Below are 45,775 nucleotides of genomic sequence, written 5' to 3'. Positions count from 1 at the left end.
TCCTGAGCCAGGATCAAACTCTCATTAAAAGTTTGAGTTCTCACTCATTTCTGTCACTGACAGATTTATTGTTTTTTCATTGTTCAGTACTACAACCTTAGTTGTAGTGCCCTGCACATTGGTTCGTCTTGTTCAGTTTTCAAAGGTCTTTGTCACTCACTTCTCTCAAGTGACAACTATATTAGTATATCACAGTCGCTTTCGCTTGTCAACACTTTTTTGAAACTTTTTTAAACTTTTTTCATCAAGTGTTACTACCGCAACATACCATAGTCCGTACGGGATTCGAACCCGTGTTACCGCCGTGAAAAGGCGGTGTCTTAACCCCTTGACCAACGGACCAGAGTTGTTATTTTCAACTCTTACTATTATACCGACTTTTCAAACTTTGTCAACACCTTTTTTAAACTTTTTTTACTTTTTTGCATGAATTCCTAATGTGTACGGATATCAAACTCTTTAAACACAATGCGTAAGTCCCTTAGAACTCTTTGACGACCTCGAAAGCGTTCATGTCTTAAAACGCGTTCTAACTCTTCTTGTTTCTCTTTACTTTGTTTGATTCTATAATCTCTTAGTGTCTCATGAAAGAGATAATAATCATCTAGCCAGAGTCCTCCCTCACTTATACGATGACTAATCTCACCCACTTCTTCATAAAGCTCTTTATCATATCTCCGTTTTTGACTTTCTTGTTTACGGAGATAATCTAGAATTCGATTCCGGAATTTTGTTTTGAAATATTTCCTTAAACGAGGAATATCTTCTACTATCCCTTCTTCTCTACTGATTAATTCATGTAAGCAAATCATTCCCTCTTGATCCCAGTCCGATAACTCCCACAAATGAAGGTAATATTCATTTCTACACTTGTATACAATTCCCTGGACTTCTTTATACAATTCTTTAAGCATAATCTTCCCCTTTCTGTGTACAGTCTAACAGATTCAGAAACACTTTTGGCACATTTCATCCATTCTGCACCCTTTAGCTCCTCAACTGCACAAAAAAGAGAGGACAAGCCTCTCTTTGGGTTATTTTTCATCATTCATTTTTGACTTTACTTCATCATAAGATAATGCATGTGATTCTTCTTCTACTGTTTCAGGCATCTTTCCTGTTTCGTAAAGAGATTTAATTTGTGTACTATCCAATGTTTCGTATTTCAATAATGCTTCTGCAATCAACTTGTGAGTTTCACGATTTGACTGAATAATTTCAGCAGCTTTATTTCGTGCTTCATTTAATAATGAACGAACTTCTTCGTCAATTTCATAAGCTGTTTGTTCTGAAATTGATTTTTGAGGGCTTTGTACACCAAACATGGCATGATTACCCTCATATTGTACCGGACCAAGTTTTTCACTCATACCGTACTCTGTAACCATTGCACGAGCCATCTGTGTCGCTTGTTCAAAGTCATTTGAAGCTCCTGTCGTTTGGACATTAAAGATAATTTCTTCAGCTACACGTCCACCCATTAAGCCAGCCAATTGCTCTTTCATATCTTCTTTAGATAGAAGCATTTGATCCTCTTTAGGAAGTGCAATCATATAACCACCTGCACGACCACGTGGTACAATTGTAACCTTATGGACAACTCGGGCATTCGATAAGACTAAACCAACAATGGTATGTCCTGCCTCATGATAGGCAACCAATTCACGTTCTTTTTGTGAAACTGTCTTATCTTTCTTAGAAGGACCAGCAATCACTCTATCTTCTGCTTCATCAATATCTGAAGCATCAATTATCGATTTATTGCGACGAGCAGCGACTAAAGCAGCTTCATTCAATACATTCTCTAAATCAGCACCAACAAAACCTGGAGTTTGTTGAGCAACTAATTTCAAATCTACATCTTCTGCTAAAGGCTTGTTCTTAGCGTGAACTTTCAAGATTGCTTCACGACCTTTAACATCAGGACGGCCAACCAATACTTTTCTATCAAAACGTCCTGGACGCAGAAGGGCAGGGTCAAGTACATCTGAACGGTTTGTCGCAGCGATGACAATAATCCCTTCATTTCCCTCAAAACCATCCATCTCAATCAAAAGTTGGTTCAAGGTTTGTTCACGTTCGTCATTACCTCCGCCAAGACCGACTCCACGTTGACGTCCAACAGCATCAATTTCATCGATAAAGATAATAGCTGGTGCTGCTTTTTTGGCATCTTCAAAAAGAGAACGAACACGACTAGCTCCAACTCCGACAAACATTTCTACAAAGTCAGAACCTGAAATACTAAAGAATGGAACACCTGCTTCTCCGGCGACTGCCTTAGCAAGCAAAGTTTTACCTGTTCCCGGAGGTCCCTCCAAAAGAACACCTGCTGGAATACGAGCTCCAAGTTTTGTAAATCGTTTTGGATCTTTTAAGAATTCAACAACTTCAACTAGTTCTTGTTTTTCTTCTTCAGCTCCAGCAACATCTGAAAATCTTACTTTTATATCTTCTTTATTTGCAGCTTTAGCCTTACTACGTCCAAAACTCATTGGGTTACGGCTATTATTTCCTCCCATATTTCCCATCATAGAGAATAGGAAGAAGAAAAGAATACCGAATGGCACAATGGATACAAGAATATTAATCCACATACCACTTGAACTTTCATGCTTAACAGTTACTTCCGCTTTATGGTCAGAAGCAAGCTTTTGCAATTCAGATACTGTCGTATCTGAAGGAAGAATGATGCTTGAAAATTTCTCTACTGTTGTAGCAGAAGGAGAAAAGAACTGAATTCCTGTTTCTTCTTTACTTGTTTTAGGATTTTTATAAACACCTGAAACTTCGATAACACTGCCATTTGGTTGGTAAGTCAATTCTTTTACATTGTCATCGGTAATTTCTTTTACCAATTCTGTATAATTAATTTGCTCACTTTTCCCTGCAACACTACCTGTACTAAAATACTGGTAGGCTGTAACTAGGAAAAAAATAAGTAATAACCATAGAAAAGGATTTTTAATTAAACCATTATTTTGTTTTTTCATTAAAAATTGTTCTTTCTAATTTGAATACACTTCTTCTTTCAATACTCCAACATAAGGAAGGTTACGATAGTTTTCTTTGTAGTCTAAGCCATAACCTACTACAAACTCATTTGGAATAGTAAAGCAGGTATAGTCTGCCTCAATTTCTACAACACGTCCTTCTGGTTTGTCCAACAAGGTTGCAATGTTAACAGAAGCTGCTTCTCTTGCAATAAACATATCTCGCAAATTCTTCAAAGTTTGACCTGTATCGATGATATCTTCTACAAATAGAACATGTCTTCCTTTGATATCTTGAGTCACATCTTGTTTAATATTGATAACACCACTACTTGCTGTTCCACCATGGTAGCTAGAAACCATCATGAAGTCCATTTCAATATGTGTGTCGATATGTTTGACCAATTCAGCCATAAAAGGAATAGATCCTTTTAAAATCCCAACTAAAATTGGATTTTTTCCTGCATAGTCTTTGGTTAATTGAGCACCTAATTTTTTAGCAGCTTCTGTAATTTCATCGTGTGAAACGAGGATTTTTTTAATATCGTTTTCTAACATTTTTTTACCTATCTATTTTTTCTATATAAAGTACAGTGTTCATTATATCATTTTTCGTGTTTTTACTCAAATTACTGGTCGCAATTCCCAAAATTGAGACAATTTCACCAAATTGCTCAATAATCAGAGCAGATTTTCGCTTTTCCATAGGGATTTTCAAATCAATAAATAGACGTCTAAGTTTTTTTCTATGCCCATTTTGAATCAAAAAATCTCCTGTTTTTCGATGACGAATGTGTATGGATGTTTCCCGTGAAACAGGTACCTGCTGAATTAATTCACCTTCTAAAGGAAGTCCAAAGGAAAATAAATAACCTTGGTAAGATACCTGATTTTGATAGTGTAACACAAGTTCATCTTCCTTTTCATCAGACTGAGGACTGATTTTACAAATCTTAAACCATTGGTACTCTTTTATCAATTCATAGCCATTTTTAAGTAAATGACGATACTGGCTTTTAGATTTTAAAATTTGCCGAACTTCAGCAAACTGCGCTTTTGTAAGATTCAAATCTGGAAAACGATTCAGATAAGTTTGAAGTAAAACTCTTTGTGTCGACTCAGAGTAAGACAATAGCTGATCTAAATTTTCTACATCAATATTCTTTGATAATTCAGCTATTGCCAAATCATAATCTAAAATTTCATTGCCGATGCTTAAGATCGCATCTCTAAATCTAGGATTTTCTTTTTCTAATTCTGGTAAGTATGAGTTTCGAATACGATTGCGAAAATAATGATTTTTCTTATTTGATGTATCTTCAAAGTGAAAAATTGGTGGAAAGTCTTTTTTCTGAAAATGCAAGAAGGGGCGAATGATTTCTATCTCTCCGACTACTTGCTTCTCCTTAATTCCTGATAGATAGCGCAAGCGAGTCCCTCGAATCAAACGCATCAAAATCGTTTCCACCTGATCATCCGCATGGTGGGCAGTAACTAAAGCTGTCGCACCTGTCTTTTTCATGACCTCTTGAAAAAAATCATAACGAAAATGTCGAGCACGAGCTTCTGAAAATTCACCTAAAAAATTGCTGATATAAATAGGAAGCTCTGCTTCAGCAGCCAACTTCCTTAATTCCTTTTCTTCCCAATCTGATTCTACTCTCTGCTTATGATTCACATGGGCTAGAATCAATTCAATTTCTAACTCTTTTTGATAAGTAGATAATACCTTAAATAGAAACATAGAATCTAACCCACCAGAAAGAGCTAGCACCACCTTAGTATGCTTTTTGAAATATCCCTTCTTGAGAAAATGATTTAAAAAATCTTGTTCCCTCATTTTAGAACCTCATAAACATCCTTGGATATCTGAGAAATTGTATCATAATCAGAATTCCTAGTGAAAATAGAAAGAATAAATGGAGAATCTGCGTAGACAACACCCGTATCATGCTTAAATTCGTCCGCATCCCCAATTTTATGAGCTACCTTCACAGAAACACCTTTGGCAATTCGCTGATTATCAAAATCTGTTTTAGTCAAAGACTCTAGCACAAATCCATTTTGATTATAAATAGCTTCCATGACCTTCCCGGCCATCTTGGAAGAAATCAATTTTTCTTTTGGATCCCAATCATCTCCCATAATAGCAGACATCTTAGACTTAAATGTGGCATCAGATTGGTTTGAAATGTAATAACCCAATATATTATGAGCTACATTATCAGATTCTTTAGATACTTTTGTGATTAAGTCCTTGAGAGAATACTCTTTATTATCCTCTTTTTTAGGGAGGCTACCACTTCCCTCTGGTTTATAAGAACCTGGAAAATCATTGACTGCAGATACGTATTTTACAGTCGTATCTAACTGATAAAGACCCTCATTTATTTTTTCTTGCGCATAGTAGAGATAAGGGAGTTTCAAAACGCTAGCTGCATACATCTTTTCATCTTGATTGATACCAGCTTCTTTTCCAGTAGTCAGTTGCTTAACATAAATAGAGAATGAATCCTTCTGATATTTTTCCGATAACATTTCTTGGACCTTACTCATCCGATTATCTTCTTCAGAAGTTGATTCTTTAGCTACCCATCCAACCTGATCAATATGTAGAAATTCTCTTCCTTCTACAAACATGGTCTTGTCAATCGATACTTGCGAATAAGCTGATAAGGATGATTTCACTTCTTTTAAGTCATAAGGACTATTGTACAGTTTAAAATCAGATTCTAACCATACTTTTTTTATTGTTGGAGTTACCTCTGATTGATCATATAAAGATCGTTTGTCCGCAGCTATAAATTGATGATTTGATAGCTTAAATACCGGAATCCCTTGTTTATTTAAGCGCCACTCGGTTATTTGAAAACTTGTTTGGGGAGTCAATTTTCCAGATTCCACTACTAAATCTTCATTCGCATAAACTGGAACCTCTCCATAAACCATGGGAGAACTTAATTTTTCTCTAAAATAAATACCAAAGTCAGATTGTGAAAGGTAATAAATTTCTTTCGAAGTATAGACGACTTCTTTTTCTGTGCTAACGACTTTTGAAATGGTCAAAAAACTTGGTAGCAACAAAATAATTAAGAATTTACGCATTCTTCCTTTCCTTTTCTTCTTGTAAACGCAATAATTGATTTTTATCAGCCAACTCTTCCAGCTTTTCATCTGATAAACTCAAAAATTTCTCAATTACGTCTAGTAAATTTTCCATTTTATCACCTTTGAAGCAAGTCAGGAATCGTATAAACTATTTCCCTCGACTTAGAATAATAGTACTTCGCTCGTGTATATTTGGCAGCATAATCCTCATCTTTCAACTTGGTAGCAAATGCTGTCTCCTTATCCTTTTCATCACTCAAAGTTTGATACTGAGTTTGCAAGTCTGATAATTGCTGACGTCTTTGGAGTAATTGCTGATAACTCTGCGCTAAATTAAAAGTTGGCAAGATAAATAATAGCATAATCAAAATCAATACCCAACCCATGAAACGATTCCGTTTTTGTCGCTCTTTCATCAGGTAGCGCCGACGTTGGTATTCATTTTGAATAAAAGAATTATTCAATTGTACAATATTCTTAGACATTTTCTTCTACCCGTGTTTCACTGATAATTTCATACATGCCTGCTGCATCTTCTTTTTTTGTACTATCTTTCATCTCTAGTACTTTGACAAGTAGCAACTTATTTCCAAAACGAACTTCAACTTGGTCATTAACTTTCAAATCCGTTGAACTTTTGGCCAAGATTCCATTCACCTTGATTCTGCCTTTATCTGCTACTTCTTTTGCGACTGTACGACGCTTGATAATTCGCGATACTTTTAAATATTTGTCTAATCTCATCCTTATTACCTCAACTTATTATTGTACCATTTTTATCTATTTTATAGGAAAAAAATATCAAATGGAATTTTCTTCCTTCGACTCTTTTATCTCTAATAAACTTTCTCCAAAAATCAGCAGATCTTCTAAAATTTCATAATCTTTCTTATTTTGGACATCAAATACAAGCTCCATTAATCCCTTATTCTCAGTGATACCTGCTTTTAAGTTCGTTGCGGATAAAGCTTTAAAATAATCTTGAGCTAAAAACAGTCGTTGAGTGACTTTTTCAAATTGAACTGTAATTTTATTATCTTTTCTTTCCACACGTTGAACAAAGACCTTGTCCAAATATGATTTGACTAAACCAATCTCTAAAAGATAAGCAACCACATCTGGGTATTCTCCAAAACGGTCCATCAGCTCTTCTTGTAACTCCTCATAATTGACACGGTTGTCAATTTGACGAATTTTTTTATAAATTTCAATCTTATGTCGTTGGTCTGAAATATAAGTATCAGGAAGATAGGCATCAATTTGCAAAATCAACTCAGCATTCCCTTTGGTTCTTGTGTTAGCGTTACCGTTTCGTTTAGCAATAGCTTCCTCTAATAACTGCGAATACAATTCAAAACCAACAGAATCAATGAAACCAGACTGGGATTTTCCTAGGAGATTCCCTGCTCCACGAATCGAAAGATCTCGCATAGCAATCTTAAATCCGGATCCCAATTCTGTAAATCCTTTGATGGCTTCTAATCTCTTCTCAGAGACTTCACTGATTGATTTTTCTGGACGATACATGAGATAGGCATAAGCAATACGATTACTACGACCTACTCTTCCTCTTAACTGATACAAGGTTGACAAGCCCATATGGTCCGCATTTTCAATAAATAAAGTATTGGCATTTGGAATGTCCACCCCTGTCTCAATAATAGTAGTCGTCACCAAGATATCGTATTGTCCCTCAATAAAGTCTAATAGAGTATTTTCCAACTGGATTTCACTCATGCGACCATGAACATAACCAATCGAAGCCTCTGGAATCAACTCCTGTAATTCTGAAACCTTCTGGTCAATCGTGTCAACTTTGTTGTAAAGGTAGTAAACTTGACCTCCACGCTCCATTTCACGCAAAACAGCATCACGAATGACACTCTCATTCTTTTCTAAGACATAGGTTTGCACTGGATAACGATTAGTCGGCGGAGTTTCAATAACAGACAAATCTCTGATTCCCAGCATAGACATGTGAAGGGTACGAGGAATTGGCGTTGCTGTCAAGGTCAGGACATCCACTTGTTTTTTTAACTCTTTCAAAGTTTCCTTATGCTTGACACCAAATCGTTGTTCTTCATCAATAATCATCAATCCCAAATCAGCAAACACAACATCTTTTGACAGAACACGATGTGTTCCAATTAAAATATCAACTTGACCGTTTTTCAATTTTTCAAGTGTTTCAGTCTGCTCTTTTTTACTTCTAAAGCGACTCAACACATCAATATTAACTGCAAAATTTTGAAATCGTTCCTTAAAATTCGTATAGTGCTGTTGAGCTAAAACCGTCGTCGGAACTAGGACGACCACCTGTTTGTTATCATTGACTGCCTTAAAAGCTGCACGCATTGCAACTTCAGTCTTCCCAAAACCAACATCTCCAACTAAAAGTCGATCCATTGGTTGAGAAGCCTGCATATCTCTCTTGATTTCCTCAACACTACGAAGTTGATCATCCGTTTCAACATAAGGGAAGGCATCATCAAAAGCATGTTGATCCTCATCATCAGCTGAGAAAGCAAAACCCTTCAACCGGCTGCGTTCAGAATAAAGTTTAATTAAATCGTCAGCTATATCCTCTACCTGGTTCTTAACTTTTTGCTTTGCTTTTTTGAAATGACCATCATTTAATTTATTGAGTTTAGGTGCTTTACCGTCACTTGAAACGTATTTGGAAAGTAGATGAATCTGTTCCACTGGGATAGAGATTTGGTCCCCATTTTGATACTGGACACTAACATAATCACGGTGAATCCCTTTGATTTCAATTGTCTCAATCCCTAGATATTGACCAATTCCATGGATATGGTGAACAACGTAGTCCCCTTTTTCAAGTTCATTGTAATCTTTTAATCTCTCTGCATTCGAAACATGTTGTCTTCGAAAACGACGTTTCAATTTCTTTTGAAAAATCTCATGTTCAGTTATCAATAAAACCTTTTCATCTACAAAATGAAAACCATGTCTGAGATTGCCCTCGATTAAGTTTACAGATTCTTGACAGATTCTTGACTTATCTCTAGAATCTAATTTAATCTGATATTCCTCTAACACATCCTCCAATGTTTTACTTCCCATTGAATTGCTAGACTGCAGGATAATAGTATAATCCATTTTTTTATATCGTTCAATTTCTTCTTTTAAAAAAGAAAATTGATTGAAAAACTCCTGCATGGGATATTGATTAAATTGATAAATGTGATCAAACTTGAGATTTCCTAACCCCTTTTGCAGATTAGAAAAAAAGGTCACTGGACTTTGTTTTTTATAGATTTGCTCAGTATCAGCAAAATACTGCATCTCAGAAAATGCTTTACTATTCTGTAACTCTTCTGTAAAGTATTGCGCTAATTCTCTTTCAAAGACTTCATACTGATTCATCAATTTCTGATAATCATCAAAGAATATTGGAGTATCTTTTTCAATATAATCAAATACAGTCCATGTCTTGTCATAGCATAAAGATAAAAACTTCCGAGAATCTAAATGCACTTGTTTTTGGTGAAAACTTGAAAAAATTTCTTCTAAGTATGATTTTAAAATAGGTGATAAGGTCTTTGAAATTTGTTTTTCTAAGGCTGACCGACCTCGTTGATAATCCTTTTCTCTCAAAATTATGTCGCTAGCTGGAAAGATGGTGAGTTCTGTCTGATTTTCTTTCGATAATTGTGTTTCGACTTCAAATGACCTGATACCATCTATTTCATCACCAAAAAACTCAATTCGGCAAGGTTCTAACTGGGATATTTCAAAAATATCTAAAATATCTCCTCGCAAACTAAATTCGCCCTGAGTTTGTACTTGAGTGACTTTTCGATAGCCATTTTCCTTTAACTGATGGATAAACGCATGTTGGTCATATTCTTCACCAACTGAGATTTTTACAATACTATCTTTGAATACATTTGGAGACGATAAAATCAATCGACTTGCTGCGATATTACAAACTAAAATCCCTCTCTTAGATGAATCAGTCAAAAAACGCAAGGCTTCAACCCGTGAAATGATTTTTTCTTGTGAAGACATCAAAAACTCGACCATAGGGGAGTCATCTACCAAAAATGGATAGACCAGTTCCTCACCCAAGATAGAGATAAGATCACTAACCAGTCCTTCTGCTTCTCCATAAGTTGACGTCAATAACACAATCTTATCTTCCTGTCTCAAACTACTAGCAATTGCTAAAGCTTTTGTAGAAGTTGACAAGCCTAACATTAATTGTCTTTTCTTATCTGTCAGATTTCGATGCCATTTTTTTATCTGATCATTTTCTGAGAATAAATCTAATAAGGTCACCATTTATCCGTTATACCTCTGCATCGTTTTTTCAAAGTTTTTCTCTTGTAAATAGTAGTTTACAGAATCGTCAACTTTGTCAATAGACTGTAAAATACCAATATAATCATCCTTGTCAAAGGTACTCAAAACATGGTTAACAACTGACATTCCATTCTTAGGTCTTCCGATTCCAATCTTAACACGATTAAAGGTTTGGGTTCCAATATGTTGAATAATAGACTTGATACCATTATGACCACCTGCTGAACCTTTTGCTCTTAAACGAATTTTCCCAACTTCCATGTCAAGGTCATCGTAAATGATGAGTAAATCTTTAATATCCAAACCATAATAAGTCAATAAAGCATGAACCGCTTTTCCACTTTCATTCATAAATGTCGTTGGTTTGACCAGATAAATTTTTTCTCTATTTAGGAAAAAGGATGCTAGGTCAGCTTGAAATATCTTATCGTGTGTAAAAGTGACATTCTGTTTCTTCGCTAGTTGGTCAATCAACATAAAACCAACATTGTGTTTTGTTTCAAAATATTTATCTCCTGGATTTCCCAAGCCTACAAGTAATTTGGTCATTTATATTCCTTTCAAAAGCCAAAAGGGTTGGAATTTTTTTCCAACCTAGTTGACACTATTCATTAAATTTTTAGACATTAAAGCGGAATTCCATAATATCGCCATCTTGAACGATATATTCTTTTCCTTCTTCACGCAAACGTCCAGCTTCTTTTACGGCCTTTTCAGATCCGTATTTTACGAGATCCTCATATGACATGGTTACTGCACGAATAAAGCCTTTTTCAAAATCTGAGTGGATAATACCAGCTGCTTGAGGAGCCTTCATACCACGTTTGAAGGTCCAAGCGCGAACTTCTTTTTCACCAGCTGTAAAATAAGTTCCCAGTCCAAGCAAGTGGTAAGCTGCACGAGTTAACTTGTCAACGCCTGATTCTGTCAATCCAAGTGCTTCAAGAAATTCTTTCTTGTCTTCATCGTCTAACTCAGAAATTTCTTCCTCAGCACGCGCAGAAATAACGACTACTTCAGCATTTTCTGTCTCTGCAAATTCACGAATTTGTTTAACATAGTCGATAGAGTCAGGTTCTGAAACCACATCCTCATCCACATTAGCAACATAGAGAACTGGTTTAGTCGTCAAAAGGAAGAGACCTTTGACAACTTTTTGTTCTTCATCTGTAAATTCGATGGTGCGAGCTGATTTTCCATCTTCAAGGACTGGTTTAATCTTTTGAAGAACATTGAATTCTGCTACTGATTCTTTATCTTTTTGCGTACGTGCCATCTTTTCTACACGCGCATATCGTTTGTTCACTGATTCTAAGTCAGCAAGAATCAATTCCAGATTAATTGTATCAATATCTGCAAGTGGATCCACAAAGGCATCTTCACGTCCTTGCTCACGCATAACATTTTCATCATCAAAAGCACGAACTACATGAACAATCGCGTCTACTTCACGGATATTAGCCAAGAATTTATTCCCTAGCCCTTCTCCTTTTGAAGCTCCTTTTACAATCCCTGCAATATCTGTAAATTCAAATGTTGTTGGAACTGTCTTTTTAGGAGTGATCATTTCAGTCAATTTTTGTAGGCGTTCATCTGGAACCTCAACCATTCCAACGTTTGGATCAATCGTCGCAAATGGATAGTTTGCAGCCTCTGCTCCTGCTTTTGTAATTGCATTAAATAGTGTTGATTTACCAACGTTTGGCAAACCAACGATACCTGCTGTTAAAGCCATATTTTCTCATTCTCCGTTTTCATTTCAATCCCTAATATTATAACACAAAAAGGGAAAACTTGCTAACCCTCTGACTAAGGGTTTTCAGTCAATAATTTTATTCATTTTTCGATCAAAATCATAGCGTCCCATCATGACAACATGGTCACAATTACTGCATTTGATTTTGATATCTGCCCCTACACGTGTAATTTCCCAACGATTTGCTTTTTTACCAGTTGACTTGATAGTACAAGCATGTGGTTTTTTCATCTCAACAAAATTTCCAACTTGATACATACTACTCTCCTTTTCTTTTTCGATTATATCATAAAAGAGGCGAGCTAGGCTCAACCTCTTTAACTTAATTTGTACGAACTGGGGTGATAAGTTGCATGAAGTCCTCTTCAGTATCTGCTGGCACAAGAGTGAATGGACGGACAGCTGAGATAAAGCTAATAGTTACCTTTTCGCTATTTAAAGCTTTAAGGGAATCAATCAAATAAGTTGGATTGAAACTAATGGTCAAATCTTCACCAGTAACCTGATCAGTATCGATTTCTTCGTTTACTTTACCAACTTCTGGAGAGTGAACATGGGCGCTAACAATTCCATCTTTAATTTCAAGTTTCACAGTACCATTTTGAGTCGCACTTGATAAAAGACGAGCACGTTCCATTGACTGGCGTAAGTTTACCACATCAAAAGTAATAGTAGTATTAAAGTCTGTTGGAATCAAACGATCTGTATCAGGGTAGTTTCCTTCTAGAAGACGAGTATAGAAACTAATATTTTCGCTTCTAAAGAGAATTTGGTTATTGGCAAAGAAAATCTCTACAGTTTCGATATCATCTGTAAATACCGCTGAAAATTCGCGTAGAGAACGGCTCGGAATTACGACATCAAAATCATCACTATTTTTTTCAAGAGTCAATTTTTTCTGGCTTAGACGATGAGAGTCTGTTGCAACTGTTTTTAACTCTTTGTGTTGACTCAATACAAAATGAACACCTGTCAAAATTGGACGACTTTCTTGTGTACTTGCAGCAAATGCTGTTTCATTGATAATTTTCTTGAGTAATTTTGTTTCAAGAACTAAAGGAGTACTTGTTGAAATTTCTTGGATTCGTGGATACTGTTCGCTATCTTTTCCTTTTAAGGTAATTTCTGATTTGCCGCTGGTTAAAACAATTTGATTTTGTTCAATTTCTTTAAAATCAAGAGTCACATCAGGTAGGCTAGATACCACATTGATAAAGAAAGAAGCTTCAAGAAGGATCGAACCTAAAGAAGTAATTAATAGACCAGCATCTTCATTTTTTTGAGAAATAAAATTTTCAATTGAAATTTGACCATTTGAACCAATTAAAGTAACACCTTCATTGGTCACGTCAATTTTGACAGTTGATAAAATAGGAATGGCATTTTTAGAACTAATAGCTCTCTTAGTAATATTTAATGCTTGTAGAAATAAATTTTTATTAATTGAAAAATGAATCATGGATTCTCCTTTATTTATTTTTAGTATTAGAAGGATAATAGTAATAATAGAGTCTGTGAAATCTGTGGAAAACAGACTTTAAACAAGTCATATCAAGTTTTTTGGCTTGTTTAAAAAATGTGGATAAAAAAGATAATAAAGTAAAAGTTATCCACAAGTTATTTAATTTTCTTTTTGATGGATTCAATTTCTAAACGTAAATTATCGTCTTCATCAATCAAAGATTTAATTTTTGCATGGGCATGAATGACTGTTGTATGATCTTTTCCACCAAATTCCTTCCCAATTTTTGGAAGACTATTATCTGTTAGTTCTCTAGATAAATACATGGCTACTTGACGGGCTAACACAATATTTTGAAGGCGTCTGCTTCCCTTCATTTCTTTGACGCTGACACCATAAAAGTTACCAACTTCATTTTGGATTTTATCAATTGGGATGACGAGCATTTGGCTAACATCTTGTTTGCGAGCTCTAATGGCTTCTGCAGCAATATCAATAGTGATATCCTTGATTTTTTTTACTCGGGCAATTAAAGTGATGTCGTTGATGGCTCCCTCAAGATCTCGAACATTTGAATCAAATTGCCCAGCTAGGTATTCTAGAGTATCACTTTGGAAATTGTAGCCTAAATGTTCCGTTTTACTTTGCAAAATGGCAATACGTGTTTCAAAGTCAGGGGGTGTGATAGTTTGTGTCAATCCCCAACTAAAGCGCGTGACAAGCCTCTCCTCGAGCCCTTCTAGATGTTTTGGACTACGATCACTGGTTAGGACAATCTGTTTTTGCTTGTCATGAAGGGCGTTAAAGGTATTGAAAAATTCTTCCTGAGTTGCAACTTTTTTTCCGCTGAGTGACTGGATATCATCGATTAACAAAAGATCAAGACTACGATAGGTTTTTTTAAATTTTTCCATTTCCCCAAGTCTTAGGTGATCAAGAAAGTCATTAATAAAGCTTTCAGCAGGGATATATTTAACACGCGCATCAGGAATGTTTTTTAGAATTTCATTTCCAATAGCGTTTAATAAGTGAGTCTTGCCAAGCCCAGGTCCTCCATAGATAAAAAGAGGATTATAGGTCAGAGCCAAATCTTCAGAGACAGCTAAAGCGGCTGATACTGCCCAAACATTTCCATCCCCTTGAATAAAATTATCAAAGGTATACTTTTCTTTTAACCCAGTATCCGAATAAGGAATAGATGCTAACTTTGGACTATAGTCATAAAGAGTTGAATTTGTAGCTTCTTCAACTTGTGAGATAGTCGTATCTTGAGGTTTGGTGAAAATATAGTGGGGAGTAATCTCAGCATCATAAATTTCAAATCCAGCAACGACAATAATATCTTTTAGTTGTTTTTCCCAGACCATTTCCATTTCAGATCGTGGTAAAAATATAGTGGCAACATTTTCCTCTACCTTAATGAGTTCAGCTTGAATAGCATAGAAATCATACATGGATCGAGTCAGTCTTTCTTGAGCAAATTCTAAGATACGATTCCAAAATTGTTTTTCTTTCAATCCTTTCTCCTCCTTTACTATTTAAAAGTTTAATACTAGACCTATTTTACCATAGAGAACAAGAATTTTCCACAAGCTGTGAAAAATAATCCACAATGTTACCAAGTTTTATCCACAGGTTGGGGATAAAAGCAGAAACTATTGATTTATTAAGCTTTTTATTGAAAAAAATAGTGGATAACCTTGTGAGATAAAAAAATAAAAGAACAGCCTTATTTCAGGCTGTTGATAATTCTACTGTATTCTTCTTGATTTGAAAAAGAAATAATGATTTTTCCACTATCTTTTTTAGACAGTTTAATCTCTACATCTAATCCGAGTAGTTTTTTTAACTGTTCTTCTTCATTTTGTATGAAATGATCATTTTTTTGAAGTTTCTTTTGTTTTTTCTCTGTCAGAAGAGCTTCTAACTTCCTTACAGAAATGTCTTCTTCTATAATTCGTTGAAAGAAATAGTCTTGTTGTTCCTTATTCAACCCAACTAGAGAACGCGCATGAGCTTGTGATAGTTTGCCATTTTCTACTTCTGAGAGGATCTGTTCTGGCAAGGAAAGCAAGCGAATAGAGTTGCTGATATAAGGACGAGACTTGCCCATTTTATCTGCAATTTCAGCATGGGTGAATCCTTTCTCTACGAGAGATTCATAGGCGCGTGCTTCTTCTATAGGATTTAAATTTTCTCTCTGCAAATTTTCAATAATGGACTGGACCATCATCTCTTGGTCTGAAAGCTGTTTAACAACAGCTGGGATAGACCTTAGACCAGCTAAAAGTGAAGCCCGATAGCGTCTCTCTCCTGCAAGGATTTCATAACCAATAACAGGAGATTGACGAACAATAATCGGTTGAATGACCCCATTTTCTTTGATAGACTGTGCTAGTTCATGTAGTTTTTCTCCATCAAATTCTTTTCGAGGTTGATAGGGATTTTTTTGTATATCCGTGATAGAAATCATTTCAAATTTTTCCATGATTCTACACTAACACATCTTTTCTCTTATGTAAAGCTTTCTTTACATAGATGTCAATTAAGATTCTAAATCGCCTGAACTCTTGTCAAGTTTAATAGATGTAGTTTCTTCTTTACCATTACGATAGTAAGTTATCTTAATGGTGTCTCCGATAGAATGATTGTAAAGAGCACTTTGTAAGTCTGTTGATGAAGCAATGTCTTTGTCATCTACTTTTGTAATAACATCGTATTTTTCAAGGTGACCATTTGCAGGCATATTACTTTGCACAGAACGAACAACTACACCAGATGTTACATTGCTTGGAATATTCAGTCTTCTAATATCACTTGTATTAATATTTGAGAGATTGACCATTTGGATGCCCAAAGCTGGACGCGTCACTTTTCCGTTCTTTTCCAACTGTTCAATAATATTGATAGCATCATTTGCAGGGATTGCAAAACCAAGGCCTTCTACAGATGTACCTCCATTTGTGGCAATTTTACTTGAGGTAATTCCAATAACCTGCCCTTGAATATTGATCAGTGGGCCACCAGAGTTACCTGGGTTAATAGCAGTATCAGTTTGGATGGCTTTTGTAGAAATGGCTTGTCCATCTTCAGATTTTAAGGATACATTTCGATTGAGACTAGATACGATACCTTGAGTGACAGTATTAGCATATTCAGAACCTAACGGGCTACCGATGGCAATAGCAGTTTCTCCTACGGTTAACTTGCTAGAATCACCAAACTCAGCTACTGTTGTCACTTTTTCTGAAGAGATTTTGACGACAGCAATATCAGAGAAAGTATCTGCTCCGACGATTTCTCCAGGTACTTTAGTTCCATCTGATAAACGAATATCTACTTTACTAGCACCGTTTATAACGTGATTGTTGGTAACAATGTAAGCTTCTTTGTCATTCTTTTTATAAATAACCCCAGATCCTTCACTAGAGATTTGTTGAGAATCTGTGTCAGTATCATCATTGCCAAATACGCTATTTTGTCTGTTGGCCGAATAAGTAATAACAGAAACAACAGCATCTTTTACTTTATTAACAGCCTGAGTGGTTGAATTTTCGTTTTTATAGGCAGTCTGTGTGATAGTGCTATTGTTGTTAGAGCTACTTACACTACTTTTTTGAGTTAGTTGAGTTATTGAAAAACTACCCAAGGCTCCACTAAAAAAGCTAATGACGATAACGACTAATAATTGAAACCATTTTTTGTAAAATGTTTTTAAATGTTTCATATTTGCCTCCATATGTTTGAAATTACTGAAAGTATAAACTGACTAGCTTAATTATAACTTAAAAACAAAAGTTTTTCACAGATTGTGGATAACTTTCAAAAATCTGTGGTTTTCTCGGCTAAAATTAACCTTTTGTTTTGTGAATAAGATGTGAAAAAATAGAGAATATGTTAGAATAGATTCATGAAAATTAAAGTTGTAACAGTTGGGAAACTGAAAGAAAAGTATTTAAAAGATGGTATTGCAGAGTATTCAAAACGAATTTCTCGATTTGCTAAGCTTGAAATGATTGAGCTAGCAGATGAAAAAACACCAGATAAGGCCAGTGAGTCAGAAAATCAAAAGATTTTAGAAATAGAAGGGCAGAGAATTTTATCAAAAGTTGGTGACCGTGATTTCGTTATTGTGTTGGCTATCGAAGGGAAAACTTTCTCATCAGAAGAATTTAGTAAACAATTAGAAGAAGCTTCTATAAAAGGATTTTCTACTCTTACATTTATTATTGGAGGGAGTCTGGGGTTAGCACAGGATGTAAAAAAGAGAGCTAATCTTTCTGTTAGTTTTGGCCGTTTAACCTTGCCCCATCAGTTAATGAGACTAGTTCTTGTTGAACAAATCTATCGCGCTTTTACGATTCAGCAGGGTTCGCCCTATCATAAATAGAAAATTGACTTTTAATTGAATTTTTGGTAGAATAATGGTGTTAGGTCTCATAGCTCAGCTGGATAGAGCATTCGCCTTCTAAGCGAACGGTCGCAGGTTCGAATCCTGCTGGGATCAATATAGTAGCAAAGCTGGGAATTTTCCCGGCTTTTTTCTTAAAAAAGTACACTTGGGGAGAAAAAAATGACAGTTGAGAGAATTTTATCTAAAATGAAATTCCATTTTGTATAATGGTTTTTGTAAGTTAGCTTACAAGAAAAAAACATTTTAGGAGATTTTATTATGAAAAACACAGTTAAATTGGAACAGTTTGTAGCCTTGAAGGAAAAAGACTTGCAGGAGATTCAAGGTGGGGAAAGTAGAGTTTCAGACCTCATCCTTGATTTTCTTTTCCAACGAAAAAAGTAATGAAATAAGGAGAAAGAGTAATGAATTTACTTGGATTTGGGACAGTTATTGGTCATTTTTTAATTATTAGTTACAGTTACCATTTAATTTGTAAAGGTCAAATAAATAGAAAAGAGCTATACGTTTTTGGTGCTTATACATTACTAGTAGAAGTAGTACTTGAACTTTCCTTTTATCTTCTAAATTTGGATGGGTTAGGGACTGCAACATTTTTACTTCCTTTGGGCTTATATTCCTATTTTCGATGGATTAAACAGTATGAGAGGGATAGAGGACTATTTCTAAGTTTACTACTATCTCTTTTATATGAGAGCACTCATAACTTTCTGTCCGTAACTTTCTCCTCTATAACAGGGGACAATTTTGTTTTACAACATTATTACCCATTCTTTTTCGTTGTAACGGTGTTAACCTATTTTGTTGTCTTAAAAATCATTCATTATTTCCATTTGGAACTAATCTATTTTGACAAGGACTACCTTTATCCTTTCTTGAAAAAAGTATTTTTTGCTTTACTATTGCTACATATTGTATCTTTCGTTTCTGATATGGTAAGTACGATTAAACATTTGAATAGTTTTGGAAGTATTTTGTCATCTATTGTCTTTATTTCTCTCCTTTTGACCTTCTTTGCAATGAATTCTCATAAAGAACAAATGGAGAAAGAGATTGCGTTGAAGCAGAAGAAATTTGAACAGAAACATTTACAGAATTATACAGATGAAATTGTCGGTCTGTATAATGAAATTCGTGGTTTTCGACATGACTATGCTGGTATGCTTGTCAGCATGCAGATGGCAATTGACAGTGGTGATTTACAGGAAATTGACAGAATTTACAATGAAGTTTTGGTCAAAGCCAATCATAAACTGCGTTCAGATAAGTATACTTACTTTGATTTGAACAACATAGAAGACTCAGCTTTACGAAGTTTGGTTGCTCAGTCCATTGTCTATGCTCGAAATAACGGTGTGGAGTTTACACTGGAAGTAAAAGATACGATTACCAGGCTCCCAATTGAACTATTGGATTTGGTTCGTATCATGAGCGTTTTATTGAACAATGCTGTCGAAGGATCGGCTGATAGTTATAAAAAGCAGATGGAAGTAGCAGTTATTAAGATGGAAACTGAAACAGTTATTGTGATTCAGAATTCATGTAAAATGACGATGACTCCTTCAGGAGATCTATTTGCCTTAGGATTCTCCACTAAGGGAAGAAATCGCGGGGTAGGATTAAATAATGTGAAAGAACTACTAGATAAGTATAACAACATCATTTTAGAAACAGAGATGGAAGGCAGTACATTTAGACAAATTATTAGATTTAAGAGGGAATTTGAATGAAAGTTTTAATTTTAGAGGATGTTATTGAACATCAAGTGAGACTAGAAAGAATATTGGATGAAATTTCGAAAGAATCGAATATTCCAATATCATACAAGACAACGGGAAAAGTCCGTGAATTTGAAGAATACATTGAAAATGATGAAGTAAATCAGCTTTATTTCCTAGATATCGATATTCATGGGATTGAGAAAAAGGGATTTGAAGTGGCTCAGCTCATTCGTCATTACAATCCTTACGCTATTATCGTCTTTATTACCAGTCGATCAGAGTTTGCGACTCTAACCTATAAATACCAGGTATCAGCCCTAGATTTTGTTGATAAGGATATCAATGATGAGATGTTCAAGAAGAGAATTGAGCAAAATATTTTCTACACGAAGAGTATGTTACTTGAAAATGAAGATGTTGTAGATTATTTTGATTACAATTACAAGGGAAATGATTTAAAAATTCCTTACCATGATATTTTGTATATTGAAACGACAGGTGTCTCTCATAAATTACGCATTATTGGTAAGAATTTTGCCAAAGAGTTTTACGGTACCATGACAGATATTCAGGAAAAGGACAAACATACTCAGCGATTTTATTCTCCTCATAAGTCATTTTTGGTAAATATAGGCAATATCAGAGAAATTGACCGAAAGAATCTAGAAGTTGTTTTCTATGAAGACCATCGCTGTCCTATTTCAAGGTTAAAAATTAGAAAGTTAAAAGATATTTTAGAGAAAAAATCTCAAAAATGATTGACAATTAGTAAGAAATTGATATAATGGTTATATCTGCTACAGATAGAAGGTCCGTTGGTCAAGGGGTTAAGACACCGCCTTTTCACGGCGGTAACACGGGTTCGAATCCCGTACGGACTATTTTATCCGCCATAGCTCAGTTGGTAGTAGCGCATGACTGTTAATCATGATGTCGTAGGTTCGAGTCCTACTGGCGGAGTATAGATAAAAGGGAACACAACTGTGTTCCTCTTTTTGTATCAATTTGTATCACCAAGCATCTTCATAAGAAAATCTGTTATTTCTTGAGGACTTTCTTTTTTTCCATGTGCAATCCAAGTTTGACAGACACCAAAAAGTGCATGAGTTAGATAGATGCTACTATATTCTAATTCAGTGGTATTGAGATTTAGTTGCATAAATCGCTTTTGTAAATCTGTGCTGAGCATGATATGAAGTTTATTTCTTAAGAAATTTTGGATTTCTTTAGTCCCATTTTCAGAAAGCAGAGCAGCCAGAAGTGGTTCTGACTCTAGATATTCAAATACTTCTAAAATAGCGTCTCTTTTGTGATGAGCATGTTTTTGAAAAATATATTCAAATGTATGGAATAGCTTGCTTTGATAGTGCTCGATCATATCATACTTATCTTTATAGTGAGTATAGAAGCTGGAACGACTAATTCCGGCTTTTTCTGCTAACTTGACAGTAGAAATTTGATCAAATGGTTGTTCCATCAGTAGTTGTACCATAGCATTTTCAATAGTTCGCTTTGTTTTTAAGCGTTTGTTACTTTCTTGCATACTTCCTCCTTGTAAACAAATTAGACTATATGTCTAAAAATGGATTTTTTATCTTGTAATTTAGATTTTTTAATGTATAATCTATTATATCAAAATTTTAGACAATATGTTTAAAAAAGGAGAAACTATGTTTAAAGAATGGAAAGCAATTTTTAAAAAACCAACCTTTATTATTGTCATGATAGGGATTTCTCTTATTCCCGCTCTGTACAATATCATATTTTTGTCATCAATGTGGGATCCATATGGGCAATTGTATGACTTACCTGTGGCAGTTGTCAATAATGATAAAGAAGCTTCATATAACGGTAATAGCATGGAAATAGGAAAAGATATGGTGTCCAATTTAAAAGAAAATAAAACCTTGGATTTTCATTTTGTAGATGAAGAGGAAGGAAATAAGGGATTGGAAGATGGCGATTACTATATGGTAGTAACTTTACCAAGTGATTTATCTGAAAAAGCATCTTCTATTTTAACGGATCATCCAGAGCAAATGCAAATCGATTATCAGACTTCAAGTGGTCATAGCTTTATTGCCAGCAAGATGAGCGATTCTGCTATGACACAATTAAAGCAGAATGTTTCTACCAATGTAACCGAGACCTATACCAAAGCTTTATTTAACAAAATGATTGATTTAAAGGATGGTATGAGTCAAGCAGCTTCAGGTAGTGAAAAATTAACTGATGGAGCGAATCAGTTAGTGGCAGGAAGTCAAACATTAACTACTAATCTACACTCTTTAGCAGCTTCAAGTTTAACATTTTCAAATGGAACGGAGCAGTTTACTAAAAGATTATCTGCTTATGTTTCTGGTGTTGAACAACTTCATCTTGGCTTAGGGAATTTTAATAGTGGTTTAGTTACATATACTGGTGCAGTGAGTCAATTAGATAGCGGATTAGGTCAATTATCTTCTAAAAGTCCTGAATTAGTAAGGGGAATCAATCAGTTATATACTGGTGTAGAGTCCTATACTGGCGGTGTTTCTAAGCTTAATGCTGGTCTTAATCAATTTTCATCTGGTGTTAGTGCCTACACCAATGAAGTGGTAAGTCTTGCAACAGGTGCTAATCAGTTATCTAATCAATCAGCTACACTTCGAATGGGGGTGGAGCAATTAAGTGAAGGGATTCAACAACTTTCTAGCAAGTTAGATGCTTCGTCTGGGAAAAAAGATCAAATTAATCAATTATCTTCTGGTCTAAATCGGTTAAATCAAGCTATTCAAAATATTGATGTTGGAGATACAAAACAATTATATTCTGTTTTATCAAGTATAGCATCTCTTTCTAATCAAATGTTAGCAAGTGCTCAGTCTGAAAAAGCAACTACATTAGCAAATATTCAATCGACAGCAGCTTATCAATCTTTGACAAGTGAGCAACAAGCTGAAATAAGTGCTTCTGTATCTCAAAATTCGACTGATAGTATTAAATCGGCTCAGTCAATTGTAGCTTTAGTACAAGGTTTACAGGGAAGTTTAGAAAACTTACAAAATCAATCTTCTAATCTTTCGACTTTAAAAAATCAAGCTAATCAAGTATTACCGCTTGCTTCTACTTCTTTGACAGGATTGTCAAGTGGATTAACAGAGATACAAGGAGCTGTTACTAGCAAATTAGTTCCTGATAGTCAGTCGATTGCATCAGGTGTAAAGGCATATACTGCAGGTGTTGATAAAGTTTCTCAGGGCGCAAGTCAACTAAGTGAAAAGAATTCCACCTTGACAGGTGGTTTGGACCAACTAGTTTCAGGCTCAACTACCTTGACACAAAAATCTTCTAACTTGACAGCAGGAGTTGGTCAATTAGTTGAAAAAACTCCAGAATTAGTGTCTGGTATTGAAAAATTATCAACTGGCTCTAACCAATTGAATCAAAAGAGTCAAGAATTGATAGCAGGAGTTGATAAATTGCAGTCAGGCTCTAGCCAACTAGCTGACAAATCCAGTCAGTTAATTTCAGGTGCTTCTCAATTAGAAAGTGGAGTTAATAAATTGGCAGATGGAGCTGGGAAACTAGCAGAAGGTGGAACAAAGTTAACTTCTGGATTGGAAGGTTTACAGACAGGAGTTGCTTCTTTGGGACAAGGACTAAGTAATGCTAGTGATCAACTCAAATCAGCATCTACGGAATCTCAAAATGCAGAGATTTTGTCAAATCCACTCAATCTTTCAAAAACAGACAATGATCAAGTTCCTGTAAATGGAATTGCAATGGCTCCTTATATGATATCAGTTGCTCTCTTTGTTGCAGCAATATCAACGAATATGATCTTTGCGAAGTTGCCTTCAGGACGTCATCCGGAGAGCCGTTGGGCTTGGTTGAAATCTCGAGCTGAAATAAATGGTATTATAGCTGTTTTAGCAGGAATTTTGGTATATGGAGGAGTTCATCTTATTGGTTTAACTGCAAATCATGAGATGAGAACATTTATTCTCATTATCCTAACAAGTTTAGTATTCATGTCCATGGTGACCGCTTTAACAACATGGAATAGCCGTATAGGAGCTTTCTTCTCTCTTATCTTGCTTTTATTACAGTTAGCATCAAGTGCAGGTACTTATCCACTTGCTTTGACAAATGATTTCTTTAGAGCCATTAGTCCTTGGTTACCAATGAGTTATTCAGTTTCTGGATTACGACAAACAATCTCTATGACAGGAAATATTCATCATCAAGTCATTTTCCTTGCCGTTATATTAGTACTATTTATTTGTTTAGGTATGCTAGCCTATCAACCTAAGAAAATGGAAGAAGATTAAAAAAATCGACCGATTAACTGGTCGATTTTTTATGTCTTAGATGACTTTCGTCTGTGATTATAGGTTCCAAATAGTAAGAGAGAAGTAAAGGAACAAATTGCTCCAGTAATAAAACCATTGGGAATAAAGGAAAGTGTAATAGTTCCTTTCCCTTTAGGAATATCAACTTTCATAAAACCAGTTTGAGCTTGTTTAATTTCTATTTTCTTACCATCTTGGTAGGCAGACCAACCTTTGTCATAAGGAATGGTGAAGAAAATAGATGTATCTTGTTGGACATCATATCTAGCAAAGACCTTGTTTTTAGAAGTTGATACTGTGACAGGTTGTTCTTTGATTTTTTGAATTGCCTCAGTTAAAGTTTGGGTATCTAAACGGTAGAAGGTAGGAGATTCAAATGATACTTGTGAATTTCCAGGGAAACTAACATGAATATTGAAAGTTTTTTTCTCTTTAGTATATCCTAGATTAAAGAAGGAGAAGACATTATCAGTTGTAAAAGTCTTTTTTTCACCATTTACAAGGATGTCAACCTTCTTTTGTTTGTCATTAGAAAAGTGAAGATTTGTGAAAGAAAGATAAACTTGGCTGTTTTCTGGTACTTCAATTTGATACTGGATTGCTGCATCCTCATTTGAAGAACTTGTAACACTAATCAAATCATCAGTATTTTCTGTTTTGTCATAAGGGATCGGAGAAAAATAATCAAAATTAACGTTAGCAAGTTGATTTAAAAACGAGGCCTGATTATCTAGAGTGTGTTCAGTGAACTTGACATCATTGTAAACAGATTGACTAGCAAAGGCAATCGGAAGAGAGAATTGATTTTCATATAGGATAAGATTATCTTTTTGATATACATCTTGGAAACCATACTTATCAATAGGACTATCTGATATATTGTACTGGATACCAAATAAACTATCAGACAAAATACTATTATTTGCATAGCGGAGATTGAGATTAGTCCCGGAGGATTTAAAACCAAGTTTATCTAAAGTAGAGCTTGCTGAGCGATTTCGAACAGATGAAAACTGAGAGATTCCATTGTAGTTGAATTTCATACTGTCATTTCCTGTCTGAGTTTGTAGTTTTTCAGTACGAGTAAATTTATTTCCAATATATGTTGAGAAAGATTCCATAGCTGGGATATCTCTACTATATGCACTTCGAGAAGCAAATCCCCATTCCTTAGCAATTCCGTCTATTTGAGCTGAAGTATTTAAACTTATTTCAACTATTATAAATAAAGAGATTAGAATGGTAAACAGATTCACAGAGATAAACTTTTTGATAACTGCAAGGAGTAAAAGATAATAGACAACTAAAAATTCAAGAGTAAGCAGAATATTCAAATCTGTTAAAAAAGAATAATGGGATTTTAGATAGATGGTAGCTAAAAATCCTGTTACTAGGAGAAAAAGCGAAACTAAAAAATTCCAGACTTTAAGTTCTTTCAGACGCTTTAAGACTTCTGCTGCTGTGTAAATTAACAAGGTAGAGAAAATCCAAGCATAGCGATGTAAAAACATGTTTGGAGTATGCATGCCTTGCCAAAATAAATCAAGAGCTTCTATATAAAAGCTAGCAATTAGAAATGCAAAGAAGATTGCATAGATAAGTTTCACGTGAAACTTAATAGATTTCAGCGTAAAAAATAAAATTGTCAAAATAAAGGGAAGTAGTCCAACAAAAATCATTGGGATGGCCCCATACTTTGTTGTGTCAAAGGAACCAATGAATTGTTTAGCAAAGAGATCAAGATACCAGCTACTTTCAGTTTGAAACTTTGTAACTTCAGTCAATTTTTCCCCATGTGTCTGTAAATCAAATAGAGTAGGAAGAGTCAGAATCAAACTAGCCATACAAGCTAAAAAGGAGGTAACAACAAAATCAAAAACAGATGATTTTCGTGTTTTAAAATCCCAAGAAATTTGGCAGAGATACCAGAAAATAAGAAACAATGTTGTCATATAGCCAAAATAATAATTTTGAATAAACAAAATTGACAGACTTGTAAAGTACAATAGGAATTTCTTTTCAGTTATCAGTAGATGTAAACCAGTGATAATTAAAGGAATCAAGATAAAAACATCTAGCCAGGTTTTTATCTCTAATTGACTGACAGTGAAACTCATCAGAGCATAGGAAGTAGATAAAGCTAGTTTTAAAGGCTTAGGAATCGATTGAAATAATTTATTTAAACTAAAGTAAGTTGACAAACCAATCAATCCAAATTTTAAGAGAGTTGTCAGATAGACAGCATCTGGCATATTCGACAGATTAAAAAAGTAAACTAGAGGTGAAAGGGAACTTCCCAAGTAATAACTAGATAGAGCATAGAAATTTAATCCGAGGCCACTTGTAAAGGTGTAAAACAGACTACCATTTTCATGTAGGATATTTCTTAGAGCTATATCAAAAATAACGTATTGATGAAAGCCATCTCCTAATAGTGGAGATGTATCGCTGTTCCAGTAGATACCTTGAGATAGATATACTCCTGTCATAATGATTACGGGAATGATGAAAGAAACAAAATAGGTCCAATATGTTTTAAAAAATAATTTCATGTTACCTCATAAAATGTTAGAAAACTCAGCTGGTTAACCCAACTGAGTTTTGAAAATTTTAGTCTTTCCAAAGTTCTTTAACTTTTGCTTGTACTTCTGCATTTTCTAGGAATTCATCATAGGTTTCATCGATACGGTCAATGACGCCATTTTTAGACAAGACAATGATATGGTTAGCTAGAGTTTGAATAAACTCGTGGTCATGGCTGGCAAAGATGATTGATTCTTTAAAGTTTTTCAATCCATCATTCAAGCTTGAGATAGATTCCAAGTCCAAGTGATTGGTTGGATCATCAAGTACAAGGACATTTGATTTCAAGAGCATGAGTTTTGAAAGCATGACACGCACTTTTTCTCCCCCTGATAAGACGTTTACAGATTTGTTAACTTCATCTCCAGAGAAGAGCATACGGCCGAGGAAGCCACGTAGGAAAGTATTGTCATCTTCTTCTTTACTTGCGAATTGACGCAACCAGTCAAGGATTGACTCTCCTCCTGCAAAATCTGCCGAGTTATCTTTTGGCAAGTAAGAACGGCTAGTAGTTACTCCCCACTTGACAGTTCCTTCATAGTCAATGTCCCCCATGATTGCACGAATTAATGCAGTCGTTTGGATGTCATTCTGTCCAATAAGCGCTGTCTTATCACCTGGACGTAAGATGAAACTAATATTATCCAAGATAGTTTCACCATCAATCTTTACAGTTAGATTTTTTACTGTCAAGAGATCATTACCAATCTCACGTTCCGCTTTAAAGTTGATAAATGGATATTTACGACTAGATGGCACAATTTCTTCAAGTTCAATTTTATCAAGCATTTTCTTACGTGATGTTGCTTGTCTTGATTTAGAAGCATTGGCAGAGAAACGAGCAACGAATTCTTGCAATTGTTTAATTTTTTCTTCTGCTTTGGCATTACGGTCTGCTAGCAATTTAGCAGCGAGTTCAGAAGATTCCTTCCAGAAGTCATAGTTTCCGACATAGAGTTTGATTTTTCCAAAGTCAAGGTCGGCCATGTGAGTACATACTTTGTTCAAGAAGTGACGGTCGTGGGATACTACGATAACTGTGTTATCAAAATCAATCAAGAAGTCTTCTAACCAAGTAATCGATTGGATGTCCAAACCGTTGGTAGGCTCGTCCAAAAGAAGAACATCTGGTTTACCAAAAAGTGCTTTGGCGAGGAGAACCTTTACTTTCTCACCGTTGGCCAATTCGCTCATATTTTGATAGTGCAATTCTTCTGAAATGTTTAGGTTTTGAAGTAGTTGAGAGGCTTCACTTTCTGCTTCCCAACCTCCAAGCTCGGCAAACTCTCCTTCGAGTTCGGCAGCACGCACTCCATCCTCATCTGAGAAATCTTCTTTCATGTAGATAGCATCTTTCTCCTTCATGATGCTATAAAGTTTTTCATTTCCCATGATAACGACATCAATGGCACGTTCGTCTTCATAGTCAAAGTGATTTTGACGAAGAACAGAGAGACGTTCATCTGGACCAAGAGAGATGTGACCAGTAGTAGGTTCAATATCTCCAGCTAAAATTTTTAAAAAGGTTGATTTTCCGGCACCATTAGCACCGATTAATCCGTAAGTATTTCCTTCTGTAAATTTGATATTGACATCATCAAAAAGTTTGCGATCACTAAAACGTAGTGAAACATCAGATACTGTAAGCAATGTTTTTCTCCTATATGTGTAATATATTTATTCTACTAGAAAATACGGAAATATTCAAATTTTTATCTGTCAATTTTGTGTAAATTACATTTACAGCACACTTTACACGAATCCGTAAATAGCAAGGCTGATTTATTTTGATAAATTACGGTTATTTCATTAAAAAAATGCTATAATTGAAGGGACCATATCGAAGGAGAACAAAATGACTAAACCCATTATTTTAACAGGAGACCGTCCAACAGGAAAATTGCATATTGGACATTATGTTGGAAGTCTCAAAAATCGAGTATTATTACAGGAAGAGGATAAGTATGATATGTTTGTGTTCTTGGCTGACCAACAAGCCTTGACAGATCATGCCAAAGATCCTCAAACCATTGTAGAGTCTATCGGAAATGTGGCTTTGGATTACCTTGCAGTTGGATTGGATCCAAGTAAGTCAACTATTTTTATTCAAAGTCAGATTCCAGAGTTGGCTGAGTTGTCTATGTATTATATGAATCTAGTGTCATTAGCACGTTTGGAGCGTAATCCAACTGTCAAGACAGAAATTGCTCAGAAAGGATTTGGAGAAAGCATTCCGACAGGATTCTTGGTCTATCCAATAGCTCAAGCAGCTGACATCACAGCTTTCAAGGCTAACTATGTTCCTGTTGGGACAGACCAAAAACCAATGATTGAGCAAACTCGTGAAATTGTTCGTTCTTTTAACAATGCATATAACTGTGATGTCTTGGTAGAGCCGGAAGGTATTTATCCAGAAAATGAGAGAGCAGGGCGTTTGCCTGGTTTAGATGGAAATGCTAAAATGTCTAAATCCCTTAATAACGGTATTTATTTAGCTGATGATGCGGATACTTTGCGTAAAAAAGTAATGAGTATGTATACAGATCCAGATCATATTCGAGTGGAAGATCCAGGTAAAATTGAAGGCAATATGGTTTTCCATTATCTAGATGTTTTTGGTCGTCCAGAAGATGCTCAAGAAATTGCTGATATGAAAGAACATTATCAACGAGGTGGTCTTGGTGATGTGAAGACCAAGCGTTATCTACTTGAAATATTAGAACGTGAACTTGGTCCTATTCGTGAGCGCCGTATCGAATTTGCTAAGGATATGGGAGAAGTTTATAGTATGCTTCAAAAAGGTAGTGAAAGAGCACGTGAAGTTGCGGGTCAAACCCTATCTGATGTTAAAGGGGCCATGGGACTTCATTACTTTAACTAAGTTTATTTTACAAGAAACTATCATTTCTATCTCAAAGAAAAGATAGTTTTTTATTTACCCCTGTAACATTTGACAAATTTTTATAGAATGGTATGATAGATACAATATAAAAAGAGTCAAGCTCAAAAAGAAAGAAAAGAGGAAACTTCGAATGTCTAATTGGGACACTAAATTTTTGAAAAAAGGCTTTACCTTCGATGATGTATTGCTTATTCCAGCTGAAAGTCATGTATTGCCTAATGATGCAGATTTAACAACTAAATTGGCAGATAATTTGACTTTAAATATCCCAATTATTACTGCTGCCATGGACACAGTGACAGAGAGTCAAATGGCTATTGCCATTGCTCGTGCAGGTGGTCTCGGAGTTATCCACAAAAACATGTCAATTGCTCAACAAGCAGATGAAGTTCGCAAGGTAAAACGTTCTGAAAATGGAGTTATTATTGATCCGTTCTTCTTGACGCCTGAACATACAATTGCTGAAGCTGATGAGCTTATGGGACGTTACCGCATCAGTGGTGTTCCAGTTGTTGAAACACTTGAAAATCGTAAATTGGTTGGTATTTTGACAAACCGAGATCTTCGTTTTATTTCAGACTATAACCAACCAATCTCAAACCATATGACTAGTGAAAATCTTGTTACTGCTCCTGTGGGTACAGATCTTGCAACAGCTGAGAGTATTCTTCAAGAACACCGTATTGAAAAGCTTCCTTTGGTAGATGAAGAAGGTCGTCTTTCTGGTTTGATTACTATCAAAGATATTGAAAAAGTTATTGAGTTTCCAAATGCTGCTAAAGATGAGTTTGGTCGTCTTCTAGTTGCCGGTGCAGTAGGTGTTACTTCAGATACATTTGAACGTGCAGAGGCTCTTTTTGAGGCAGGAGCGGATGCGATTGTTATTGATACTGCACATGGTCATTCTGCAGGTGTCTTGCGTAAAATTGCTGAGATTCGTGCTCATTTCCCAGATCGTACTTTGATTGCTGGAAATATTGCTACTGCTGAAGGTGCACGTGCCCTTTATGAAGCAGGTGTAGACGTTGTCAAGGTTGGTATTGGCCCAGGTTCTATCTGTACTACTCGTGTGATTGCTGGTGTTGGTGTTCCGCAAGTAACAGCTATCTACGATGCTGCAGCTGTTGCGCGTGAATATGGAAAAACGATTATTGCTGACGGTGGAATCAAGTATTCTGGAGATATTGTAAAAGCCCTTGCTGCAGGTGGAAATGCTGTTATGCTTGGATCAATGTTTGCTGGAACTGATGAAGCTCCAGGTGAAACTGAAATCTTCCAAGGACGTAAGTTCAAGACTTACCGTGGTATGGGATCAATTGCTGCTATGAAGAAAGGTTCAAGCGATCGTTACTTCCAAGGTTCTGTCAATGAAGCAAACAAACTTGTTCCAGAAGGAATTGAAGGTCGTGTTGCTTATAAAGGTGCGGCAGCTGATATTGTCTTCCAAATGATTGGAGGTATTCGCTCTGGTATGGGTTACTGTGGTGCAGCTAACCTTAAAGAACTACACGATAATGCTCAATTTATTGAAATGTCTGGTGCTGGTTTGAAGGAGAGCCATCCTCATGATGTACAAATTACGAATGAGGCACCAAATTATTCTATGTAAAAAAACAATGAAAAGAACTCCAGTAAAAACAGGAGTTCTTTTACAATGTTGTCAATTTCTATTTACAGCAACTTTACCATCCTGAATAGTGAAGATACTTAGATTTTCTGGCAGATTTTGAAGATGATCTAAGCTTGTTGTTGTAATAAAGGTTTGGATTGAATGTGAAATCGTTTCTAATAGTTTTAGTTGTCTAGTGTTGTCAAGTTCGCTCATGACATCGTCAAGCAGTAATATTGGAGATTCTGTAGTAATACTTTCCATTAATTCGATTTCTGCTAATTTTATCGATAGGACGAGACTACGATGTTGACCTTGACTTCCAAAACTAGCATCCATCCCATTTATATAAAAAGAAATATCATCTCGATGAGGACCAACACCAGTATTCTTTTTGAATAAATCTCTGGACCTACTTTTTTCTAAAGCAATTTTGAAAGATTCTGATAAGTCTTCTTTGTCAGTTGGCTTGACAGAAGATTGATAGGATATTGACAACTCTTCAATCTGATTAGAAAGTTCAAAATGTTTCTTACGCCCAAAATGCTCTAGTTTTTTAATAAAATCTAAGCGGTGATTCATCACACGACATCCATAATCAATTAGCTGATCATCTAGTACTGAAAGGAAGGTTTCATCTATTGTTTGAGCTGATTTTAAATAGGTATTTCTTTGCTTAAGGATATGGTTATAATTGGTTAAATCTGATAAATAGATTGGCTTAATTTGCCCAAGCTCCATATCAATGAATTTTCGTCGAACCGAAGGTGCTCCTTTAATTAGTTGTAAATCTTCAGGAGCAAATAAGACAACATTCATGTGTCCGACATAATCTGAAAGTCGTGCCTGTTTTAAATGATTAACTTTTGTTACACGGCCTTTTTGTGTTAGTTCGATTTCTAGGGGAATGGATCCAGTTTTTTTCTGAACGAGACCTGAAAGATGAAGTTGTTCCTCATCAAAATGAATGAGATTTTTATCTGTTCTAGTTCGATGACTACGTGTCAAGGCTAAAAAATAGATAGCCTCTAACATATTTGTTTTACCTTGTGCATTGCGTCCTAAAAAGACATTTAATTTAGGATTAAAGTCTATTTTCGTCTCTTTGTAGTTACGAAAAGTTTTGAGAGATAGGTGTTGTAGCCACATGATTATCTACCAGGGAATCGTGGAGCTTGTTTGCTTTTGGGTGAAGAAGTAGGTTTTGATTTATCTTTTTTTACTCCCTTATTCATCTCCTTAACAATTTTAGCGATTCGTTCTTTTTCAACTTTATCAGCCTGGTATTCATTCTGTTCTTCAGAAGTAGGTTGTGTCAACAAGATGTCAATATTCATGTCAGGGATGTCAATTTTATCGCCAATACGAAGTTTTTTACCGCGACGACTCTCTAATTCCCCATTAAAGTAAACAGAATGTTCAGAGAGAAATGATTTGATAGCTCCTCCGCTATGTGTAATTCCAAGTTCTTTGAGTAGTGCTTGGAGGGTAATAAATTCTTCAAATAATTTGTATTCCATAATTCACCTCAATCTTTGGTATTATACCATATTTTCTTAAAAATAGTGAGAGAAACAGGGAGAAATGTAAGCGATTTTTATTTCAAAACTGTTACAGAGAACAAGAAAATTTCAGGTTTTCGTGATATAATAGAAGTCTGTATATAAGGAGGTAAATCATGGAGTTAGTGCATGGAATTTCAACACATTTTATCCAATCAAAAAAGTTTAAAACGAACAAAATCGCCGTGCGTTTTACCGCTCCATTATCCCTCGATACGATTGCAGGTCGCATGTTGAGTGCGAGTATGCTAGAGACTGCTAATCAGATGTACCCTACTTCTCAAGATTTGAGAAGACATTTGGCCAGTCTATACGGTACAGATATGTCAACCAATTGTTTCAGAAGAGGGCAAAGTCACATTGTAGAATTGACATTTACCTATGTTCGTGATGAATTTTTAAGTAGGAAAAATATGCTAACTTCTCAGGTTTTGGAACTAGTAAAAGAGACTCTTTTCTCACCCGTGGTAGTTGATAATGGATTTGATCCAGCCTTATTTGAAATTGAGAAAAAGCAATTGCTAGCAAGTTTAGCAGCTGATATGGATGATTCGTTTTATTTTGCACATAAAGAATTAGATAAATTATTTTTTCATGACGAACGTCTTCAATTGGAATACAGTGATTTACGAAATCGTATTTTAGATGAAACTCCACAAAGTTCTTATTCTTGTTTCCAAGAATTTTTGGCCAATGATCGAATAGATTTCTTTTTCCTAGGTGATTTTAATGAGGTTGAAATTCAAAATGTATTAGAATCGTTTGGCTTTAAAGGTCGAGAAGGAGATGTGAAGGTTCAGTATTGTCAACCTTATTCTAATATCCTGCAAGAAGGTATGGTTCGGAAAAATGTGGGACAATCCATTTTGGAATTGGGTTATCACTGCCCTTCTGAATATGGTGATGAGCAACATTTACCCATGATTGTAATGAATGGTTTACTGGGCGGATTTGCTCATTCTAAGCTCTTTACAAACGTCCGTGAAAATGCTGGATTAGCTTATACTATTTCAAGTCAGCTCGATTTGTTTAGTGGATTTTTGAGGATGTATGCTGGTATCAATCGAGAAAATCGGAACCAGGCTCGAAAAATGATGAATAATCAACTGCTTGATTTAAAAAAAGGATATTTTACAGAGCTTGAGCTAGAGCAGACCAAGGAAATGATTCGTCGGTCTTTGTTGCTTTCTCAAGATAATCAAGGTTCATTGATTGAACGTGCTTATCAGAATGCCTTACTTGGGAAATCTTCAGCAGACTTTAAAGGTTGGATTGCAAAACTCGAGCAAGTTGACAAAGAGGCTATTTGTAGAGCAGCTAATAATGTGAAACTACAAGCGATTTACTTTATGGAAGGAATAGAATGACAAAGGTTGTTTTTGAAGAAAAATACTATCCAGCTGTAAAAGAAATGGTTTATCGAACTCGTTTGTCAAATGGATTGACAGTTGCTCTTTTGCCTAAAAAGGAATTTAAAGAGGTTTACGGGAGTGTAACTGTACAGTTTGGTTCGGTAGATACGCTTGTCACAGAAGTTGACGGAGATGTAAAAAAATATCCTGCAGGAATTGCTCATTTTCTTGAACATAAATTATTTGAGAGAGAAGATTCTAGTGATTTGATGTCTGCTTTTACGAGTCTAGGTGCAGATAGTAATGCCTTTACAAGCTTTACAAAAACAAGTTATCTTTTTTCAACAACGGATCATTTTTTAGAAAATTTAGAGTTACTTGATGAATTGGTAACATCAGCACATTTTACTGAAGATTCCATTTTAAGAGAGCAGGATATTATTCAGCAAGAACGAGAAATGTACCAAGATGATCCAGATTCGTGTTTATTCTTTTCAACTTTAGCGAATTTGTATCTTGGTACACCTTTAGCAACTGATATTGTTGGAAGTGAGGAGTCCATTTCTCAAATCAATCTAACTAATTTGCAAGAAAATTTTACAAGATTTTACAAACCTGTAAACATGTCTCTGTTTTTAGTTGGTGATTTTGATGTGGAGCAAGTACAGGACTATTTTGAAAGAAAAGAATTGAAAGATTTAGATGTTCAGGAAGTAGTAAGAGAAAAGTTTGTTTTACAAGATGTAAAGCAAACAGACAGTATGAGAATGGATGTATCTTCTCCCAAACTAGCGATTGGGATTAGAGGTAATCGAGAAGTTGCTGAGGCGGATTGCTATCGACATCATATTTTATTAAAATTATTGTTTGCAATGATGTTTGGTTGGACTTCGGATCGTTTTCAAAAGTTATATGAATCAGGTAAAATAGATGCTTCCTTATCTCTTGAAATTGAAGTAACAAGTCGTTTTCATTTTGTTATGTTGACAATGGATACGAGAGAGCCAGTTGCTTTATCTCATCAGTTTAGGAAGGCTATTCGTAATTTTACAAAGGATTTAGATATTACAGAGGATCATTTAGATATTATCAAAAGAGAGATGTTTGGAGAATTTTTCAGTAGCATGAACTCTCTTGAATTTATTGCAACGCAATATGATGCTTTTGAACATGGTGAGACAATTTTTGATTTACCAAAGATTTTACAGGAAATTACTTTAGAGGATGTCCTTGAAGCAGGACATCACTTAATAGATGAAGGGGATATAGTTGATTTTACAATATTCCCATCGTAGTAACCTATCATAATAGACACTAGAAAGAAGAGATGACAAGTATGAGGAAAAAAACAATTGGTGAGGTTTTACGATTAGCTAGAATCAATCAGGGATTGAGTTTAGATGAATTGCAGAAAAAGACAGAAATCCAGTTAGATATGTTGGAAGCAATGGAAGCAGACGATTTCGATCAACTTCCAAGTCCTTTTTACACGCGTTCTTTCTTGAAAAAATATGCATGGGCTGTTGAGTTAGATGATCAAATTGTTTTGGATGCTTATGATTCTGGGAGTATGATTACTTATGAGGAAGTAGATGTTGATGAAGATGAGTTGACAGGTCGTAGACGTTCAAGTAAGAAAAAGAAGAAAAAAACATCCTTTTTACCTTTATTTTATTTTATCCTTTTTGCTTTATCGATTTTAATTTTTGTGACCTATTATGTTTGGAACTATATTCAAACTCAACCAGAGGGAGCTTCTCTTTCTAATTACAGTGTGGTTCAATCAACAAGTTCAACAAGTTCAATAAGTTCAACTAGCTCTGTTACCCACTCCTCAAGTAGTAGTTCATCTAGCAGTTCTTCTAGTATAGAATCAGCTATAAGTGTATCAGGCGAAGGAAATCATGTAGAAATCGCTTATAAGACAAGTAAGGAAACAGTTAAATTGCAATTGGCAGTTTCAGATGTTACAAGTTGGGTCAGCGTTTCAGAAAGCGAACTTGAGGGCGGTGTAACCTTATCGCCAGAGAAGAAAAGTGCAGAAGCAACAGTTGCAACTAAAAGTCCTGTAACAATTACCTTAGGTGTTGTAAAAGGTGTTGCTTTGACAGTAGATAATCAGACTGTTGATTTATCGAAATTAACAGCTCAGACTGGACAAATCACTGTAACCTTTACTAAAAATTAAGGAAAAACGAATGAAAAAAGAACAAATTCCCAATCTTTTAACAATAGGTCGAATTCTCTTTATACCTATTTTTATCTTTATTTTAACGATAGGAAATTCGATAGAGAGTCATATAGTGGCAGCTATTATCTTTGCTATTGCTAGTATTACAGATTATTTAGATGGATATTTAGCTCGTAAATGGAATGTGGTCAGTAATTTTGGCAAATTTGCAGATCCTATGGCGGATAAGCTACTAGTTATGTCGGCTTTTATTATGTTGATTGAGTTAGGTATGGCTCCGGCTTGGATTGTTGCAGTTATTATCTGTCGAGAGTTGGCTGTGACAGGTTTAAGGCTTTTATTGGTTGAAACTGGTGGAACGGTTTTAGCAGCGGCAATGCCTGGAAAAATTAAAACTTTCAGTCAGATGTTTGCCATTATTTTCTTGCTATTACATTGGACTTTGCTTGGTCAAGTTCTACTTTATGTAGCCTTATTTTTCACTATCTACTCTGGCTATGATTATTTCAAGGGTAGTGCCTATGTATTTAAAGGGACATTTGGTTCGAAATGAAATCAATAATTGATGTAAAAAATCTTTCTTTTCGCTATAAGGAAAGTCAGGAATATTACGATGTGAAGGATATTACGTTTCACGTGAAACGTGGGGAATGGCTTTCGATTGTAGGGCATAATGGTAGTGGTAAATCAACGACGGTTCGATTAATTGATGGCTTACTGGAAGCGGAATCTGGGGAGATTGTAATAGATGACCAACGTTTGACTGAGGAAAATATTTGGAATATACGTCGTCAAATCGGTATGGTTTTTCAAAATCCAGATAATCAATTTGTTGGAGCGACTGTTGAGGATGATGTTGCCTTTGGTTTGGAAAATCAGGGCCTTTCTCGTCAAGAAATGAAAAAGAGAGTGGAGGAAGCTCTAGCTTTAGTTGGCATGTTGGATTTTAAAAAGAGAGAGCCAGCGCGTCTATCGGGTGGCCAAAAGCAACGTGTAGCTATTGCAGGTGTTGTAGCCCTAAAACCAGCTATTCTAATTCTAGATGAAGCAACGAGTATGTTGGATCCTGAAGGTCGTAGAGAACTGATTGAGACAGTAAAAGGAATTCGGAAAGACTATGATATGACGGTCATTTCCATTACCCATGATTTGGAAGAAGTCGCCATGAGTGATCGTGTGTTGGTCATGAAAAAAGGGTCAATTGAATCAACTAGTAGTCCAAGAGATCTTTTCTCTCGAAATGATTTAGATCAAATTGGATTAGACGATCCTTTTGCCAATCAATTAAAAAATTCTTTGAACCAGCATGGCTATGATTTGACTGAAAATTATTTGACAGAAAGTGAGCTAGAGGATAAGCTATGGGAATTGCTCTAAAAAATGTGAGTTTTACATATCAAGAAGGTACTCCCTTAGCTTCAACAGCTTTGTCGGATGTTTCTTTGACGATTGAGGATGGTTCTTATACGGCCTTAATTGGGCATACAGGTAGCGGGAAATCAACTATTTTACAACTTTTAAATGGTTTATTGGTGCCAAGTCAAGGAAGTGTACGAGTTTTTGATACCTTAATCACCTCGACTTCTAAAAATAAAGATATTCGGCAAATTAGAAAACAGGTTGGCTTGGTATTTCAGTTTGCTGAAAATCAGATTTTTGAAGAAACGGTTTTGAAAGACGTTGCTTTTGGGCCACAAAATTTTGGAGTTTCTGAAGAAGATGCGGAGCGGATTGCGCGTGAAAAACTGGCTTTGGTTGGAATTGCTGAATCACTTTTTGATCGTAGTCCGTTTGAGCTATCAGGTGGACAAATGAGACGTGTCGCCATTGCAGGCATACTTGCCATGGAACCAGCCATATTAGTCTTAGATGAGCCCACAGCAGGTCTGGATCCTTTGGGTAGAAAAGAGTTGATGACCCTGTTCAAAAAACTCCACCAGTCAGGGATGACCATTGTCTTGGTAACGCATTTGATGGATGATGTTGCTGAATATGCGAACCAAGTCTATGTGATGGAAAAGGGACGTTTAGTTAAAGGTGGGAAACCAAGTGATATCTTTCAAGATGTTGTCTTTATGGAAGAAGTGCAGCTGGGAGTACCTAAAATTACGGCCTTTTGTAAACGGTTGGCTGATAGAGGCGTGTCATTTAAACGATTACCGATTAAGATAGAGGAGTTCAAGGAGTCGCTAAATGGATAGTATGATTTTGGGGCGTTATATCCCAGGGGATTCGATAGTTCACCGATTGGATCCACGCAGCAAATTACTGGCTATGATGCTACTGATTTTAATCGTTTTTTGGGCTAATAATCCCTTGACGAATCTAATTCTTTTTATAGCGACAGGGATATTTATTGCCTTGTCAGGAGTATCTCTTTCATTTTTTATTCAGGGCTTGAAGTCTATGTTTTTCTTGATTGCCTTCACAACTATTTTTCAACTATTTTTCATTTCTAATGGGAATGTTTTATTTGAGTTTTCGTTTGTGAGAATCACAGATTATGCTTTGCAACAAGCTGGGATTATTTTTTGTCGTTTTGTATTGATTATTTTCTTTTCAACTTTGTTAACCTTAACGACCATGCCCTTAAGTTTGGCCTCAGCTGTCGAAGCTTTGTTAGCGCCTTTAAAGCGTGTGAAAGTTCCAGTTCATGAAATTGGATTGATGCTGTCCATGAGTCTACGTTTTGTCCCAACATTAATGGATGATACGACGCGGATTATGAATGCGCAGAAAGCACGTGGAGTGGATTTTGGAGAAGGAAGCATCGTTCAAAAAGTAAAGGCGATGATTCCCATTTTGATTCCTCTTTTTGCGACAAGTTTAAAACGTGCGGATTCCTTGGCTATTGCTATGGAAGCGCGTGGTTATAAGGGGGGAAAAGGCAGAAGTCAATACAGACAATTGAAATGGACTCGAAAGGATACGCTGACCATTCTTGTTGTTCTCGTACTTGGTTGTTGTTTATTTTTCTTAAAATCTTAGTAGCTTTCAGGAATTGATAAAAAAGTTACTGTAACAGTTTTTGATATAAAGGTAGGGATATGAACCGTTTTAAAAAATCAAAATATGTCATTATTGTTTTTGTCACTGTTCTGCTTGTCTCAGCTCTCTTAGCGACGACTTATTCAAGTACAATTGTGACAAAATTAGGAGATGGGATCTCATTGGTTGATAGAGTTGTGCAAAAACCTTTTCAGTGGTTTGATTCTGTTAAATCAGATTTGGCACATTTGACACGAACATATAATGAAAATGAAAGTTTGAAGAAACAGATTTACCAATTAGAAGTTAAATCAAATGAGGCGGAAAGTTTAAAGACAGAAAATGAGCAACTGCGCCAATTGCTTGATATGAAGTCCAAATTGCAAGCTACAAAGACTTTGGCAGCAGATGTTATTATGCGTTCTCCGGTATCTTGGAAACAGGAATTGACCTTAGATGCAGGCAAATCAAAAGGGGCTTCTGAGAATATGTTAGCAATTGCAAATGGTGGCTTGATTGGGAGTGTTTCAAAAGTAGAGGAGAACTCTACTATAGTCAACCTTCTGACTAATACGGAAAATGCTGATAAGATTTCTGTTAAAATTCAACACGGCACTACCACAATTTATGGAATTATTGTTGGCTACGACAAGGAAAATGACGTTCTCAAAATTAGTCAATTAAATAGTAATAGCGATATTAGTGCAGGCGATAAGGTGACAACGGGTGGATTAGGAAACTTTAACGTTGCTGATATTCCTGTAGGTGAAGTGGTTGCCACAACGCATAGTACAGACTATTTGACGCGAGAAGTAACTGTTAAATTGAGTGCAGATACTCATAATGTGGATGTGATAGAATTAGTGGGGAATTCATGATGAGACAGTTGAAGCGGGTTGGAGTGTTTTTATTGCTTCCTTTCTTTGTTCTAATTGACGCCCATATTAGCCAGCTTCTGGGATCATTTTTCCCCCATGTACATTTGGCTAGTCATTTTCTTTTTCTATTTCTATTATTTGAGACGATAGAAGTATCAGAGTATCTCTATCTAGTCTATTGTTTTATGGTGGGCTTGGTTTACGATGTTTACTTTTTCCATCTAATAGGGATTGCAACTCTCTTATTTATCTTATTGGGAGCCTTTCTTCATAAATTGAATAGTGTTATTTTATTGAATCGTTGGACGAGAATCTTGGCTATGATTGTTATGAGTTTTCTATTTGATATGGGAACTTATCTCTTTGCATTAGCGGTAGGTTTAACTCTAGATAGTCTGCCGATTTTTATCGTTTATAGCCTAGTACCATCCATGATTTTAAATCTTGTGTGGATGCTTATTTTTCAGTTTATTTTTGAAAGATATTATCTATAAGAAAGAAACAAAAATGTAACAAAGGCGTAATATTCATTAGGCCTTTTTTTGGTATACTAGTATTGTCTTTAAAAGAAGGAGTATCTACGTAATATGAAGAAAAAAATCTTAGCGTCACTTTTATTAAGTACAGTAATGGTTTCTCAAGTAGCTGTTTTAACAACTGCGCATGCAGAAACGACTGATGACAAAATTGCTGCTCAAGATAATAAAATTAGTAACTTAACAGCGCAACAACAAGAAGCCCAAAAACAAGTTGACCAAATTCAGGAGCAAGTATCAGCTATTCAAGCTGAGCAATCTAACTTGCAAGCTGAAAATGATAGATTACAAGCAGAATCCAAAAAACTTGAGAGTGAGATTACAGAACTTTCTAAAAATATTGTATCTCGCAATGATTCTTTGGAAAAACAAGCTCGTAGTGCTCAAACAAATGGAGCTGCAACTAGCTACATCAATACGATTGTAAATTCAAAATCAATTACAGAAGCTATTTCACGTGTAGCAGCAATGAATGAAATCGTATCTGCTAACAACAAAATGTTGGAACAACAAAAAGCAGATAAAAAAGCAATTTCTGAGAAGCAAGTGGCAAACAATGACGCAATTAATACAGTAATTGCAAATCAACAGAAATTGTCTGATGATGCGCAAGCTTTAACAACGAAACAAGCTGAGTTGAAGGCTGCAGAATTAAATCTTGCTGCTGAAAAAGCGACAGCAGAAGATGAAAAAGCAAGTTTGCTAGAGAAAAAAGCAGAAGCAGAAGCGGCAGCAAAAGCAGCAGCAGCGGCAGAAGCAGCTTACAAGGCAAAACAAGTAAGTCAACAACAAACAGTTGTTGCTTCTGGAAATACGACTTTTGCAGCACAGGTTCAAGCTGTAGCTTCTTCGGAATCAGCAACATATACTCCTGTGGCAGTCAAACAACGCCCAACATACAGTACAAATGCTTCAAGCTATCCAATTGGAGAATGTACATGGGGAGTTAAAACATTAGCACCTTGGGCTGGAGACTATTGGGGTAATGGAGCACAGTGGGCTACAAGTGCGGCTGCTGCAGGATTCCGTACAGGTTCAACACCTCAAGTTGGTGCGATTGCATGTTGGAATGATGGTGGCTATGGACACGTAGCGGTAGTCACTGCTGTAGAATCAACAACACGTATCCAAGTGTCAGAATCAAATTATGCTGGTAATCGCACGCTTGGAAATCATCGTGGGTGGTTCAATCCGACAACTACGTCTTCAGGTTTTGTAACATATATTTATGCAGATTAATTTACAGAGGGACTCGAATAGAGCCCTCTTTTCAAGTTTTACCGTGATAATCCCTATTAAAAATTATATCAAAACAGCTTGAAAATATTGAAAAAGTATGGTAAAATGAAACTTGTCGTGTGAACGATAATACTCATTCTTGATGAATTGTGAAGCAGTTGCTCTTGGGTCGTTTTGCAAGTTGAAGTCAAGAAGAGGAAAAAAACAAAAAGGAGAAATACTCATGGCAGTAATTTCAATGAAACAACTTCTTGAGGCTGGTGTACACTTTGGTCACCAAACTCGTCGCTGGAACCCTAAGATGGCTAAGTACATCTTTACTGAGCGTAACGGAATCCACGTTATCGACTTGCAACAAACAGTAAAATACGCTGATCAAGCATACGACTTCATGCGTGATGCAGCAGCTAACGATGCAGTTGTATTGTTCGTTGGTACTAAGAAACAAGCAGCTGATGCAGTTGCTGAAGAAGCAGTACGTTCAGGTCAATACTTTATTAACCACCGTTGGTTGGGTGGAACTCTTACAAACTGGGGAACAATCCAAAAACGTATCGCTCGTTTGAAAGAAATCAAACGTATGGAAGAAGATGGAACTTTCGAAGTTCTTCCTAAGAAAGAAGTTGCACTTCTTAATAAACAACGTGCACGTCTTGAAAAATTCTTGGGTGGTATCGAAGATATGCCTCGTATCCCAGATGTTATGTACGTAGTTGACCCACATAAAGAGCAAATCGCTGTTAAAGAAGCTAAGAAATTGGGAATCCCAGTTGTAGCGATGGTTGATACAAACACTGATCCAGATGATATCGATGTAATCATCCCAGCTAACGATGATGCTATCCGCGCTGTTAAATTGATCACAGCTAAATTGGCTGATGCTATCATCGAAGGACGTCAAGGTGAAGATGCAGTAGCAGTTGAAGCAGAATTTGCAGCTTCAGAAGCTCAAGCAGATTCAATCGAAGAAATCGTTGAAGTTGTAGAAGGCGATAACGCTTAATTCATATAATTAGTAATTACCTAGGAGGGCGGGGCTTAGCCCGGCTCTCCTATTTTTAAAAAATATAGGAGAATCAAAATGGCAGAAATTACAGCTAAACTTGTAAAAGAGTTGCGTGAAAAATCTGGTGCCGGAGTTATGGACGCTAAAAAAGCGCTTGTAGAAACAGACGGTGACATCGAAAAAGCGATTGAATTGCTTCGTGAAAAAGGTATGGCTAAGGCAGCTAAGAAGGCTGACCGTGTTGCTGCAGAAGGTTTGACTGGCGTTTACGTTAACGGTAATGTTGCAGCAGTTATTGAAGTAAACGCTGAAACTGACTTCGTTGCGAAAAATGCTCAATTCGTTGAATTGGTAAATACTACAGCTAAAGTTATTGCTGAAGGAAAACCTGCTAATAATGAAGAAGCACTTGCTTTGACAATGCCTTCAGGTGAAACTCTTGAAGCTGCATACGTATCTGCAACAGCAACAATCGGAGAAAAAATCTCATTCCGTCGCTTTGCATTGATTGAAAAAACAGATGCACAACACTTTGGAGCATACCAACATAACGGTGGACGTATCGGTGTTATTTCAGTTGTTGAAGGTGGAGACGAAGCACTTGCTAAACAATTGTCAATGCACATCGCAGCGATGAAACCAACAGTTCTTTCTTACAAAGAATTGGATGAACAATTCGTTAAAGATGAGTTGGCACAATTGAATCACGTAATCGACCAAGACAACGAAAGCCGTGCAATGGTTAACAAACCAGCTCTACCACACTTGAAGTATGGATCAAAATCTCAATTGACTGATGAAGTGATTGCTCAAGCTGAAGCTGACATCAAAGCTGAGTTGGCTGCAGAAGGCAAACCAGAAAAAATCTGGGACAAAATTATCCCAGGTAAAATGGATCGCTTCATGCTTGACAACACTAAAGTTGACCAAGCTTACACACTTCTTGCACAAGTTTACATCATGGATGATAGCAAGACAGTTGAAGCATATCTTGAATCAGTTAACGCTTCAGTAGTTGAGTTCGCTCGCTTTGAAGTTGGTGAAGGTATTGAGAAAGCTGCAAACGACTTTGAAGCTGAAGTTGCAGCTACAATGGCAGCAGCCTTGAATAACTAATTATAGAAAGGAAGTAAATTTGCTTCCTTTTTTCTATGCAGTCGATCCCTATAGGGAGAGCTTCCTATTTTCAAGGTAAAAACAAAAAGCCCTATAATAAGGGCCAATTGTATTTAGGAGACTAAACTTCAAATTCATAGAGTGCTGTAGAGAGATAACGTTCACCGTTATCTGGTGCTAGAGCAAGGACTTTTTTACCTGTACCTAATTTTTTGGCAACCTCGATGGCTCCGTAGATAGCTGCAGCTGAGGAAATCCCTACAAGGAAGCCTTCTTTTCCACCAATTTCACGTCCGAGTGCAAGAGCATCATCTGATGTTACACGAACGATACCATCATAAGCCTTTGTATCAAGTGTATCAGGAATAAATCCAGCTGAGATACCTTGAATTTTGTGAGGACCAGGTTTTTCACCAGATAGAATGGCGGATTCATCAGCTTCCACTGCATAAACTTGAATGTTTGAATTTGCTGATTTGAGTGCATGAGAAACACCAGAAATCGTTCCACCGGTACCAACTCCAGCAACAAAGGCATCTAATCCATCTTTACCGAAAGCAGCTAGTATCTCAGCTCCTGTTGTTCTTTCGTGTACTTCTGGATTTGCTGGGTTATCAAATTGAAGAGGAAGGAAACCATCACGTTCAGCAGCGATTTCTTGAGCCTTAGCAATAGCACCTTTCATTCCTTCGCTACCAGGAGTAAGGACGAGTTCAGCACCATAGGCTTGGATAATCTTACGTCGTTCCACACTCATAGTTTCAGGCATAACGATAACAACTTTATACCCTTTAGCAGCCCCTACCCATGAAAGTCCAATACCAGTGTTTCCACTTGTTGCTTCAACAATAGTAGAACCAGGTTTCAGAATACCATCTTGTTCAGCTTTTTCAATCATGCTAAGAGCAATACGGTCTTTTACAGAAGAACCAGGGTTAAATGCTTCAAGTTTTACATAGACATCTGCAGCACCTTCTGGCACAATGTTGTTGAGTTTAACAATCGGAGTTTGACCGATTAATTCAGTAATGTTGTTATAAATAGACATATGAATACCTCTTTGTATAAGATATCTCTAGTATAACGCTATCTATACCATTTGTAAAATATAGAAATCCTATCGAAGCGATAGGATTTTTTTATATCATAGGTCTAAGCTATTAATTTTTAAGCGATTGTGATAGGCTAATTCTAGTAAATATGTATAAAGTGGAACGATATCTGTTTTCTTAGGGAATTCAAATTTGTGAACACTAAAATGTTCATTATGTGCTTTTAGAAAGATATTTTCTAAATAAGTAATAGTAATTTCACTATCATCTATACCTGCTCCCGCAGTTTCCATTTCAACGTTAACAATGTTCATCAAAAAGATTGATTTAATAGACATCTTACGACCAGTAGCGCCTTGTTTATCTGTAAAGATAATACGTATATTGGTAAATATAATTGAGTCACGAATAAGTTTATATCCACTTTGAATTTCTTCGTTTTCTAGTAAATATTGTCCATATTCTTTGATAAGAGTTTCTTTGTTTTGCTCGCTAAAGTTACCAGCGAGTCCTTGAATGAACTTTCCAAATGCCATATTTCTCTCCTTTGTTTACACTAAGTTTACAGGAACTTCAACTTCGCGTAAACCTTGATCAGTTAAAGTGACTTTTCCATTAAAAAACTCTACAAGTGCAGCTTTAATAGT

The 45,775-nt window shown here is 35.9% G+C and carries 43 protein-coding genes and 4 tRNA genes (1 of these 47 running past the window's edge); 22 read left to right on the top strand and 25 right to left on the bottom strand.

Annotated features, from left to right (window positions below):
- Window positions 1–270: 270 nt before the first annotated feature.
- The 17 genes from N8M09_RS04715 to htrA form a co-directional block, all read right to left on the bottom strand.
- A tRNA-Glu gene (locus tag N8M09_RS04715) sits at window positions 271–342 on the bottom strand.
- 92 nt (window positions 343–434) lie between these two features.
- A complete protein-coding gene (locus N8M09_RS04710; RefSeq protein ID WP_261064165.1) occupies window positions 435–914 on the bottom strand; it encodes a sigma-70 RNA polymerase sigma factor region 4 domain-containing protein in 480 nt (159 codons plus the stop codon).
- A gap of 120 nt (window positions 915–1,034) precedes the next feature.
- Window positions 1,035–2,993 carry an ATP-dependent zinc metalloprotease FtsH gene (ftsH, locus tag N8M09_RS04705; protein ID WP_261064163.1) on the bottom strand — a complete coding sequence of 653 codons (1,959 nt, stop codon included), beginning with the start codon at window positions 2,991–2,993 and terminating at the stop codon, window positions 1,035–1,037.
- A 15-nt stretch (window positions 2,994–3,008) separates the two neighbouring features.
- The gene (gene hpt / locus N8M09_RS04700) at window positions 3,009–3,551 is read right to left on the bottom strand and encodes a hypoxanthine phosphoribosyltransferase (RefSeq protein ID WP_000892176.1); all 543 of its coding nucleotides are present in this window, start codon (window positions 3,549–3,551) and stop codon (window positions 3,009–3,011) included.
- 4 nt (window positions 3,552–3,555) lie between these two features.
- On the bottom strand, window positions 3,556–4,833 hold the full coding sequence (gene tilS / locus N8M09_RS04695; protein WP_261064161.1) for a tRNA lysidine(34) synthetase TilS: 1,278 nt from the start codon (window positions 4,831–4,833) through the stop codon (window positions 3,556–3,558).
- On the bottom strand, window positions 4,830–6,098 hold the full coding sequence (locus N8M09_RS04690; RefSeq protein ID WP_261064159.1) for a serine hydrolase: 1,269 nt from the start codon (window positions 6,096–6,098) through the stop codon (window positions 4,830–4,832). The genes tilS and N8M09_RS04690 overlap by 4 nt, the downstream gene beginning before the upstream one ends.
- Window positions 6,091–6,213 (bottom strand): SP_0009 family protein, encoded by a 123-nt coding sequence (locus N8M09_RS04685; RefSeq protein ID WP_049524858.1) that lies wholly within the window; start codon window positions 6,211–6,213, stop codon window positions 6,091–6,093. The genes N8M09_RS04690 and N8M09_RS04685 overlap by 8 nt, the downstream gene beginning before the upstream one ends.
- 4 nt (window positions 6,214–6,217) lie before the next feature.
- A complete protein-coding gene (locus tag N8M09_RS04680) occupies window positions 6,218–6,586 on the bottom strand; it encodes a septum formation initiator family protein (RefSeq protein ID WP_060806045.1) in 369 nt (122 codons plus the stop codon).
- Window positions 6,579–6,845, bottom strand: a complete 267-nt coding sequence (locus N8M09_RS04675) for an RNA-binding S4 domain-containing protein (protein WP_261054722.1) — start codon at window positions 6,843–6,845, stop codon at window positions 6,579–6,581. Before N8M09_RS04675 ends, N8M09_RS04680 begins: the two co-directional genes overlap by 8 nt.
- Before the next feature lie 57 nt (window positions 6,846–6,902).
- Window positions 6,903–10,406, bottom strand: coding sequence for a transcription-repair coupling factor (gene mfd / locus N8M09_RS04670; protein ID WP_261064157.1), 3,504 nt, complete (start codon window positions 10,404–10,406; stop codon window positions 6,903–6,905).
- Window positions 10,407–10,976, bottom strand: coding sequence for an aminoacyl-tRNA hydrolase (pth, locus tag N8M09_RS04665; protein ID WP_261064155.1), 570 nt, complete (start codon window positions 10,974–10,976; stop codon window positions 10,407–10,409).
- Window positions 10,977–11,046: 70 nt separating this feature from the next.
- Entirely contained in the window at window positions 11,047–12,162 is a 1,116-nt protein-coding gene (gene ychF / locus N8M09_RS04660; RefSeq protein ID WP_261064152.1) for a redox-regulated ATPase YchF, read from the bottom strand.
- Window positions 12,163–12,246: 84 nt separating this feature from the next.
- Window positions 12,247–12,441, bottom strand: a complete 195-nt coding sequence (locus N8M09_RS04655) for a DUF951 domain-containing protein (protein ID WP_000285186.1) — start codon at window positions 12,439–12,441, stop codon at window positions 12,247–12,249.
- A 64-nt stretch (window positions 12,442–12,505) separates the two neighbouring features.
- On the bottom strand, window positions 12,506–13,642 hold the full coding sequence (gene dnaN, locus N8M09_RS04650) for a DNA polymerase III subunit beta (RefSeq protein WP_261064150.1): 1,137 nt from the start codon (window positions 13,640–13,642) through the stop codon (window positions 12,506–12,508).
- A gap of 158 nt (window positions 13,643–13,800) precedes the next feature.
- Window positions 13,801–15,162 (bottom strand): chromosomal replication initiator protein DnaA, encoded by a 1,362-nt coding sequence (gene dnaA, locus N8M09_RS04645; protein ID WP_261064148.1) that lies wholly within the window; start codon window positions 15,160–15,162, stop codon window positions 13,801–13,803.
- A 212-nt stretch (window positions 15,163–15,374) separates the two neighbouring features.
- Complete coding sequence (locus N8M09_RS04640) at window positions 15,375–16,133, bottom strand: ParB/RepB/Spo0J family partition protein (protein WP_261064146.1); 759 nt, start codon at window positions 16,131–16,133, stop codon at window positions 15,375–15,377.
- Window positions 16,134–16,190: 57 nt separating this feature from the next.
- Complete coding sequence (gene htrA / locus N8M09_RS04635; RefSeq protein WP_261064144.1) at window positions 16,191–17,372, bottom strand: serine protease HtrA; 1,182 nt, start codon at window positions 17,370–17,372, stop codon at window positions 16,191–16,193.
- 183 nt (window positions 17,373–17,555) lie between these two features.
- Between htrA and rlmH the strand changes: the two genes are divergently transcribed.
- The 7 genes from rlmH (at window position 17,556) to N8M09_RS04600 (ending at window position 20,740) form a co-directional block, all read left to right on the top strand.
- On the top strand, window positions 17,556–18,035 hold the full coding sequence (gene rlmH / locus N8M09_RS04630; RefSeq protein WP_000695934.1) for a 23S rRNA (pseudouridine(1915)-N(3))-methyltransferase RlmH: 480 nt from the start codon (window positions 17,556–17,558) through the stop codon (window positions 18,033–18,035).
- A gap of 43 nt (window positions 18,036–18,078) precedes the next feature.
- Window positions 18,079–18,152, top strand: a tRNA-Arg gene (locus N8M09_RS04625).
- A 165-nt stretch (window positions 18,153–18,317) separates the two neighbouring features.
- On the top strand, window positions 18,318–18,443 hold the full coding sequence (gene comC, locus N8M09_RS04620; protein ID WP_101786261.1) for a competence-stimulating peptide ComC: 126 nt from the start codon (window positions 18,318–18,320) through the stop codon (window positions 18,441–18,443).
- 20 nt (window positions 18,444–18,463) lie between these two features.
- Window positions 18,464–19,789: a competence system sensor histidine kinase ComD gene (comD, locus tag N8M09_RS04615; RefSeq protein ID WP_261064143.1), complete on the top strand. Its 1,326-nt coding sequence runs from the start codon at window positions 18,464–18,466 to the stop codon at window positions 19,787–19,789.
- Window positions 19,786–20,538, top strand: a complete 753-nt coding sequence (gene comE, locus N8M09_RS04610; RefSeq protein ID WP_000866069.1) for a competence system response regulator transcription factor ComE — start codon at window positions 19,786–19,788, stop codon at window positions 20,536–20,538. Before comD ends, comE begins: the two co-directional genes overlap by 4 nt.
- Window positions 20,539–20,589: 51 nt before the next feature.
- Window positions 20,590–20,661, top strand: a tRNA-Glu gene (locus N8M09_RS04605).
- 5 nt (window positions 20,662–20,666) lie between these two features.
- Window positions 20,667–20,740: transfer RNA gene (locus tag N8M09_RS04600), tRNA-Asn, on the top strand.
- A gap of 40 nt (window positions 20,741–20,780) precedes the next feature.
- Here the strand turns inward: N8M09_RS04600 and N8M09_RS04595 are convergent.
- Window positions 20,781–21,323 (bottom strand): TetR/AcrR family transcriptional regulator, encoded by a 543-nt coding sequence (locus N8M09_RS04595; protein WP_001158275.1) that lies wholly within the window; start codon window positions 21,321–21,323, stop codon window positions 20,781–20,783.
- A 127-nt stretch (window positions 21,324–21,450) separates the two neighbouring features.
- Between N8M09_RS04595 and N8M09_RS04590 the strand changes: the two genes are divergently transcribed.
- On the top strand, window positions 21,451–24,093 hold the full coding sequence (locus tag N8M09_RS04590; RefSeq protein WP_261064140.1) for a YhgE/Pip family protein: 2,643 nt from the start codon (window positions 21,451–21,453) through the stop codon (window positions 24,091–24,093).
- Between the two features lie 29 nt (window positions 24,094–24,122).
- Here N8M09_RS04590 and N8M09_RS04585 read toward each other — a convergent pair whose 3' ends face one another.
- Both N8M09_RS04585 and N8M09_RS04580 read right to left on the bottom strand, forming a co-directional pair.
- Complete coding sequence (locus tag N8M09_RS04585) at window positions 24,123–26,666, bottom strand: YfhO family protein (RefSeq protein WP_261064138.1); 2,544 nt, start codon at window positions 26,664–26,666, stop codon at window positions 24,123–24,125.
- Window positions 26,667–26,724: 58 nt separating this feature from the next.
- Window positions 26,725–28,347 carry an ATP-binding cassette domain-containing protein gene (locus N8M09_RS04580; protein ID WP_261064136.1) on the bottom strand — a complete coding sequence of 541 codons (1,623 nt, stop codon included), beginning with the start codon at window positions 28,345–28,347 and terminating at the stop codon, window positions 26,725–26,727.
- 205 nt (window positions 28,348–28,552) lie between these two features.
- On the opposite strand from N8M09_RS04580, the gene trpS reads away from it, so the two are divergent.
- Together trpS and guaB are read left to right on the top strand one after the other, a co-directional pair.
- On the top strand, window positions 28,553–29,578 hold the full coding sequence (gene trpS, locus N8M09_RS04575) for a tryptophan--tRNA ligase (RefSeq protein ID WP_261064134.1): 1,026 nt from the start codon (window positions 28,553–28,555) through the stop codon (window positions 29,576–29,578).
- A 151-nt stretch (window positions 29,579–29,729) separates the two neighbouring features.
- The gene (gene guaB, locus N8M09_RS04570; RefSeq protein ID WP_000073418.1) at window positions 29,730–31,208 is read left to right on the top strand and encodes an IMP dehydrogenase; all 1,479 of its coding nucleotides are present in this window, start codon (window positions 29,730–29,732) and stop codon (window positions 31,206–31,208) included.
- A gap of 51 nt (window positions 31,209–31,259) precedes the next feature.
- Here guaB and recF read toward each other — a convergent pair whose 3' ends face one another.
- Together recF and yaaA are read right to left on the bottom strand one after the other, a co-directional pair.
- Window positions 31,260–32,357, bottom strand: coding sequence for a DNA replication/repair protein RecF (gene recF / locus N8M09_RS04565; protein ID WP_261064133.1), 1,098 nt, complete (start codon window positions 32,355–32,357; stop codon window positions 31,260–31,262).
- A gap of 2 nt (window positions 32,358–32,359) precedes the next feature.
- Window positions 32,360–32,728: a S4 domain-containing protein YaaA gene (yaaA, locus tag N8M09_RS04560; RefSeq protein ID WP_261064132.1), complete on the bottom strand. Its 369-nt coding sequence runs from the start codon at window positions 32,726–32,728 to the stop codon at window positions 32,360–32,362.
- A 158-nt stretch (window positions 32,729–32,886) separates the two neighbouring features.
- Here yaaA and yfmF point away from each other — a divergent pair, with 158 nt between their 5' ends.
- From yfmF to tsf, 12 genes are all read left to right on the top strand, one after another.
- Entirely contained in the window at window positions 32,887–34,137 is a 1,251-nt protein-coding gene (yfmF, locus tag N8M09_RS04555; protein ID WP_261064130.1) for an EF-P 5-aminopentanol modification-associated protein YfmF, read from the top strand.
- Window positions 34,134–35,417: an EF-P 5-aminopentanol modification-associated protein YfmH gene (yfmH, locus tag N8M09_RS04550; RefSeq protein WP_261064128.1), complete on the top strand. Its 1,284-nt coding sequence runs from the start codon at window positions 34,134–34,136 to the stop codon at window positions 35,415–35,417. Before yfmF ends, yfmH begins: the two co-directional genes overlap by 4 nt.
- 41 nt (window positions 35,418–35,458) lie before the next feature.
- On the top strand, window positions 35,459–36,310 hold the full coding sequence (gene rodZ, locus N8M09_RS04545) for a cytoskeleton protein RodZ (protein ID WP_261038861.1): 852 nt from the start codon (window positions 35,459–35,461) through the stop codon (window positions 36,308–36,310).
- A gap of 10 nt (window positions 36,311–36,320) precedes the next feature.
- Window positions 36,321–36,866, top strand: a complete 546-nt coding sequence (gene pgsA / locus N8M09_RS04540; RefSeq protein ID WP_000712127.1) for a CDP-diacylglycerol--glycerol-3-phosphate 3-phosphatidyltransferase — start codon at window positions 36,321–36,323, stop codon at window positions 36,864–36,866.
- Window positions 36,863–37,690 carry an energy-coupling factor ABC transporter ATP-binding protein gene (locus N8M09_RS04535; RefSeq protein ID WP_261064127.1) on the top strand — a complete coding sequence of 276 codons (828 nt, stop codon included), beginning with the start codon at window positions 36,863–36,865 and terminating at the stop codon, window positions 37,688–37,690. The genes pgsA and N8M09_RS04535 overlap by 4 nt, the downstream gene beginning before the upstream one ends.
- Window positions 37,675–38,514, top strand: a complete 840-nt coding sequence (locus tag N8M09_RS04530; protein WP_261064125.1) for an energy-coupling factor transporter ATPase — start codon at window positions 37,675–37,677, stop codon at window positions 38,512–38,514. The genes N8M09_RS04535 and N8M09_RS04530 overlap by 16 nt, the downstream gene beginning before the upstream one ends.
- Window positions 38,507–39,301 (top strand): energy-coupling factor transporter transmembrane component T family protein, encoded by a 795-nt coding sequence (locus N8M09_RS04525; protein ID WP_261064123.1) that lies wholly within the window; start codon window positions 38,507–38,509, stop codon window positions 39,299–39,301. The genes N8M09_RS04530 and N8M09_RS04525 overlap by 8 nt, the downstream gene beginning before the upstream one ends.
- Before the next feature lie 59 nt (window positions 39,302–39,360).
- Window positions 39,361–40,179 carry a rod shape-determining protein MreC gene (gene mreC, locus N8M09_RS04520; protein WP_261064121.1) on the top strand — a complete coding sequence of 273 codons (819 nt, stop codon included), beginning with the start codon at window positions 39,361–39,363 and terminating at the stop codon, window positions 40,177–40,179.
- Window positions 40,179–40,673 carry a rod shape-determining protein MreD gene (gene mreD, locus N8M09_RS04515; RefSeq protein WP_261064120.1) on the top strand — a complete coding sequence of 165 codons (495 nt, stop codon included), beginning with the start codon at window positions 40,179–40,181 and terminating at the stop codon, window positions 40,671–40,673. Before mreC ends, mreD begins: the two co-directional genes overlap by 1 nt.
- Window positions 40,674–40,766: 93 nt before the next feature.
- The gene (pcsB, locus tag N8M09_RS04510) at window positions 40,767–41,954 is read left to right on the top strand and encodes a peptidoglycan hydrolase PcsB (RefSeq protein ID WP_261064119.1); all 1,188 of its coding nucleotides are present in this window, start codon (window positions 40,767–40,769) and stop codon (window positions 41,952–41,954) included.
- A 223-nt stretch (window positions 41,955–42,177) separates the two neighbouring features.
- Window positions 42,178–42,957 carry a 30S ribosomal protein S2 gene (gene rpsB, locus N8M09_RS04505; RefSeq protein ID WP_007556349.1) on the top strand — a complete coding sequence of 260 codons (780 nt, stop codon included), beginning with the start codon at window positions 42,178–42,180 and terminating at the stop codon, window positions 42,955–42,957.
- Window positions 42,958–43,035: 78 nt separating this feature from the next.
- Window positions 43,036–44,076 (top strand): translation elongation factor Ts, encoded by a 1,041-nt coding sequence (gene tsf, locus N8M09_RS04500; protein ID WP_000808071.1) that lies wholly within the window; start codon window positions 43,036–43,038, stop codon window positions 44,074–44,076.
- 121 nt (window positions 44,077–44,197) lie between these two features.
- Here the strand turns inward: tsf and cysK are convergent, their stop codons facing one another.
- The 3 genes from cysK to N8M09_RS04485 all read right to left on the bottom strand — a co-directional run.
- Window positions 44,198–45,124: a cysteine synthase A gene (gene cysK / locus N8M09_RS04495; RefSeq protein ID WP_000029883.1), complete on the bottom strand. Its 927-nt coding sequence runs from the start codon at window positions 45,122–45,124 to the stop codon at window positions 44,198–44,200.
- A gap of 96 nt (window positions 45,125–45,220) precedes the next feature.
- Window positions 45,221–45,664 carry a PH domain-containing protein gene (locus N8M09_RS04490; protein ID WP_261064118.1) on the bottom strand — a complete coding sequence of 148 codons (444 nt, stop codon included), beginning with the start codon at window positions 45,662–45,664 and terminating at the stop codon, window positions 45,221–45,223.
- A 15-nt stretch (window positions 45,665–45,679) separates the two neighbouring features.
- Window positions 45,680–45,775, bottom strand: the 3' portion of a protein-coding gene (locus N8M09_RS04485; RefSeq protein WP_261064115.1) for a YigZ family protein. Its footprint extends 540 nt past the window's final position; only the last 96 of its 636 coding nucleotides appear in the window; the start codon falls outside the window, past its right edge; its stop codon occupies window positions 45,680–45,682.

It is taken from the genome of Streptococcus mitis (assembly GCF_946190375.1).
Classification (GTDB): domain Bacteria; phylum Bacillota; class Bacilli; order Lactobacillales; family Streptococcaceae; genus Streptococcus; species Streptococcus mitis_CJ.
This window is presented reverse-complemented; position numbering and strand designations above follow the sequence as displayed.

Excerpts from the sequence above, each read along its gene's own strand:
- N8M09_RS04710 (WP_261064165.1), bottom strand. The coding sequence starts at position 914 with ATGCTTAAAGAATTGTATAAAGAAGTCCAGGGAATTGTATACAAGTGT.
- ftsH (WP_261064163.1), bottom strand. The coding sequence starts at position 2,993 with ATGAAAAAACAAAATAATGGTTTAATTAAAAATCCTTTTCTATGGTTA.
- hpt (WP_000892176.1), bottom strand. The coding sequence starts at position 3,551 with ATGTTAGAAAACGATATTAAAAAAATCCTCGTTTCACACGATGAAATT.
- tilS (WP_261064161.1), bottom strand. The coding sequence starts at position 4,833 with ATGAGGGAACAAGATTTTTTAAATCATTTTCTCAAGAAGGGATATTTC.
- N8M09_RS04690 (WP_261064159.1), bottom strand. The coding sequence starts at position 6,098 with ATGCGTAAATTCTTAATTATTTTGTTGCTACCAAGTTTTTTGACCATT.
- N8M09_RS04685 (WP_049524858.1), bottom strand. The coding sequence starts at position 6,213 with ATGGAAAATTTACTAGACGTAATTGAGAAATTTTTGAGTTTATCAGAT.
- N8M09_RS04680 (WP_060806045.1), bottom strand. The coding sequence starts at position 6,586 with ATGTCTAAGAATATTGTACAATTGAATAATTCTTTTATTCAAAATGAA.
- N8M09_RS04675 (WP_261054722.1), bottom strand. The coding sequence starts at position 6,845 with ATGAGATTAGACAAATATTTAAAAGTATCGCGAATTATCAAGCGTCGT.
- mfd (WP_261064157.1), bottom strand. The coding sequence starts at position 10,406 with ATGGTGACCTTATTAGATTTATTCTCAGAAAATGATCAGATAAAAAAA.
- pth (WP_261064155.1), bottom strand. The coding sequence starts at position 10,976 with ATGACCAAATTACTTGTAGGCTTGGGAAATCCAGGAGATAAATATTTT.
- ychF (WP_261064152.1), bottom strand. The coding sequence starts at position 12,162 with ATGGCTTTAACAGCAGGTATCGTTGGTTTGCCAAACGTTGGTAAATCA.
- N8M09_RS04655 (WP_000285186.1), bottom strand. The coding sequence starts at position 12,441 with ATGTATCAAGTTGGAAATTTTGTTGAGATGAAAAAACCACATGCTTGT.
- dnaN (WP_261064150.1), bottom strand. The coding sequence starts at position 13,642 with ATGATTCATTTTTCAATTAATAAAAATTTATTTCTACAAGCATTAAAT.
- N8M09_RS04640 (WP_261064146.1), bottom strand. The coding sequence starts at position 16,133 with ATGGAAAAATTTGAAATGATTTCTATCACGGATATACAAAAAAATCCC.
- htrA (WP_261064144.1), bottom strand. The coding sequence starts at position 17,372 with ATGAAACATTTAAAAACATTTTACAAAAAATGGTTTCAATTATTAGTC.
- rlmH (WP_000695934.1), top strand. The coding sequence starts at position 17,556 with ATGAAAATTAAAGTTGTAACAGTTGGGAAACTGAAAGAAAAGTATTTA.
- comC (WP_101786261.1), top strand. The coding sequence starts at position 18,318 with ATGAAAAACACAGTTAAATTGGAACAGTTTGTAGCCTTGAAGGAAAAA.
- comD (WP_261064143.1), top strand. The coding sequence starts at position 18,464 with ATGAATTTACTTGGATTTGGGACAGTTATTGGTCATTTTTTAATTATT.
- comE (WP_000866069.1), top strand. The coding sequence starts at position 19,786 with ATGAAAGTTTTAATTTTAGAGGATGTTATTGAACATCAAGTGAGACTA.
- N8M09_RS04595 (WP_001158275.1), bottom strand. The coding sequence starts at position 21,323 with ATGCAAGAAAGTAACAAACGCTTAAAAACAAAGCGAACTATTGAAAAT.
- N8M09_RS04590 (WP_261064140.1), top strand. The coding sequence starts at position 21,451 with ATGTTTAAAGAATGGAAAGCAATTTTTAAAAAACCAACCTTTATTATT.
- N8M09_RS04585 (WP_261064138.1), bottom strand. The coding sequence starts at position 26,666 with ATGAAATTATTTTTTAAAACATATTGGACCTATTTTGTTTCTTTCATC.
- trpS (WP_261064134.1), top strand. The coding sequence starts at position 28,553 with ATGACTAAACCCATTATTTTAACAGGAGACCGTCCAACAGGAAAATTG.
- guaB (WP_000073418.1), top strand. The coding sequence starts at position 29,730 with ATGTCTAATTGGGACACTAAATTTTTGAAAAAAGGCTTTACCTTCGAT.
- recF (WP_261064133.1), bottom strand. The coding sequence starts at position 32,357 with ATGTGGCTACAACACCTATCTCTCAAAACTTTTCGTAACTACAAAGAG.
- yaaA (WP_261064132.1), bottom strand. The coding sequence starts at position 32,728 with ATGGAATACAAATTATTTGAAGAATTTATTACCCTCCAAGCACTACTC.
- yfmF (WP_261064130.1), top strand. The coding sequence starts at position 32,887 with ATGGAGTTAGTGCATGGAATTTCAACACATTTTATCCAATCAAAAAAG.
- yfmH (WP_261064128.1), top strand. The coding sequence starts at position 34,134 with ATGACAAAGGTTGTTTTTGAAGAAAAATACTATCCAGCTGTAAAAGAA.
- rodZ (WP_261038861.1), top strand. The coding sequence starts at position 35,459 with ATGAGGAAAAAAACAATTGGTGAGGTTTTACGATTAGCTAGAATCAAT.
- pgsA (WP_000712127.1), top strand. The coding sequence starts at position 36,321 with ATGAAAAAAGAACAAATTCCCAATCTTTTAACAATAGGTCGAATTCTC.
- N8M09_RS04535 (WP_261064127.1), top strand. The coding sequence starts at position 36,863 with ATGAAATCAATAATTGATGTAAAAAATCTTTCTTTTCGCTATAAGGAA.
- N8M09_RS04530 (WP_261064125.1), top strand. The coding sequence starts at position 37,675 with ATGGGAATTGCTCTAAAAAATGTGAGTTTTACATATCAAGAAGGTACT.
- N8M09_RS04525 (WP_261064123.1), top strand. The coding sequence starts at position 38,507 with ATGGATAGTATGATTTTGGGGCGTTATATCCCAGGGGATTCGATAGTT.
- mreC (WP_261064121.1), top strand. The coding sequence starts at position 39,361 with ATGAACCGTTTTAAAAAATCAAAATATGTCATTATTGTTTTTGTCACT.
- mreD (WP_261064120.1), top strand. The coding sequence starts at position 40,179 with ATGAGACAGTTGAAGCGGGTTGGAGTGTTTTTATTGCTTCCTTTCTTT.
- pcsB (WP_261064119.1), top strand. The coding sequence starts at position 40,767 with ATGAAGAAAAAAATCTTAGCGTCACTTTTATTAAGTACAGTAATGGTT.
- rpsB (WP_007556349.1), top strand. The coding sequence starts at position 42,178 with ATGGCAGTAATTTCAATGAAACAACTTCTTGAGGCTGGTGTACACTTT.
- tsf (WP_000808071.1), top strand. The coding sequence starts at position 43,036 with ATGGCAGAAATTACAGCTAAACTTGTAAAAGAGTTGCGTGAAAAATCT.
- cysK (WP_000029883.1), bottom strand. The coding sequence starts at position 45,124 with ATGTCTATTTATAACAACATTACTGAATTAATCGGTCAAACTCCGATT.
- N8M09_RS04490 (WP_261064118.1), bottom strand. The coding sequence starts at position 45,664 with ATGGCATTTGGAAAGTTCATTCAAGGACTCGCTGGTAACTTTAGCGAG.